Annotated in this window: 41 protein-coding genes and 6 pseudogenes; 32 read left to right on the top strand and 15 right to left on the bottom strand. The window is 34.4% G+C overall.

The features are described 5' to 3' along the window. Window positions 1-597 precede the first annotated feature (597 nt). From F6K27_RS12125 to F6K27_RS12075, 11 genes and pseudogenes are all read left to right on the top strand, one after another. On the top strand, window positions 598-2,412 hold the full coding sequence (locus F6K27_RS12125) for a fatty acyl-AMP ligase (protein WP_287276378.1): 1,815 nt from the start codon (window positions 598-600) through the stop codon (window positions 2,410-2,412). Between the two features lie 31 nt (window positions 2,413-2,443). Beyond that, window positions 2,444-4,246: an acyl-CoA dehydrogenase gene (locus F6K27_RS12120; RefSeq protein WP_287276376.1), complete on the top strand. Its 1,803-nt coding sequence runs from the start codon at window positions 2,444-2,446 to the stop codon at window positions 4,244-4,246. Then, window positions 4,218-4,625, top strand: a complete 408-nt coding sequence (locus tag F6K27_RS12115; RefSeq protein ID WP_124143982.1) for an acyl carrier protein — start codon at window positions 4,218-4,220, stop codon at window positions 4,623-4,625. The genes F6K27_RS12120 and F6K27_RS12115 overlap by 29 nt, the downstream gene beginning before the upstream one ends. A gap of 535 nt (window positions 4,626-5,160) precedes the next feature. After that, window positions 5,161-6,618: an MBOAT family protein gene (locus tag F6K27_RS12110; protein WP_124143983.1), complete on the top strand. Its 1,458-nt coding sequence runs from the start codon at window positions 5,161-5,163 to the stop codon at window positions 6,616-6,618. Window positions 6,619-7,716: 1,098 nt separating this feature from the next. Next, window positions 7,717-8,961, top strand: coding sequence for an NAD(P)/FAD-dependent oxidoreductase (locus F6K27_RS12105; protein WP_124143984.1), 1,245 nt, complete (start codon window positions 7,717-7,719; stop codon window positions 8,959-8,961). A 192-nt stretch (window positions 8,962-9,153) separates the two neighbouring features. After that, window positions 9,154-11,040, top strand: coding sequence for an HTTM domain-containing protein (locus F6K27_RS12100; protein ID WP_287276374.1), 1,887 nt, complete (start codon window positions 9,154-9,156; stop codon window positions 11,038-11,040). A 482-nt stretch (window positions 11,041-11,522) separates the two neighbouring features. Further along, a pseudogene (locus tag F6K27_RS12095) lies at window positions 11,523-12,773 on the top strand (MBOAT family O-acyltransferase). An 83-nt stretch (window positions 12,774-12,856) separates the two neighbouring features. After that, on the top strand, window positions 12,857-13,606 hold the full coding sequence (locus F6K27_RS12090; protein WP_287276373.1) for a hypothetical protein: 750 nt from the start codon (window positions 12,857-12,859) through the stop codon (window positions 13,604-13,606). A 255-nt stretch (window positions 13,607-13,861) separates the two neighbouring features. Then, a complete protein-coding gene (locus F6K27_RS12085) occupies window positions 13,862-14,017 on the top strand; it encodes a hypothetical protein (RefSeq protein ID WP_287276372.1) in 156 nt (51 codons plus the stop codon). Between the two features lie 297 nt (window positions 14,018-14,314). Continuing rightward, the gene (locus F6K27_RS12080; RefSeq protein ID WP_287276370.1) at window positions 14,315-15,283 is read left to right on the top strand and encodes a glycosyltransferase family 2 protein; all 969 of its coding nucleotides are present in this window, start codon (window positions 14,315-14,317) and stop codon (window positions 15,281-15,283) included. Window positions 15,284-15,349: 66 nt separating this feature from the next. Continuing rightward, window positions 15,350-16,051, top strand: coding sequence for a TVP38/TMEM64 family protein (locus F6K27_RS12075; protein ID WP_287276369.1), 702 nt, complete (start codon window positions 15,350-15,352; stop codon window positions 16,049-16,051). 1,317 nt (window positions 16,052-17,368) lie between these two features. Here F6K27_RS12075 and F6K27_RS34350 read toward each other — a convergent pair. Then, window positions 17,369-17,668 (bottom strand): hypothetical protein, encoded by a 300-nt coding sequence (locus F6K27_RS34350; RefSeq protein ID WP_375339678.1) that lies wholly within the window; start codon window positions 17,666-17,668, stop codon window positions 17,369-17,371. Between the two features lie 392 nt (window positions 17,669-18,060). On the opposite strand from F6K27_RS34350, the gene F6K27_RS12065 reads away from it, so the two are divergent. After that, window positions 18,061-19,062: a glycosyltransferase family 2 protein gene (locus tag F6K27_RS12065; RefSeq protein ID WP_287276368.1), complete on the top strand. Its 1,002-nt coding sequence runs from the start codon at window positions 18,061-18,063 to the stop codon at window positions 19,060-19,062. A gap of 263 nt (window positions 19,063-19,325) precedes the next feature. Here the strand turns inward: F6K27_RS12065 and F6K27_RS12060 are convergent, their stop codons facing one another. The 3 genes from F6K27_RS12060 to F6K27_RS12050 form a co-directional block, all read right to left on the bottom strand. Next, window positions 19,326-20,447: an alkene reductase gene (locus F6K27_RS12060; RefSeq protein WP_287242956.1), complete on the bottom strand. Its 1,122-nt coding sequence runs from the start codon at window positions 20,445-20,447 to the stop codon at window positions 19,326-19,328. A gap of 857 nt (window positions 20,448-21,304) precedes the next feature. Next, window positions 21,305-22,786, bottom strand: a complete 1,482-nt coding sequence (locus tag F6K27_RS12055) for a 2-succinylbenzoate--CoA ligase (protein ID WP_287276366.1) — start codon at window positions 22,784-22,786, stop codon at window positions 21,305-21,307. Between the two features lie 973 nt (window positions 22,787-23,759). After that, window positions 23,760-24,722: an o-succinylbenzoate synthase gene (locus F6K27_RS12050; protein WP_287276365.1), complete on the bottom strand. Its 963-nt coding sequence runs from the start codon at window positions 24,720-24,722 to the stop codon at window positions 23,760-23,762. A 732-nt stretch (window positions 24,723-25,454) separates the two neighbouring features. Here F6K27_RS12050 and F6K27_RS12045 point away from each other — a divergent pair. The 3 genes and pseudogenes from F6K27_RS12045 to F6K27_RS12040 all read left to right on the top strand — a co-directional run bounded on the left by F6K27_RS12045 (window position 25,455) and on the right by F6K27_RS12040 (window position 25,997). Further along, the gene (locus F6K27_RS12045; RefSeq protein ID WP_287276364.1) at window positions 25,455-25,622 is read left to right on the top strand and encodes a hypothetical protein; all 168 of its coding nucleotides are present in this window, start codon (window positions 25,455-25,457) and stop codon (window positions 25,620-25,622) included. A gap of 18 nt (window positions 25,623-25,640) precedes the next feature. Continuing rightward, window positions 25,641-25,691 (top strand): annotated as a pseudogene (locus F6K27_RS33625) (hypothetical protein); the annotation flags it as partial. A 39-nt stretch (window positions 25,692-25,730) separates the two neighbouring features. Beyond that, complete coding sequence (locus tag F6K27_RS12040; RefSeq protein ID WP_287276363.1) at window positions 25,731-25,997, top strand: EF-hand domain-containing protein; 267 nt, start codon at window positions 25,731-25,733, stop codon at window positions 25,995-25,997. A gap of 11 nt (window positions 25,998-26,008) precedes the next feature. Here the strand turns inward: F6K27_RS12040 and menH are convergent, their stop codons facing one another. Together menH and F6K27_RS12030 are read right to left on the bottom strand one after the other, a co-directional pair. Next, window positions 26,009-26,839, bottom strand: a complete 831-nt coding sequence (gene menH, locus F6K27_RS12035; protein ID WP_353735977.1) for a 2-succinyl-6-hydroxy-2,4-cyclohexadiene-1-carboxylate synthase — start codon at window positions 26,837-26,839, stop codon at window positions 26,009-26,011. Between the two features lie 180 nt (window positions 26,840-27,019). Further along, window positions 27,020-27,196 (bottom strand): anacyclamide/piricyclamide family prenylated cyclic peptide, encoded by a 177-nt coding sequence (locus tag F6K27_RS12030; RefSeq protein WP_287242959.1) that lies wholly within the window; start codon window positions 27,194-27,196, stop codon window positions 27,020-27,022. A 36-nt stretch (window positions 27,197-27,232) separates the two neighbouring features. Between F6K27_RS12030 and F6K27_RS12025 the strand changes: the two are divergent. Further along, a pseudogene (locus F6K27_RS12025) lies at window positions 27,233-27,997 on the top strand (RNA-guided endonuclease InsQ/TnpB family protein); the annotation flags it as partial. Window positions 27,998-28,218: 221 nt separating this feature from the next. Here F6K27_RS12025 and msrB read toward each other — a convergent pair. After that, complete coding sequence (gene msrB / locus F6K27_RS12020; RefSeq protein ID WP_287276362.1) at window positions 28,219-28,617, bottom strand: peptide-methionine (R)-S-oxide reductase MsrB; 399 nt, start codon at window positions 28,615-28,617, stop codon at window positions 28,219-28,221. 390 nt (window positions 28,618-29,007) lie between these two features. Next, window positions 29,008-29,904: a 2-carboxy-1,4-naphthoquinone phytyltransferase gene (gene menA / locus F6K27_RS12015; protein ID WP_287276361.1), complete on the bottom strand. Its 897-nt coding sequence runs from the start codon at window positions 29,902-29,904 to the stop codon at window positions 29,008-29,010. Window positions 29,905-30,356: 452 nt separating this feature from the next. Here menA and F6K27_RS12010 point away from each other — a divergent pair, with 452 nt between their 5' ends. The 7 genes and pseudogenes from F6K27_RS12010 (at window position 30,357) to menD (ending at window position 39,121) form a co-directional block, all read left to right on the top strand. Then, on the top strand, window positions 30,357-31,508 hold the full coding sequence (locus F6K27_RS12010; RefSeq protein WP_287276360.1) for a transposase: 1,152 nt from the start codon (window positions 30,357-30,359) through the stop codon (window positions 31,506-31,508). A gap of 424 nt (window positions 31,509-31,932) precedes the next feature. Then, window positions 31,933-33,426 (top strand): isochorismate synthase MenF, encoded by a 1,494-nt coding sequence (locus tag F6K27_RS12005; RefSeq protein WP_287276359.1) that lies wholly within the window; start codon window positions 31,933-31,935, stop codon window positions 33,424-33,426. 328 nt (window positions 33,427-33,754) lie between these two features. Beyond that, a complete protein-coding gene (locus tag F6K27_RS12000) occupies window positions 33,755-34,450 on the top strand; it encodes a hypothetical protein (RefSeq protein WP_287276358.1) in 696 nt (231 codons plus the stop codon). A 748-nt stretch (window positions 34,451-35,198) separates the two neighbouring features. Further along, window positions 35,199-35,498, top strand: a complete 300-nt coding sequence (locus F6K27_RS11995) for a hypothetical protein (protein ID WP_287276357.1) — start codon at window positions 35,199-35,201, stop codon at window positions 35,496-35,498. Window positions 35,499-35,556: 58 nt separating this feature from the next. Further along, window positions 35,557-36,286, top strand: a pseudogene (locus tag F6K27_RS11990) (formylglycine-generating enzyme family protein); the annotation flags it as partial. 256 nt (window positions 36,287-36,542) lie between these two features. Next, window positions 36,543-37,088, top strand: a complete 546-nt coding sequence (locus F6K27_RS11985) for a DNA-binding protein (protein WP_192901076.1) — start codon at window positions 36,543-36,545, stop codon at window positions 37,086-37,088. A gap of 275 nt (window positions 37,089-37,363) precedes the next feature. Next, window positions 37,364-39,121, top strand: coding sequence for a 2-succinyl-5-enolpyruvyl-6-hydroxy-3-cyclohexene-1-carboxylic-acid synthase (gene menD, locus F6K27_RS11980; RefSeq protein WP_287276356.1), 1,758 nt, complete (start codon window positions 37,364-37,366; stop codon window positions 39,119-39,121). A 277-nt stretch (window positions 39,122-39,398) separates the two neighbouring features. On the opposite strand, the gene grxC is transcribed toward menD, so the two are convergent. Next, the gene (grxC, locus tag F6K27_RS11975) at window positions 39,399-39,716 is read right to left on the bottom strand and encodes a glutaredoxin 3 (RefSeq protein ID WP_124143998.1); all 318 of its coding nucleotides are present in this window, start codon (window positions 39,714-39,716) and stop codon (window positions 39,399-39,401) included. 937 nt (window positions 39,717-40,653) lie between these two features. On the opposite strand from grxC, the pseudogene F6K27_RS34345 reads away from it, so the two are divergent. Then, a pseudogene (locus F6K27_RS34345) lies at window positions 40,654-41,640 on the top strand (IS1 family transposase). 255 nt (window positions 41,641-41,895) lie between these two features. On the opposite strand, the gene F6K27_RS11960 reads toward F6K27_RS34345, so the two are convergent. The 3 genes from F6K27_RS11960 to F6K27_RS11950 all read right to left on the bottom strand — a co-directional run bounded on the left by F6K27_RS11960 (window position 41,896) and on the right by F6K27_RS11950 (window position 45,886). Beyond that, the gene (locus F6K27_RS11960; protein ID WP_287276354.1) at window positions 41,896-42,663 is read right to left on the bottom strand and encodes a PspA/IM30 family protein; all 768 of its coding nucleotides are present in this window, start codon (window positions 42,661-42,663) and stop codon (window positions 41,896-41,898) included. A gap of 458 nt (window positions 42,664-43,121) precedes the next feature. Then, window positions 43,122-43,841 (bottom strand): PspA/IM30 family protein, encoded by a 720-nt coding sequence (locus tag F6K27_RS11955; protein ID WP_287276352.1) that lies wholly within the window; start codon window positions 43,839-43,841, stop codon window positions 43,122-43,124. Window positions 43,842-44,626: 785 nt separating this feature from the next. Continuing rightward, entirely contained in the window at window positions 44,627-45,886 is a 1,260-nt protein-coding gene (locus F6K27_RS11950; RefSeq protein WP_287276350.1) for a hypothetical protein, read from the bottom strand. Window positions 45,887-45,958: 72 nt separating this feature from the next. Between F6K27_RS11950 and F6K27_RS11945 the strand changes: the two genes are divergently transcribed. Together F6K27_RS11945 and F6K27_RS11940 are read left to right on the top strand one after the other, a co-directional pair. Then, window positions 45,959-46,519 (top strand): DUF721 domain-containing protein, encoded by a 561-nt coding sequence (locus F6K27_RS11945; RefSeq protein ID WP_287276349.1) that lies wholly within the window; start codon window positions 45,959-45,961, stop codon window positions 46,517-46,519. Window positions 46,520-46,946: 427 nt separating this feature from the next. After that, window positions 46,947-47,162, top strand: a complete 216-nt coding sequence (locus F6K27_RS11940; protein ID WP_287276347.1) for a hypothetical protein — start codon at window positions 46,947-46,949, stop codon at window positions 47,160-47,162. A 333-nt stretch (window positions 47,163-47,495) separates the two neighbouring features. Here the strand turns inward: F6K27_RS11940 and menB are convergent, their stop codons facing one another. Continuing rightward, on the bottom strand, window positions 47,496-48,329 hold the full coding sequence (gene menB, locus F6K27_RS11935) for a 1,4-dihydroxy-2-naphthoyl-CoA synthase (protein ID WP_124154173.1): 834 nt from the start codon (window positions 48,327-48,329) through the stop codon (window positions 47,496-47,498). 408 nt (window positions 48,330-48,737) lie between these two features. Between menB and F6K27_RS11930 the strand changes: the two genes are divergently transcribed. The 3 genes from F6K27_RS11930 to F6K27_RS11920 all read left to right on the top strand — a co-directional run bounded on the left by F6K27_RS11930 (window position 48,738) and on the right by F6K27_RS11920 (window position 52,463). Next, window positions 48,738-49,208, top strand: a complete 471-nt coding sequence (locus F6K27_RS11930) for a nucleoside deaminase (RefSeq protein WP_287276345.1) — start codon at window positions 48,738-48,740, stop codon at window positions 49,206-49,208. Between the two features lie 881 nt (window positions 49,209-50,089). Beyond that, window positions 50,090-50,812, top strand: a complete 723-nt coding sequence (locus F6K27_RS11925; protein WP_287276343.1) for a 1-acyl-sn-glycerol-3-phosphate acyltransferase — start codon at window positions 50,090-50,092, stop codon at window positions 50,810-50,812. 1,237 nt (window positions 50,813-52,049) lie between these two features. Then, on the top strand, window positions 52,050-52,463 hold the full coding sequence (locus F6K27_RS11920) for a hypothetical protein (protein ID WP_287276341.1): 414 nt from the start codon (window positions 52,050-52,052) through the stop codon (window positions 52,461-52,463). 305 nt (window positions 52,464-52,768) lie between these two features. On the opposite strand, the gene F6K27_RS11915 is transcribed toward F6K27_RS11920, so the two are convergent. Next, window positions 52,769-53,227 carry a hypothetical protein gene (locus tag F6K27_RS11915; RefSeq protein ID WP_287276339.1) on the bottom strand — a complete coding sequence of 153 codons (459 nt, stop codon included), beginning with the start codon at window positions 53,225-53,227 and terminating at the stop codon, window positions 52,769-52,771. A gap of 903 nt (window positions 53,228-54,130) precedes the next feature. Here F6K27_RS11915 and F6K27_RS11910 point away from each other — a divergent pair. The 3 genes from F6K27_RS11910 to glcD all read left to right on the top strand — a co-directional run bounded on the left by F6K27_RS11910 (window position 54,131) and on the right by glcD (window position 56,887). Beyond that, entirely contained in the window at window positions 54,131-54,292 is a 162-nt protein-coding gene (locus tag F6K27_RS11910; protein WP_205127288.1) for a hypothetical protein, read from the top strand. A 336-nt stretch (window positions 54,293-54,628) separates the two neighbouring features. Next, window positions 54,629-54,868, top strand: a complete 240-nt coding sequence (locus tag F6K27_RS11905; RefSeq protein ID WP_287276337.1) for a hypothetical protein — start codon at window positions 54,629-54,631, stop codon at window positions 54,866-54,868. Between the two features lie 540 nt (window positions 54,869-55,408). Next, window positions 55,409-56,887: a glycolate oxidase subunit GlcD gene (gene glcD / locus F6K27_RS11900; RefSeq protein ID WP_287276335.1), complete on the top strand. Its 1,479-nt coding sequence runs from the start codon at window positions 55,409-55,411 to the stop codon at window positions 56,885-56,887. A gap of 502 nt (window positions 56,888-57,389) precedes the next feature. On the opposite strand, the pseudogene F6K27_RS11895 reads toward glcD, so the two are convergent. Further along, window positions 57,390-57,671, bottom strand: a pseudogene (locus tag F6K27_RS11895) (hypothetical protein); the annotation flags it as partial.

The following is a 57,671-nucleotide window of genomic DNA, read 5'->3' as shown; positions in this document are numbered from 1 at the left end:
ACCCCCAAACAGTTAATTCAACCCATAAAAAAGTTGTAGTTTTTCTCTACACTTCCCATACTCCCAACACCCAGGTAATCTATAAAGAATGAAATAGCCCTGGATTTTTGGACTGCCTCCTTACTTGGTCAAACTTATGGCTCCCCTACCCTGCTCTCCTGCTTTCAGTTGAATAGGATTTTTTGATTTGGAAGCCAAAGTTAAGTATTTAACCACTCTTGCTCTTGCCGTACTACTTTTAGTATTAAAAATTGACGTGCAAAATATAAAGTAGGATAAAATTCTCTGCAAGCCTATCCGATTACTTAAAGATTCTGTAAAGAACCAACCTAAAAGTTGCAATCGTCGATCAACTTATGTCAAAATAAAACAGATTGGCTAAGAGTATAGTAAAAAAAATTACCACCTCATAGTTTAAAACCCACTTATTGCAGCGCTTTATCAAGCTTTGAGGCTCAAGCAAAATAAGTAAATGTCACTAAAATTACATTCTAATAGGTGTATTACTCAGGATAAATAATCTAAAGTAAAATCCTAAGTCCAATCCAGATAACCAAATAATATCTGAATATACAAGCCAATACTTCTCCTATTCTAATGAGTGAGACAGTGAAATATTCCACCCTAATAGACCTACTTCAAACTTTATCAGCAGAACAACCAGAAAAACTAGCATACACTTTTTTGGTTGACGGCAAAAAAGAAGGGGAAAACTTTACTTATGCTTCACTAGAGCATCGAGTACGAGCTATTGCAGCATTGCTACAAAAACATCAAGTCAAAGGAGAACGAGGCTTACTACTCTATCCACAAGGACTAGAAGCAATAGCAGCTTTTTGTGGTTGTCTATACTCTGGGGTAATCGCAATTCCAGTACCTCCTCCAGAAGCAGGTCGTCTCAAACGAACTTTGCCTAGACTTAGAGCCATAGTTCAAGATGCTCAAGCTTCCCTGGTGCTAACAACGGCCACAATTATTTCCCTTGTAGAAGAAGTAGCTGATGAATTTCCTGAGTTCGAGACAATGCGCTGGATAGATACTGAATCTGTTGATTTAGAAATAGCTCAGGAATGGAAAGATCCAGGTGTTACTAGCGATACACTAGCTTATTTGCAGTATACCTCTGGTTCTACTTCTACTCCAAAAGGGGTAATGCTGACCCACAAAAACTTAATTCACCACTTAGGCTATTTACAGAGAGCTTGTGGATATACCCCAGAAAGTAAAACTATTACCTGGATGCCTTTCTTCCACGATTATGGGTTAGTGGAAGGAATGATGGAACCCCTATATAATGGAACTCCATGCTACATAATGTCCCCATTTTCATTTGTGAAGCAACCCCTGAGATGGCTGCAAGCTCTGTCAAATTACAAAGCGACCCACTCTCAAGCACCTAACTTTGCTTATGACCTTTGTGTTCGCCGAGTTAAGCCAAAACAACTATCTACTTTAGACCTTAGTAGTTGGGAGGCAGCAGGTAATGCGGCGGAACCTATTAACCCAAAAGTTATGGAGAGTTTCTACGGAACTTTCTCAGCTAGTGGTTTTCGCTGGAATGCCTTTGCTCCATGTTATGGACTAGCAGAAGATACTTTACTGGTTTCAGCTAAACCTAAACTCACAGACCCGGTACTTTGCACTATAGATGCAACAGCTCTAGTAGAAAAAAATAAAATTGTAGAAGTTTCTCCTGATGCGACAGGAGTAAGAGCTTATCCATCTTGTGGTCGCTTAGTTTGTGAAACTCAGGTAGCTATTGTCAATCCAGAAACTTTAGCAAAATGTGCTACTGATGAAGTGGGAGAGATTTGGGTATTGGACCCAAGTGTAGCTCAAGGCTACTGGGAACGTCCGGAAGCTACCAAAGAAACTTTCCAAGCTTACATCAAAGATAGTGGAGAAAGTCCGTTTTTGCGGACTGGAGACATGGGATTTATGAAAGATGGGGAGTTGTATATTACGGGTAGGATTAAAGATTTAATTATTATCCGAGGTACAAATCACTATCCCCAAGATATTGAGTGGACAGTACAACAGGTTCATCCGGCACTTCGTCCAGATTATGGTGCTGCTTTTTCAGTCGAAGTTAGGGGTGATGAACATTTAGTCATTGTTCAAGAGGTAGAACGTCGCACTCAAGATTTGGATACGGAGAAAGTCATCAATGATATCCGCCAAGCTGTTTCAGAAGACCATGAATTACAAGCTTATGCTGTAATTTTGGCTAAGTCAGGAAATATTCTTAAGACTGCTAGTGGCAAGATTCAACGTCGTGCTTGTCGTTCCAATTTTTTGGCCGGAACCCTAGACGTGATATCTGACTGGAGTGAAAATCCTCAACTAACCTCCAAGTATCGAAAGTTACAAGAAGAAGTTGAGTCATTAGCATCCCAAATGAAAAATAGCTAGAAATTAAACCTAGATAAATAGGAGATTTAGCATGGATAAACTCAAGCAATATTGGGTAGCTGAAGAGTTAGAGCGTGCTCTTGGCGATCCACAAAATCCAGACAGTACAATGTCTTTCAAGAGAGTAATTGAAATTGATGAGAGTGAAGAATTTCCACATCAGGAAATTGAATGGCTCTATAATTGGAAGCTACAACATCACTATATCCCTGTTAATTGTGGGGGGGAGTTTACTTCTTTTGAAGAGTTTTTGGCCTTTGTTAGAGTTTTGTGTAGACGCGACCAAACAATTGGAATTGCTTTTACTACCTTATTTTGGTCTTTTATTACCTGGATGGCAGGTACGGACGAACAAAAGCAAAAGTTAGCAACCTATATTAAAGATGAACATGGGGCAATGTGCCTTGGTTACTCAGAGAAGGAACATGGTGCTGACCTAATTGGTGGAGATTTGAACGCAACAAAAGTTCCTGGAGGTTATCTACTTAATGGGGAAAAGTGGCCGATAAATCGTGCAACTATTTCTGGAGTTTCTTATATATTAGCAAAGACAGACCAAGAGGATGGAGGAGCTAGAGGTCTGTCTTTATTTATGGTAGAAAAAAGCCGACTAGACCCAGCAAATTACTACAATTTACCAAAAATCCTTACCCACGGAATTCGTGCTTCTGATATGAGTGGGATAGGTTTTAAGGATTGCTTTGTTCCTGAAGATATGTTGATTAAGGGAGAAGGATCCGGTCTAGAAGTAGCTCTGAAAGGATTTCAAATTACCAGAACTTTATGTGCAGCTTTTTCTCTTGGAGCTGCTGACACAGCCTTAAGAACTACATTAAAATTTGCGATCAATCGAGTTGTTTACAACAAAAAAGTTTTAGATATTCCTCAACCTCGCAGAACTTTGACTGAAGCCTTTTTAGACATCTTAATTGGTGATTGTGAAACAATTGGAGCAGCGAGAGGATTTCATGTTGTTCCTGGACAATTTAGTGTCTGGGGTGCAGTGGTGAAATATTTTGTTACTACTCAGCTAGAAACGATGATTAATAATATTTCAGTGGTGTTAGGTTCTCGTTTTTATATGCGGGAAGAACATGACTGGGGAATGTTTCAAAAAGTGCTGAGAGATAACTCAATTATTAGTGTATTTGATGGTAGTACAGTTGTTAATTTGCATTCTCTAATTTTACAGTTTCGTCAGTTAACAAAACAACGTTCTAGACGGAATTATGCTAAGATGGAAGCAATTAAATCTCGTCTGGAAATAATCTTTTCCTTGGAGAAACAATTGCCTACTTTTGAACCAGAAAAACTGGAAATTGTAGGACGGGGATCTGATGATGCTTTACAAGGATTAGAAATTGCTTTAGAGCAGTTAAAAGCTTTAAAAACTGCTAACATAAATACTAAAGTTTTAGAGCAAATTACTACACTGAGTGAGTGTGTTATTGAAGAAGTAAACGCTCACGACCAACAAATTGCTAATTCAGCATTTGAGTTTGGTCACGACCAGTCACCAGAATTATTTGAAATAGCTAAAAAATACTGTGCTTTACACGCTGCTGCTGCGTGTTTGCATATGTGGATTTATAACCGCGAAATACTGGGTGAGTTTTTTGCAGGTGGTGAGTGGTTGGTACTATGTTTAAATCGTCTACTGCAACCTTTTGGGCATTCACGAAAAGTAGACCAATTATATTGGGAAAAAGTTACTCAAGAAATGCTCAAACTTGATAACGAAAATAAAATCTTTTCTATTGTTCCTTTTCAACTAGCACAAACTAAAAAACAGGAGAATAAAATAAATGCAAGTTCAGAACTCCAGCACGCTTAATACTGAAGCAAAAACAGAAAATTCCCCCTTAGAAATCTTACAAAAGTGGATTGCTGAAAAGTTAGCAGAACAATTGTCTGTTGACAAAAGTACTATCGAATTTACCGAACCTTTAACTCGTTATGGTTTGGACTCAATTGATGCAGTAACTCTAGTTGGTGAGCTGGAAGATGAACTAGAATTAGAGTTACCTTCTACTTTATTTTGGGATTATCCAACTATAGAAAAATCTGCTCAATATTTAGTTTCTGAATTTGATATTTCTGAGGCATTAGAAAATTTGGCAAGCTCTGAAGAAAAAACAGAAGAAGCGGAAGAAACGGCTGAAAAATCTGGTAAAGGTTGGGGTGGTTTTTGGAAGGGAGTAAGTGGTTCATAAAATAACTGAAGAACCCCCGGAGAAAATTCTTAGTTATGTGAGGATTTAGCTATGAGCAGTCAGCAGTTCCCTGCGGGATGCTACGCAAACAGCAATATAGCAGAGGGCAGAAGGCAGAAGGCAAAAGGAAAAATCTTACACCTGGTCTAAGTTTTAGACTCTTGAGCTGTTCTAACCTTTGCTTCAAGTGCTATAAGACCCTGCTTTTGAGGATAGGGTTTAAATTTAAATAGACTTAACGACTTTTGTAGTAAGATTTAATCCGGGCTGAATTAATACAGCTTTGAATGTTTACCAAAAGTAATAGCAGATAGCAGATAGCTGATGGCTCACGGCTGAATTTTTACTTAGTTATACTAATGATTTTTAGTATATATTAAGACTTGATCTTCATAAAATTAAAAATCTTAGTTACCAATAATAAAATTGCTTTTGGTAACTAAAAAATATTTCAATATTTCAGAGATTGACAAATACCTCATACCATAATTTATTGGGATAGGTTGCTATCAAGTATAGAGGAGGAAATAGTTAATTGAATTTTTCGGATTTTTCCTTCTGGTGGGTGCTGCTGATTTTTAGTGTGCCTTTCTTCACCATCCGCGCTCTAGGAAAAAGGTTAAACTTCTGGCAAGATTATTTTGATACCATTGGCTTGATGGTATTATCACTAACATTATTTTTAAATGCTAGTTTAAAAAGTTTTGCCGTATTTATATTTGAGGTGATTTTCAACTACATAATGGTGCGACTAATGTTGCAAAGGCGTGGTTGGGAGTCAAGGGCGATCGCTACATTTTTAATAGTATTTGATGTAGCAGTATTAGCATACTTTAAATATCTCACATTTTTTGTAGAAGATGTAGTAGGTTTAGTGGTAGGAATTCCGAATAATTGGCAACAAAGTTTTCCTTTACCTGTATATAAGACTATTCCACCAGGGATTTCTTTTTATACTTTTCAGATGGTGGCATTTGTTGTAGATTCTTTTACAGCGAAAAAGAAAAAGCCAATTAATTTCATAGATTACGTCAACTTTATCGCATTTTTTCCCCAAATTGTAGCAGGTCCAATCGAAAGACGCAAACAATTATTACCCCAGTTAGAATCTTTTAAATTCAAATTTACTGTAGAAAACTTTGAATTAGGTTTGCGATGGTTATCTCTAGGTTTATTTATGAAATTTGTTCTAGCAGATAACATTACTCCATATATAGACCTAGAGCAAGCAACAAATGCTTTGTTAGTTTGGTTTCATGCCTTTTTGTTTACTTTAAGAATATATTTTGACTTTGGTGGTTACAGCTTTATGGCTGTTGGTATCGCTAGATTTGTGGGAGTTAAACTAGAATTAAACTTTCTGGCACCCTACACTTCTGTCAGTATCCAAGAATTTTGGCGACGTTGGCACATTACTCTGAGTAACTGGTTTAGGGACTATGTTTTTATTCCTTTGATGGGTGCAAATAAACAATGGGCACCATTTTATTTATTTATAACATTTACTCTTTCAGGCTTTTGGCACGGGGCAGCCTGGAATTTTATTTTATGGGGAGCTTACCACGGAGCATTACTATTGGCAATCAGATATGCCGGGAGACCTTTTCAGAGGTTTGTGGGTAGATGGACTTCTAGAACTGATTTAGTTTCCTGGGCCTTGACGTTTATGTCCGTGACTCTAGGCTGTTTATTTTTTATGGAAACTAATATTAGTAGGTTGGGTACTAAGTTAGTAACTTTAGTTACACCTGGAGCTTATTCACTTTCAGGGGTGATCGATGCTTTTAGCTCTTATAGCATAAATGAGGCTTGGGCTTTAGTTTTTACTTTAGCTGTGGCGATCGGGGCATTATTTTTAGAACATTTGGCAGTTTGGCAGCAGCGAGATGAGTATGAGTTATTGCTATCTCCTTGGATATCTAGGGGTCTGCTAGGTTTAACTATTTTACTGGGGGCAACTATTCCTTCTGAATTTATTTACTTTGAGTTTTAATAGAACTCTGTTCAACAATTAATAATTAATAATTAATAATTACCTCTCCTTTAAAACGGATAGGATTGACTCAAAGGAAAATTTTTATTTTTATCCCCTTAAAAGAGAAGGGTTTGAACCACAAATTTTCGGTAAAAGTGTTAATTAAATCAATTTAAGATATCAAATCAATAATTTCATCTCCCTATTTCCAATACCCTATTCCCTGACTTCTGCAAGATGTCTAATGATTAGATTTAAAACATTTGTTCCGGAAGAATATTTTGGATTTACAAAAATTTTTGGGGCGTGAAATACAATGGTTAACAGATTAAATGCGATCATATTGATTTTAATTTGGAGTGTTGATGTATATCGGTTGAAGAAATATTTCAGTAAAACCAAACATGCGGTCGATGGAGGTTAAAACTAGCTCTACTATCATATTAAAACTTTGGGTTAGGTGTTAGGGTATGAAAACAATAGTGGCAAGGAGAATTCTGAATAGTAAAATTGGTTAGGTACTAATACATTTTGCTCTGACAAAAAGTTTTATATGACTTGATTCAAAAATATAATTATAGCAATGCGCTTTCAGGTACTTACAACTTAGAGTTATTAAGTGCAATCTAGAAAAGATGTACAAAAAATAATGCGTAAATATGCCAGAGTAAATTGCTATACCTGTAAAAATTTTGAAGTTAATTTAAAAAAAATTACCGAATAATTAAGATTTAAAGCCTCTCCTTTAAAGGAGAAAAAAGAAAAAAAATTATTTTGAGTTAATTCTCTTTTTTTCAAGGAGAGTTAATAATTAATAATTAATAATTAATTATTAATTATTAATTGTTGAAGGCTGCTTCCTGAAAATTTTCATATCGGGATTTGTCAGGAGTAATTTTTATAGAATAGGTAAAAAATCGGCGCTGGTAAATTAGGGTATGATATTAATCTTAATTATTTAGGAGTCAGGAGTCAGGAGTCAGGAGTCAGGAGGGAATAAAGAAAAAGAAATAAGGAATAGAAGGGGAAAGTTTTTTGTTCGCGCTCTTATCCGGACAAGATATCATACCTCTTTTCACCAACGCCAAAAATCAATAATTATCAATATTAAAAGCTGTGGAAACTGGAAAAATATCTGAAACAGTCGAAGGAAGTAATGTAGCTACAAAAATTTGTATTTTAGGCGGTGGCTTCGGCGGTCTTTATACAGCATTGTATTTACAAAGCTTTCGGGGATTTAAACATAAAAACTGTCAAATAATTTTAATAGATTCACAGGATCATATTGTGTTTACTCCCTTACTTTATGAGGTGATTACAGATGAACTTAAAACTTGGGAAATAGCTCCATCTTTTGATAAATTACTCAAAAATAAAGACATTCAGTTTTGCCAAGACACGGTTGAAGATATTGATTTAAAAACTAGTCAAGTTAAACTTTTAGAGGGAGGAAATTTGCCTTATGATTATTTAGTTATTGCTGTGGGTGTCACTAATGGAAAAATACCAAATGGTGCAGAAAATGTTTTGACATTCAGAACTTTAGCTGATACTCAACGCCTCGAACAAAAGTTACAAAGTTTGGAAAATTCTAGCCAAGAAAAAATTCTGGTAAGTATTGTAGGTGGGGGTCCGAGTGGGGTAGAGTTAGCAGGAAAAATAGCAGATAGATTAGGGAAAAGGGGAGAAATACGTCTGATAGAAAGAGGAAAGGAAATTCTGAAAAGTTTTACTCCTGCTACTCGGAAAAATGCTCAACGTGCTTTAGATAAAAGAAATGTTTTAATCAGTTTACAGACAGGTGTGAATGCTATTGAAACTGACAAAATCACTATTTTGCAAGCTGGAGAAACTGCTGTTATCCCCACCGATTTAATATTATGGACTGCGGGAACTCAAATGAGAGAGTTGGTGAAAAATTTGGATTGTTCTCATAATTCTAGAGGTCAACTTATTTGTGAGCCAACTTTACAGTTAGTGGACTATCCAGAAGTATTTGCATTAGGAGATGTTGCGGAGATTTCATATCCCAATAATCAACAACTTCCAGCAACAGCTCAAGTTGCTTATCAACAAGCAAGTCAAGCAGCCAAAAATTTATGGAAAACTTTAAATAATAAACGCCCAAGACCGTTTCATTATTTACATTTGGGAGAGATGATTACTTTGGGGATGAATACGGCAGCTATTTCTAGTTTTGGTATTAGTTTATCTGGCTCTTTTGCTGCTTTGGTTAGGTTAGGAGTTTATATTCAAAGATTACCTACTTTATCTCACAAATTTAAAGTTATTCGCCATAGATTACAAGTTTGGTGGCAACATTTATTTGGCAAATCAGCTAGTCACAAAAAATTGAGATAAATAGATAATTTATAATTTTAATACAGTCAATAACTATAGCATTTTCAAATGATATGATATGTCAAACAAGAATTAGTTATTTACTAATAGTAAAAAGTTCGGCAAACCTTCTTACCTGTTGCCTGTTGCCTGTTGCCTAAAAGCAACCATGTTTTTTACGCAACTCAAATGAAATTACTATAAATAATTAAAATGACAGTAAGTATGGAAAAGGAAAAAAATAATTTAGGTGCCACACTGGAAAAATTGTTTGGTTTAGATTTGCGATCACTTGCCCTATTTAGAATAGGGTTAGCGTTAATAATTATCACAGATTTAATTATCCGTGCTGGAGATTTAACAGCTCATTATAGTGATGCTGGAGTATTGCCTCGAACATTACTCAAGGAAATTTCAAGTCCTTTGTATTGGTCAATAAATTCAATTAGTGGTGCAGCTTTTGTACAGGGGTTAATTTTCTTATTTGCAGGATTAATAGCTATAGCTTTGTTAGTAGGATATCGAACTAGATTAGCAACTATTGCTATGTGGGCGTTTATTATTTCTATTCATAATAGAAATCCTACCCTGATTTTTGCTGGAGATGATGTATTAAGGGTGCTACTTTTTTGGTCAATGTTCTTACCATTGGGAGCAAACTATTCAATTGATAGTGCATTGAATTCATCAACAGAAAAATTACCGAAACGTATTTGTTCTGCTGCTACTTTTGCATTAATGGCACAAATGGTGCTTATTTACGCAGGTTCAGCAGCATATAAAACAAAAAGTGAATTATGGTGGCCTGATGGAGATGCTGTCTATTATTCTTTGAGTTTTGATGGGTATGCTACAACATTCGGGCAATTTTTACTAAGTTTTCCTCAGCCTATATTAAAGTTACTAACCTGGGCAGCTCTTTGGTTTGAATGGTTAGGACCTTGGATGATTTTTATTCCTTTTGGAATTACGTTTTTCCGTTCCTTTGCTGTTGTTTCATTTATTCTTTTACATATTACTTTTGGTTTGTGTTTTACTATAGGAATATTTCCTTTTTTAAGTATTGTTAGTTGGTTGGCTTTGATTCCTACACCAGTATGGGATAATTGGCAGGAAAAAATTAAGACAAATGAACGGCAAGGATTAAAGATTTATTATGATAAAGACTGTGGATTTTGTAAGAAAGTTGTTTATCTGCTACGCACTTTTTTGATTTTACCGGGAACGCCATTAACGACTTGTCAAACTGATGAATCTATCTATGCTGATATGCAGGATAAAAATTCTTGGGTAGTGGTAGACTGGCAAGAAAATCGACTTTTTAAATGGGAAGCTTTAGTTTATGTATTTAGTTTGTCTCCTATATTTAAACCTTTGGCTTTTGTGATGGGATTACCATCAATCATGCCAATTGGAACTAAATTTTATGAAACTATTGCCAATAATAGAAAATTTGCTGGCAACTTTACTAAACCTTTTCAATTTCGTCCTTTAAATATACGTCCTTATCGCGGATTAAATATCATTATATTTTTACTAATTATTTATACTTTTATTTGGAACGTTAAAAGTTTTGTCAAACAAACCTATCAAAGAAGAAAAGTACAAAAGCAAGATTTAATTACTAAGACTCACAAATTATTTCAACGTCGGATTGTACAAAGGTTAGATGTTTTTGGTAAGGTGACAAAATTAGATAAATCTTGGAGTATCTTTGCTCCTGCTCCACCTAGAGATGATGGTTGGCATGTTATTCCTGGTAAGTTGAAAAATGGTAAAGAAGTTGATGTTTTGTATAAAAAAGGAGAGCCTTTAAGTTGGGATAAACCAACTCTAAGAGAATTTAATAAATTGTATTCTAATATGCAGTGGCGGACTTATTTCCTAAATTTCAATCGAGCTATAGGTAAAAAACTTTATCCTTATTATGCAGACTATGTTTGTCGTGAATGGAATAAAAAGAATGAAGGTTCGGAAAAATTAGAAAGTTTCGATATTTTCTTTATGGATGAGAGAACTGTACCACCAGGGGAAACACAAACTGTGGAAAAGAAAAGTGTCATGCAAAAATCTTGTTCAGATGACCAAGAAAATAATTAGGGTTGATTAACTATTGTTGATTTGCTAATATTTATTCACATAAATTCATATACGTTGATATAGTTATACCGATATAGTTGCATAGATTGTGCTATAATCATGTGCAGACAGAGTAGTTTGTGGTGCAAAACCAGGCCACTATGTAACCGCTATCCTGATAAGTTACCCCTATCATGGTCAAGTAATTAAAACTTCTGCGAACGTCGATAACCAAGACGATGTAAGTGTTTAAAAAGCGTCTACAGGTTTTCTTGTAGACTTTGGGAGATACCCCCTCAGCAGGCTATCTTGCTGTGCATTGTTAACATTTGTTAGCAAAATCGTATCGGAGAAAGTGATTAGGTATCTTAATTCAGGGAAAACGCATCTAAATTCTGGAACCTTCTACCGTTAAGCTTTAGAAGAGTAATGAGTATAAATACTTAGAACCATTACATCCTTGCCCTACAAAAACTTCAAAAATAAGATGTGTTTGCCCTGGTATGTTATTTAACTCTTATATTTTTATCTTTGGTTTTTTACCTTTAACTCTGATTGTATTCTTTGCCTTAACCAAGTTTGGTTTAATTAAAGCTGCTAAGGTTTGGTTGACTGCTAGCTCTTTTGCTTTTTACGGTTATTGGAATGTTGCTTATTTGCCTCTGCTGATAATTTCTATTTTGTGGAATTATCAAATGGGTAAATTTATTGCTGAAGCTAAACCGGAAAGTAAGCGAGCAAATATTTTACTTTGGGTAGGTATAGCTCTTAATTTAGCAATAATTTCCTATTATAAATATGCGAACTTTTTCTTGGATACTGTTAATTCAGTAGTTTCTACAAATTTGAATGCTGGGCAAATTATTTTGCCTTTGGCAATTTCTTTTTATACTTTTACTCAGATAGCTTATTTAGTAGATGCTTATCGTGGGGAAACAAGAGAGACTAATTATGATTTACTTACTTATAGTTTCTTTGTGGTTTTCTTTCCCCAATTAATTGCCGGACCTATTTTACGCCATGATGAACTTATTCCTCAGTTTCGTCAATTGCGTAATTTTATTTTTTCCCAGAAAAATATGGCTTTGGGTTTAAGTATTTTTAGTCTGGGATTATGTAAAAAAGTATTGATAGCTGACACTATATCGCCTTGGGTTGTAGGAGCTTTGAATAATGCGTATGAGTTGAGTTTTATTGAAGCTTGGGTAGGAGCTTTAAGTTAAACCTTTCAGCTATATTTTGATTTCTCTGGTTATTCTGATATGGCGATAGGTTTGGGGTTGATGTTTAATATTAAATTACCGATTAATTTTAACTCTCCCTACAAGGCTACTTCTATTAGCGATTTTTGGCGACGCTGGCATATTACTCTATCGAATTTTCTGAGAGATTATTTATATATTCCCCTGGGTGGAAGTCGTCGTGGAGAAGTACGTCGTTATAGTAATCTTTTGACAACAATGCTGTTAGGTGGATTATGGCATGGTGCAGGTTGGACTTATGTGATTTGGGGAGGTTTGCATGGTGTTTATGTATCAATTAATCATTGGTGGCGAAAGTTAAATATTCCGATGCCGAAAGTATTGGCATGGGTAATTACTTTTGTTCCTGTTACTGTTTTAATGGGGTCATCTAAAACCAAACAAGGTTTAGATACTAATTATCCAGCTTTGAAAAATGAACAACCTGCTTATAATTTAGGACTAAATGCTATAAGTGCTTATGAATTACGACGTTATTTAGAACATATTTGACTTGGAGGCAAATTATGAGCATTAATAATCAACTTAGTTCTACTTACTCTAAAGCTTAATCTACCCAAAAATTAGAAAAAATTGTGGGAAATAAAAGAAAATATCTTAGATATAATTGGATATTTTTACTTTCAGTATTTCTCCGTGTAGTAGCTTTAGGAGTACTGAATGTTGTTATCGATCCTTATGATGTTTTTAATACTCCCAATTTCTTGGGAATAAATCATTCAAAACTTCGGAAAGATAATAGCGATCGCCTCTTTAAAGCAACTGATATTATTCGCATCAAACCTGTGACGATTTTGATAGGTTCATCTAGAACAAAACAAGGTTTAAACCCTAATCATCCAGGATTAGAAAAGGAGCAACCTGGTGATAATTTATGTTTGAACGGTCTGAATATTTATGAATTACGACGTTATATAGAACACGCGATCGCTAACCAGAAAGAATTAGATTTGATTATTCTTGGCTTAGATTTTTTCATGTTTAACACATTCTTAGAAAATCAACCAAGCTTTTCCGAAAATAGATTAGAAAAACGGCATATTTCCTTAGAAGATTTTGTCCACGTTACCTTTTCTTCAGATGCGCTTTCAGCAAGTAAAGAAACTATAGTTGATAGTCAAAAAAATCCACCAGATAATATTGCTTATGGAGAAAATGGATTTATGCCATATCGAAATCATGACCCAGAAAAAACTAAGTGGAGATTTAACAATAGTATCAATGTTTATTATAAACTTCATGCTAAATATCAATTACCTAATCAATTAACTGAGTTGAAAAAAATTTTAGATTTGTGTCAACAAAATCCAATCAAATTAATCTGATTTATTTCTCCCTCTCATGTAACTCAGTGGGAAGCAATTCGAGCAACAGGTGAATGGTCAATTTTTGAAGACTGGAAACGTAAATTTGTAGAAATTACTCCTGTATTTGATTTTTCTGGATACAACAGTATCACATCTGAATCTATCTATAATGATATGGAAAATTATACAGATAATTATCATTACACTAAAAAAGTAGGAGATTGAATTTTGAACCTAATTTTTGATTATAAATAGGAAGATGTTCCAGAGGATTTGGGAATTTTAATTAATTCAGAAAATGTTGAATCTCATTTAGTAAACATTCGTCAAGACCGTGAAGTTTTGGCAAAAAATAATCCCGATGAAGTACAGTTGGTCAAAGAAATTAAACAAAAATATGATGCCAAGCTAGCAGAAAAAATTAGATAAAAATTATATTGAGTATTTATATGAGTTAAAAAATACTTTTATTGGTAAATAAATATGAGTAACAATAATCAACTTGATTCTACATTCTCTCAAGCTTAATCTACCAAAAAATTAGAAAAGTTTTTGACTATAGACATATTTTTACTATATTTTCTAATGGAAGTAAAAGCCAAATAATAGAAATACTAAATTATATAAGTACCTGATAAAAATTAATTAATATTCGATATAAGGGGAATAGCATAAATTTGTTGTTGGTATAATCTGGATGGTCACGACTTTATATTTGCTTTTAATATGCCTTCAGAAGAAAAGAAAGTACAACTTTCCATAGTCGTTCCTTTTTATAACGAGGAGCCAAATATTGATTATTTGTTTGAACGGCTAATATCGGTGCTAAAGCCTCTAGAAATGACTTATGAAATAATATGTATTAATGATGGTAGTAAAGATAATACTCTAAAGTTATTAGTAGAATATCATCAACGCAATTCCTTAATTAAAGTAGTAAACTTTTCCCGTAACTTTGGTAAAGAAATTGCTATAACAGCAGGTATTGACTATACCGTAGGCGATGCAGTTATACCCATAGATGCCGATCTACAAGACCCACCAGAATTAATTGTGGAAATGATAGCCAAGTGGCGAGAAGGATATGATGTGGTCTACGCAACTAGGCGATCGCGCCAAGGAGAAAGTTGGATCAAAAAATTCACAGCCCAAAGATTCTATCGTACAATTCAAGGTTTGACCCCTGTAGAAATTCCGCCCGATACTGGCGACTTCAGGTTAATGGACCGAAAAGTTGTAGAAGCTCTCAAAAAGTTACCAGAAACTAACCGTTTTATGAAGGGTTTATTTTCCTGGGTAGGTTATCAACAAACTTCAATATTATATGACCGAGGTCTTCGTTTCAAAGGTGAAACAAAATGGAATTATTGGCAACTCTGGAATTTAGCAATTGAAGGTATCACTGCTTTTAGTTCAATACCTCTCAAAATTTGGAGCTATATTGGGATATCAATTTCTTTAATTTCATTTATTTATGCTAGCTTTTTAGTGATTCGGACTTTGATATTTGGAATTGATGTTCCTGGTTACGCTTCATTAATAGTAGCGATATTATTTTTAGGTGGAATGCAGTTATTATCTCTAGGAATTTTAGGTGAATATTTAGGTCGCGTTCATGAAGAAGTCAAGAGAAGACCTCTTTATTTAGTCAGAGAAAGTTATGGATTTGAAAATCAGATGACTAGGAGTGAATAATCTCAAAGTTTTTGTCATTAAATCAAGAATACTAAAGCAGTAATTTTGGGTCGGAGTAGAGATTTAATGTTCAATTTTAAAATTGGTATTTTTCTCCTGACAATTATTTGTATAATTGCCACGGGAATAACAGCTTATTTATTAGGTGGTTTACCTCCGGAACAAGTTCAAAGTTGGCTAGAACGAGCAGGTATTTGGGCGCCAATAATCTATATAGTTATTTATACAATAGCAACTATTTTAGTTTTACCTTCTACAGCACTTAATCTGGCTGGAGGCGCAATTTTTGGACCCTGGATAGGTACATTATGGACAAGTTTAGCAGCAATAATTGCTGCAATTATCGCATTTTATTATTCTCGTACTGTAGGTCGAGAATGGATTTCTCAAAAGTTGGCTGGAAGATGGCAAGCAATGGATGCTGAAATGCGTCAGGGAGGATTATTTTATATGTTTGCCATTCGTTTATTGCCAATCATTCCTTATGGTTTAGTAAATTTTGCTGCTGGTTTAACATCTGTTAGTTTTAAAGATTATCTATTAGGTACTATCTTGGGAACTTTACCTGGTGTTTTGCCTTTTGTAATGTTAGGAAGTTCTGGTTTAACAGCATTAAAAACAGGTGACATTTTGCCTTTAGTTGGAGCGTTAAGTCTCATCGCTATGTTAGTAGGAGGTGCAACTTGGTATCGTCGTCGTCGCAGTCTGCCAAAGAAAGTTATAGAAGAAATGAAAGATTCATCTTCATCAGATTTTTTTGATAATTAAATCTCTTTTGGTTAATATCCAAAAATAACCAAATAACAAAAATGAAAAGCAAGTTTAAATTAAGAGTTGATTCATCAAATTAGTTTCAACTCTTATGTTATGTCACCTATATCTTAAGAATTAATGCTCTGCTGAACCAGAACTCACTCAACTTATATATAGTAATGAAATTACCGCTCAACTAAACTTACTCAAACTTACTCAAAAACCTGAAAGCTTAGTTGAAGGCAACTGGATCGACCACCACAGGGTTAAACGGCAAACCCTTTATTCCTTGGTCCAAGAAATCAGGAATTACTTTTTTAATTATATTAAATTACTCATTCGCATCAGCATTTAATAATTTATTTTCCCTGGTTTTATACAACTCTCTTATTACTGTTTTTCCACTAAATTTCGGTTTTTTTTCTCCATCTTTTGGTGAATTATCCCCATCTAAACCTCGATTGAGATGTATAAGATTATTCTGTAATTATTACTTTTATTCCTCTTAATTTGGTTTTATATATTAACATTTCTATTAACCTATAATCAGGGATATTCACAAATTGTTGATTGTTCTTTTTACCTAATTTTATCTCTTGTTTCCAATTCTGATTCTGCCCAATAATTAAAATTCCTATTTCATGGTTTACCTAAGAATTAATAATTAATAATTAATTATTAAATAATTCGCGCCTTGAAGCCGACCCTTTTAAGGGGAAAAAAGCGGTCGTTAGTGCCGCTTCCCGTAGGGTGGGATGGCGTTTGCTACCGCAAAGCTTTCCGTTCCGGAATGCTACCGCAAACGCTAACAGCGGAGCGGCTCTGTCACTCTTCGGGTCTCCTCGCCATATCCAATCGACCAACAGAAGAAATAATATTCAATTCCGTAACGGTTTTAACCAGAGGTAATTATCCATTATCAATTATCAATTAATGAAACACCAATCTATTACTCTTTTACTTACTGTATGGAGATAATTTTCTACTGGACAATTTCCTTTGTGAGTTAATTTTTTTAACCGATGATAATGACATTTGTTCTGGTTAGTTTTTAATTGATATTTTCAACAATTAATAATTAATAATTACCTCTTATTTTCAAGGAGAGGATTGACTAATCATGAAAATTTTGATTTATTATCACCTTAAAAGTGGAGGCTTTAAACCACAATTTTTCGGTAAACAAGAGCGTCGTTTATTATAAAATTTATTAATGGCTTTTAATGGTCTGCCTTTAATCAAAAGAGGTAAAATTACTGTTTGATTTGTCGTTACAGCTATTAAATTATTTACTCCTAAATATACTCCTGCTATTTGTTGATTATTTGTTGTTTACTCCGATTTTTCATAGACTATTTCTATTATATAAAAGCTAATTTTGGGGATAATTCTTGCCTCTATTATTTCTGTCTGTGAAGTGGGAATTTTTATTTCACTCATCGGCAGATGAAAAATTCCTTTTTTTAATGCTTTTTTGTAAATTGGGTAGTGCAGAGCGCAAAGTGTGGGATAAGTAATTAAGTCATTCCAGTTCCAAGGAGCGATCACTAAACCTGCCCTTTGTGCTGATGTATTTTCAAATGCGACTATGAACCCAAATCTAATTGAAATAGGCGATATGCCTGACGCCACGCTCCGCGAACGCCAATCTCACGATTATCATGGATATACAACTGAACAAACTTACTAATTTTAGTTTTATAGCTATAATTATGAGTAATTTTGAGAGACTTTAGAGGTTGTTTGTAAAGAATTATGAAGTGTTTTTACCCCTCGCAAATTGGGTATTTCAGCCTATAAATCTGGGATAAATAACCAATTTATTACAGTTTAAAGGTCAATCATTGTATATTACAAAACTTTACAAACAGTCCCTTAGACAAGTTTTCGCTTTCTGTATTTACCCCTAGAGTAGTCTTGGTTAAAATTATTACTAATTTTGCTGCTACGAATACTCAGTCAAAAATTCAACTGGTTATGATAAACTAAATAAAATAAAAATTTATCCCTAGTAGCTAATAAAAATGAGTAACTATTTATCCACTCAAGAGATAGGAGTAAATAAAAGTTCTCCTACTCTATTAGATATATCTATTGTGACACCTATTTACAATGAAGTTGATAGTATTCCTCAACTACTGGAAACAATTTCTACTAGTTTAAGGGAAAATCAGCTTACCTACGAAATTATTTGTGTAGATGATGGCTCTCGGGATGGTTCGACAAAACTACTAACAGAATTAGCTCAAAAACGTACAGATTTAAAAGCAGTAATTCTCCGCCGAAATTATGGACAAACTGCAGCTATGGCAGCAGGGTTTAAGTATGCTACGGCCAAAGTAGTTGTCACTTTAGATGGAGATTTACAAAATGATCCGGCTGATATTCCACTATTATTATCTAAGCTCAATGAAGGTTATGACTTAGTTAGTGGGTGGCGAAAAAATAGGCAGGATGATGCTGTTACACGACTACTTCCTTCTAAAATTGCTAATTGGATAATTGGTAAAGTTACAGGGGTAAATTTACATGATTATGGTTGTTCTTTAAAAGCTTATCGTTTGGAATTGGTTGCTGATATGAACCTTTATGGTGAATTACATAGATTTTTACCAGCTTTAGCTTTTATTGAAGGGGCAAGAATTACGGAAATACCTGTTAACCACTATGCTCGTCGCTATGGTAAAAGTAAGTATGGTTTGGGGCGAACTTTCCGAGTTGTGATGGATTTGTTAACAGTATTTTTTATGAAAAAATTCCTCACTAGACCGATGCACGTTTTTGGAATGTTGGGTTTAATTTCTGGGGGAGTTGGTCTATTTTTTGGGATTTATTTAACTATCCTAAAATTTGGCTTTAATGAACGGATTGGCGATCGCCCTCTACTAATTTTAGTTGTTGTCTTATTACTGGCAGGTTTACAATTATTTAGTTTTGGTTTATTGGCAGAATTACTGATGCGAACTTATCACGAATCTCAAGAACGACCTATTTATCGAGTTAGAGAAATTGTTGGTAAAAATTAATAGAATAAGGAATAAGGAAGAAGGCATTTAAGCCTTGCTGATTTGATATATGAAATTCAATTAGTGGTAAATTTTCACCCAAAACAATAGTGGGAATTATACCTATTTTTGACTCTAAAGTTACTGAAAAACTCTTTTCTACCTACTGACTCCTGACTCGGTGACTCCTGACTCCTGATCTAAATTTGATATGAATTTTCCCCCTGACAAAGGGGGAATAATATAATTTTCAATAGATTTTTGCCAGGTACTTATCTACTAAACTAAGAAACTTTTACTGGGGATTGTTGATAAGTGGGAAAATCAATATATCCTTCTTTGTCAAATGAATACCAAATTTTTACATCAGCAGGTGGATTAAGAGGATAGCCATTGGTAAAACGTTCTACTAAATCTGGATTACTCATAAAGGGTCGTCCAAAAGCAATTAGATCGGCATTTCCAGCTTGAATTGCTGTTTCAGCAGTTTCTTGAGTATATCCACAATTTCCGATAAGAGTGCTGGTGAATACCTCTCTAAATTCAGCCAAAGTCATCGGTTCACCTAATTCGTGATAACCAAAAGCTAAACCATCCATAACGTGAAGATAAGTTAACCCATAATTATTTAACTGTTGCGCAACATAAATAAAAGTTTCCCGAAAATCTGGCGAACCCATATCGTTAAAATTACCATTAGGAGAAATTCTTACCCCAACTCTATTAGCAGGCCAAACAGTTAAAATAGACTCTACAATTTCTTTGAGAAACTGAAATCTGTTTTCCAGACTGCCACCATAGCGATCGCTCCGATGATTGGTTTTTGACTGTAGAAATTCGTCAATCAAATAGCCATTTGCTCCGTGAATCTCTACTCCATCAAAACCAGCAGACTTTGCACGTTCGGCAGCCAAACGATAATCTTCTACAATTCCTGGAATCTCTTCTGTTTCTAGAGCGCGAGGAGTTTCTAATGGTTGTTTGCCAATGGGAGTATGAACGTATTCTTGATTCAACTTAATAGCAGAGGGGGCCACGGGCAATTGACTATTTTCGTGAAAGCTACTATGAGAAGCTCGTCCACAGTGCCAAAGTTGAAGGAACATAGGAGTGCCTTTACTATGGACGGCATCTACAACTTGTTTCCAAGCTTCTGTCTGTTCGTCTGAGTAAATGCCTGGTGTATTTAGCCAACCATTAGCTTGTTTGGAAATGACAGTTGCTTCTGAAATGATTAAACCTGCCCCAGCTCTTTGAGCATAATATTCGGCCATCATCGCATTGGGCATTCGCTCTGTGCCTGCTCGCGATCGGGTCATTGGAGCCATGACAACTCGATTTTTTAGGGTTAAATCTCCCATCATTAAGGGAGTTAGTAGGGTTTGTGAATTTGTTTGAGTAGTCATTTTTTTGATTGCTCAGTTTCTAGGATGATAATTTCATATTCATTGGTTTATTTTACCTGGAATTAAACATAGATTGAAGTTATCAAAAAATTATAATTTTGAGTGATATTTAACTATCTATAGCTATAGATTTAGTATTAAATAATTTTGCTTAATCAAGAGCAAGATTATGTAAGAATTCAGCATTCAGCAGTCAGGTGTAAGTTTGATTAGAGCTTGAATTAGTATGAGTTAAAAAGTCAAAAAGGAAAGGTTCCGAAATATCAAAAGTTTAAAATTTAGACAATGTAATATTTTCTTCGGGTGTATCTCAATGAGTGAATAAAGCTAAAAAATTATTGCTTTTAGGCAACAGGCAACAGCTCATCTGGCAACAGGGAATATATAGAAACAAAGTATTTTTGCTTGCTATGAGATGCACTCTTTTCTTCTCTCCTAGATAACTAAAGCCTCCTTCTTTCTTCTTCCTTCTGAAAAGTAATTCGGATTCTACGAATTAGTTAATAACTGAAGTATTACGCAACCATAGCACTAATGCATGATAATTGGTATAAAGTCTTCTTCTTTCTTCTTCCTTCTTCCTTCTTCCTTCTGAAAAGAAAGATGCCGAAATATCAAAAATTTAAAATTTAGACAATGTAATATTTTCTTGTCTCCTAGATAACTAAAGCCTCCTTCTTCCTTCTTCCTTCTGAAAAGAAAGATGTCGAAATATCAAAAATTTAAAATTCAGGCAATGTAATATTTTCTTGTCTCCTAAATAACTAAAGCCTCCTTCTTCCTTCTGAAAAGAAAGATGTCGAAATATCAAAAATTTAAAATTCAGGCAATGTAATATTTTCTTGTCTCCTAAATAACTAAAGCCTCCTTCTTCCTTCTTCCTTCTTACTTCTTACTTCTTCTTTCTGAATTGCTATTTCTTTTAACAATTCACGATTAATTTTACCCTGATAATTACGAGGTAAATTTTTAACTTTAACCCAAGATTTAGGTTGTTTAAACTTACTCAATTTTTCATTAATAGTAGCCATAAACTTTTCTACAGAAACTTCTAAGTCATCAGAAACATAAACAGCAGTCACAATTTCACCCCAATATTTATCGGGTAAACCTATTACACAAACATCAGTAACTAATCCAGTTGCTAAAATAGCTGCTTCTACTTCTGCCGGAAAAACATTTTCCCCACCAGTAATAATTTTTTGACTACGACGACCTACTATATTTAAGTAATTTTGATTATCCAAAAATCCTAAATCATCCGTCACAAAACTTTCAGAAGAATTAAATAAGTTGGGATAATATCCTAATGCTAAAGAATGAGCTTTGATGTTAATAATTCCAATTTGATTTTTGCCTAAAATCTCCCCATTTTCACTTTTAATCATAATTTCTGCGTGGGGTAAAATTTGACCGTTGCTATTATTTCCTTTCAAAAAATCTTTGGGTTTAAGAGTAGCAATTTGAGCAGCAGTTTCAGTCATTCCGTAAGTAGGTGCTAATCTAATCTGATATTTTCTAGCTACATCAAATAATTCCTGCCAAGCAGGTGCGCCACCTAAAAGCACTGTCTGAAAATTAGATAACCATTTTGCTGTTTCTGAATTTTGTATCAGCTTTTGTAATTGAGTTGGTACTAGGGAAATAAAAAATTTATTGGGATTAATATTCCATTCCTTTTTGTCGAAAATTTCTTTATATGATGGCAAAATTACTAAATTTCCTCCAGTAATAAAGGAGCGCATGAATTGCATTAAACCACTGACGTGATATAAGGGTAAAACACAAAATGAGTTAATTTTTTGTACTTGGAAATATTTTTGGAAGCCTTCCACAGATGCTATTAATGTTTCCCATGTATGAATGGTAAATTTAACTTTTCCAGATGAGCCACCAGTAGGAATCATAATCAAATTTTTTGGAAAAAATTCCTTGGTATTATTATTAGTATGTATTGGTTTTAGAGAGATGCTATTTTGAGGAGATACATCATTTTTGTATATATCTGCTCCTAGAAAATTTTCGTCGGGAGTATTTCCAAAAATTATATCTGGTTGTACTAATTCTAATACTTGTTCCCATTCTTGTTTCCCCCAATTTGGATTACATAGAAAGACTTGAAAACCAGTAGCAACAGCAGCAACAAAACTGGTAATAAATTCTGTTGGTTTTGATTCTGATATAAATATCTTTGGTGCAGATTCTGGGTGAAAATTTTCGTTCAAGTAATCAAACTTTTTTTGACTAATAGAGTAGATATAACTACTTTCATTACTAATTAGTAAATCACTATTTGCACTCAGATAGTTAAAAATTTGGTTCATAAATTGTCTTGTCATATTTTCTCTTGTTCATTAAATCAATGGGGAATTACAAAACCAAAAGCACAATTTTTGAGTAGATTTTGTTGTAATTATGTTCCAAGTCATAGTGCTGTTTTTCTAATAACTTTTGTTTCAAACACTCAATAGAATAAAGAGGGCAGGTTTTGAGAACTAGATTCTCTTATCTCAAGGCTTTTAGTTAAACCCGCACCTACTTATTACCAATTAGTAAATCTCTACTTTTACTTAGATAGTTAAAAATTTGGTTCATAAATTTTCTTGTCATATTTATTCTTATTCATCAAACTAATGAGTAATTTCAGTTATTACTTATCAGTTTCTCAGTAAATCACTACTTAGGGCTTGCTGATTAAAGATAAAAGTCTTGATATATAAAGGTTTTTGCCTTTTTAGGTAGTAAAAAAGTAGCAGGTTTTTGCCTGCACATTGCTCAAAAAGTGAGTATTGGGGCAAGATAGAGGCAGAACAATTTGGGGATAATTTTTCCAAGTAGTTCCTCTACGACTCTTTCCAACTCTTGACTCTTCACTACTCCCTACTCCCTACTCCCTATCTCAACAAAAAGACTTTTTCAGCAAACCCTACTTATACTTAGATAGTTAAAAATTTGGTTCATAAATTTTTTTGTCATATTTCTTCTTGTTCATCAAACTAATGAGTAATTTCAGTTATTACTTATCAGTTTCTCAGTAAATCACTACTTTTACTTAGATAGTTAAAAATTTGACTTATAAATTGTCTTGTCATATTTCTTCCTGTTCATCAAACCAATGGGTAATTTCAGTTATCAGTTTTTCGGTAAATTACTACTTGTACTCAGATAGTTAAAAATTTGGTTCATAAATTTTTTTGTCATATTTATTCCTGTTCATCAAACCAATGAGTAATTTCAGTTATCAGTTATCAGTTATTACTTATCAGTTTTTCAGTAAATCACTACTTGTACTCAGATAGTTAAAAATTTGACTTATAAATTGTCTTGCCATATTTCTTCTTGTTCATCAAACCAATGAGTAATTCCAAAACCAAAAGCACGACTTTTAAGTATATTTGGTTGTAATTCTGTCGCGAGTTGTAGTGCTGATTTTCTACCAATTTTTGTTTCAAATACTGAAGAAAAAACTACATCAATAATATGATTTTGGCAAAAATTACGGAGTTGGGAAGGCGAACCAAAAATAGCAGGTTTTATCGAAAATATTCCTCGCCAACCCTGTTGATAATATTGTTGCATTTTACTGAAGTTAGCAACAGATTCATCTAAAGCAATAGGAGTCAAGTGTTGATGACTTAATTTCAACATTTCCTCAAATTTATCGACAGATAAAGGTTGCTCTATAAATTCAATTAAATTGAGATTTTCACATATTTCTAACCATTGTTTTGCCTCCTCAAAAGTTAATCCAGCATTAGCATCTAATCTGAGATTTGCTTCTGTAGGAAGTCCTTTAACTAACTGCTGAAAAATTTGGATTTCTGTTTGAATTTTATTAACTCCTATCTTCCATTTAAAAGTACGATATCCTTCTTGCCATAGTGGCTTCCAAATTTCTATAGCTGGCTCTCCTTCTGGTAATAAAGCACTGTAAAAATTAGAGTTTTTCAATTCTTCTTTCTTATCTATTTCTCTTTCTCTAAGATTTTCCCAAGCCGACTCAAAACCAAACTTACAAGCAGGTAAATTTTCAGGAATAGATAAAATTGTTTCTACTGTAATTTCTGTTGGTAAGTGGTGACAAAAATCTAAAGCTTCCGACAAAGTTTCAGAGCAAAACCAACTCAAAGGAGCAATTTCACCTAAACCTATTTTTCCAGTTTTGCTGGTTAGTTGTAAAATAATTCCTTCTCTAATATTCCAGATACCATGGCTGGTTTTGAGAGGTTGTTTGAAGTTCCTTTTGTAGAGGAAAAATTTTAGTTGATAGTGCATAATTTTTGTGGAAGGTTTTCTTTGAAAAATTCAACCTCCTAGTCTATTTTTTACAAGGTATAGTAGTTTCAAATAAAAATGAGACGGATAAATCCCTTATTTTTAAGGATTATATCAAGGTTAAGTGTCTCAATCTTAATTGGAATGACTATATAGCAACTGCTACAGCGGTTAGGGCAGAGAAAAATATCAAATTATTAGACCATCTCATAGAGACGATAGCTATGTTTGTCTTTTATGTCCTAAGCTCCTTGGTGACTGCTATAAAATTTATAGTAGTGTTTATTAAATTAGTCTACATCTATAAAAGTTGATAGTACATAATTTTTGGGGGAAGATTTTTTTGGAAAAATTTAACCTCTTTGCCTTTTTATTGCAAGGTAAGGATAAAATTTATAGCAGTTTTAATTAGATTAGACCACATCTATAAAAGTTGTATTTTTGCTGTCTGATTTATTTAGCTGAAAATCACAATCATCGGGTGCATCTCAATTTTGAATAAAGCTAAAAATTTATTGCTTTTAGGCAACAGCTCCGAAAGGCAACAGCTCATCTGAGAATATATAGGAAAAAAGTATTTTTGCAAATATGATATGCACCCCAATCATCCTTATATTTTCAATTTATCAGCTAATTTTAAATCTGACTCTTGAAAATTACTCGGCAATCAATTATAGTCGTGACATACCTATCTTGTTCTTTCTCAAAGAGAAAAAAATTCTTATCGAGTTTTTGGCGAAAAAACACACTAAGAATTTTTATTTATATGACGTTGATGGTAGTAGCTATGTAGAAGAAGCAGACTTACAAAGGTGGGCAAAAAATCTTGCTCAATTGCGAGACTGGCAACCTGGAACATTAGAATTTGAAAATATTCTTGCTAAGTTTAAGTCTATCTAGACGAATTTTTGGCAACCTGCTGATATTAATGGTGATGGAAAAGTTAGTCTTCAGGAATACTTAAAAGTTGTCGAGGTATCTGTTGATAATTTTCCTAATTCACGAGAAATGCAGGAATCTCATACTGCTAAAGCTAATACTATTTTCAGTATCCTTGATGCGGATGATGGAACTATTTCTCAATCTGAATACATACAATTTTGCCGAGCTATTGGTTTAGATGAAGCAACTGCTAAATCTGCATTTATCAAATTAGATGGGGATGGAAAAGGGTATATTTCACGAGAAGAATATCTTCAACGAAGTCAAGATTTTCATGTCAGTAACGATCCTGATGCTTTAGGCAACTGGCTTTATGGTTCCTATGAAATTTAGCTTTTCTTGAATTACTTCTTCTTCCTTCCTTCTGCCAAAAAATTTATTACATTTTCAATCCATTCTCTAGGATTTTCCCAGTGAATATTATGACCAGATTCAGGAATTATTTTCAGATTAGCAACTTGACATAATTCTGCTATTTTTAAATTAATAGCTTTAAATTTATCATCAGATTCTCCCACCATTAATAAAGTAGGAATCTGATGATTTAATAATTTATCCCAGAGAGAAGGTTGATTGCCTGTTCCCAAATTTCGGAGAGACTTTGCTAATTCTAATGGTTTATTTTCTAACCGTCTTTCTATGACTTTCTCAAGACTATTATTTTGCCTCAAAGATTTAAATAATCCTTGACTATACCAATTAGATAAAAATTCTTGAAAATTACTGTTTTCTAACTTATCAGCTAACTTTAAATCTGATTGACGACGGAGCGATCGCTCAACTTCAGTCTTTAATCCTGGCGACGCTGATTCTAATATTAATTTATTAAATCTAGTGGGAAAACTAATGGTCATATATAAAGCTAATCTGCCACCCATTGAATAACCAAATAAATAACAATTATCAATTTTCAACTCATCCAATAAATGAATCAATGCTATGGCAGTATTTTCCATATCGTAATACTCATCACTGCCAGTAACTATAGTTTTTCCATGTCCAGGTAAATCAACTGTTAGACAACAAAAATATTCACATAATTGGGGAATGAAATCGACAAAATCATTACTACTTCCCATAAATCCATGTAGTAATAGAATAACAGGGTTATTAGTGTTACCTGTTAAATAATAGTTGAGTTGATAATAACGAGATATTTCTGTCAATTTTGTCAAAAAAAAACCCTAGATAGGGTAAGAATAGGCGGTAGATTATTCACAGATATTTAATTTTTTACTACCTTTGTTATTTGCCTCTAGCCTCATTTACTTTGACATCATTTAAAATCAATGAAAACTGATGAACTTAGAGAAAAAATTTTGAAGTATTCTGAGATATGCAATTATTTGAGAGCTTTACTCTGCATCATCTCCTGCAAAAGTTAAGTAAACTCCGCTACCACGCTCCTCAATACCAAAGATAGATGAAGCTATGCCATTATTTGAGCTTTGAGCTGTTACTTCTTGACCTGTGATTTGTCGCTGGACTGGTGCAGATATTTGAGGTAGAAGATTTTTCTTTTCTTTTTTCATTGTGCTTTCTCCTATTATCAAGTTAGCTCATCAAAGAAGGGCTATCCTAAGTTTAAAAAATACCAGGTCAGAGCCTCGGTTGAATATAAAACCTCTGGTTGAAAACTTTCAGAAGATAGACGTTATTTGACTTTAACGGATAAATTTGAAGTTGGTACTTTTAAACTATGGGGAAGTCGCAACCTTCATTATTATCAACTCAAACAAATTAAACGAGTCAGAATAATTAGAAGGCATGATGGTTATTATGCTCAGTTTTTGATTGACCACACTAGGGAGGAAAAAAAAGAATTAACAGGAAAACAAACGGGATTAGATGTAGGTTTAAATCGTTTCTACACCGATTCTGAAGGTAATCAAGTAGATAATCCTCGGTTTTTCAGAAAGGATGAGCGCAAAATCAAAAAGCTACAGAAGCGTTTATCTGGTACTAAAAAAGGTAGCAAAAACAGGATAAAAGCAAGGAATCGGTTGGCTAGAGCGCATCTCAAGGTATCTAACGATTGGGCTTACAAAGCAGCGCAGCGCGTCATCCGGTCTAACGACTTGCTAGCGATAGAAGACCTAAAAGTGCGTAACATGGTGAAAAACCATCATTTAGCCAAGTCCATTAATGATGCTGCTTGGTACAAATTTAGGGAATGGTTAGAGTATTTTGGCAGCATTTATGGAGTTCCGGTTATCGCGGTTGAGCCATTCAATACTTCTCAAAACTGCTCGAACTGCGGTAAAAAAGTAAGCAAAACTTTAAGCACTAGAACCCATAAATGTCCCCACTGTGGTTATGAAGCAGATAGAGACGTTAGCGTAGCTCCTCCGTAGGAGGCAAATGCTGCAATCAACATTCTCCAATCTGCTCTCAAGCAACTATCAACTACCCCGGGGCGCGGGGAAAGTAACATCTCTGGAGAGACTGGCCTCTGTCTGGATGGGGAAACCCAAACAGATAAGCCGACTCGACGAAAGAGAAAGTCGAGCATAGTGATATTTAGAATCCTCTTGCCTTTAGGCAGAGGAGAACGTCAATCAGACTTAACAAACTTCAGCGCAGCAGAATTCAAACAATAACGCAATCCAGTTGGTGGAGGACCATCAGGGAAAACATGACCGAGATGAGCATCACAATTACTACAGAGAATTTCTGTTCTTCGCATAAATAGACTCCAGTCAGCTTCTTCTTTGATATTTTCCTGATTAATCGGTGCCCAATAACTCGGCCAACCTGTGCCAGAATCATATTTCTCTTCGGAACTGAATAAGTCAGCACCACAACAAACACATTTGTATATTCCTTTTTCTTTATTATTGTGATATTCCCCTGTAAATGGTCTTTCAGTTCCCTTTTTTCTAGTTATATTGAACTGTTCTGGTGTGAGTTGTTCTTTCCACTCTTTTTCGCTTTTTTGAACTTTACTAACCATACTTTTAATATTCCTATTCACAGATTATTTTTGAGCACAACACCTAATTTTTAAGTGCTATAGATTGTCATGCTTAACTAATTGTAACATATTGTTAAGCAGTCTGAGGATTGTTTTTTTGCTTGGGCAGAAAATTATATAGAAAATATTGAGTTGCTTAGAATATTAGACCTCTCCGGAAAAGAGGGAGTAGGGAGTAGTAGGGACGTTGAATCCAACGTCCCTACAGAGTAGATGGAAATAATTGATGATTTATCTACGATAATTGATTTTATTTTTTATTATTGGAGATGTCTATTAAGAGTGACAATCAATCTTAGACAGGGAAATATTTTTCCCACTGTTTTCTGTTACCTATTTCCTGCTCCTCATATTTCCCATATCTCATGTTTAAATAATAAATCCCAAACCAAATAATAATCCACTAAAAAAATGTAGATAAACAGCAATAAATTTACAGTTACTAACTTTTTCTGGTTGGTCGCGATAATTACCAACATGGCGACATAACTGAATAGCAAATGGTAAACCACCAAAACTTAACAGAGTCCAAACAGGGAAAATTCCTAAACCTACACAGATAGAAATGAGTACAAAAACAATACCACAAGACCAACTTAATAATTGAGAACCTGTTTTAGTTCCCATTCTCACAATAGGCGATCGCTTCCCTGCTGCTAAGTCATCTTTTACTTGGTGAAAGTGAGAACAAAAGAGAATAATAGTAGTAGTAATTCCAATAATTATTGATGCGGTCAAACTTATCATTGACCAACTTTTAGTTTGACTATAATAAGCAGCAGAAATTGCCAAAGGACCGAAAGCAAAAAAACAGAGAATTTCTCCTAAGCCTTGATATCCTAATCTAAAAGGAGGACCTTGATAAATATATCCCAAAAAACAGCACAACAATATTAATCCAATCACCGTTAAATCTTTTTGCCACCAACTAATTCCTGAAATTCCTAAAATTCCCAACAGTAAAAATAAATTACTCAGGACGAACATCAAAGATTTATTTCCTGTCAAATTTACTAAAGAATGGTGTTTATTTTTATCGATACCTGTTTCTGAGTCAAATACATCATTACTAATATTTTCCCAAGCTAAAATGAAAATTGCTGATGTAATAAATGTTGAAAAAATCGACCAATTAATCGAATTTTTTTCCCAGAAAGCTATTGCAGTTCCCACCCATATAGGCATAATAGCTACACTATACATAGGTGGTTTGATGGCAGCTAGCCATAATTTTTTTTGAGATTGATTTATTGTTTGAAATGTCATCTTAATTTGATAATTAATCTTTGATTGTGGCAATAGTTATGCTCGTTGATTGTCATAGTTTAATCAGTTGTGACAAACTTCTCAACCCTAAGTATAGATAATGATAAACATACTTCAGAAATATTTTTCGCTCACAACAATTGTTCATCTCTTAAGACTTTAATTTCCGAGTTATGCAGAAAACTTAACAAAAAATTATGTAATTTATTTTTCCTTTACATTTGATTCAATTTGGCCTTTCTAGTTGTTCTGAATAATCCTCTATCAGAGAATGTTGAAAGAGGACTCCCGCTAAATCAAAGATTATAGCGGTGAGGTGAATTACAAAAACGCAAATTAATTGAGCGGTAGCGAATCCTTTGATCTAGGTTTTTGAGATATTTAATAAGGTTTGTAATTAATAATATTGTGTGATATTATTAATAGGTTAGGAAACAAAAAAAACCGTCAACGTGATTACTTTAACTTACCAGTATAAACTCAAAACTACAAAACAACAAGAAGCAGAAATTAATCAGATTCTTGATGTTTGCAAAACTGTATATAATTATGCTTTGAGAGAGCGGAAAGACTGGCTAAGTTCAAGAAAATCACTGATTAATAGTTGTTCAATTATTTCTGAATATATTATTCCTGTTGATGCTCCCTACCCTAATTATAATTGTCAAGCTAAAAGTTTAACAGTAGCTAAGAAAACTAATTCTAGGTTAAAGTCAGTTAATGCTCAAGTATTACAACAAACTTTAAAAACTTTAGATAGAGCATTTGTTGATATGAAAAGTTTAGGAAGAGGTTTTCCTAGATTCAAGAAGAGGATGAGGAGTTTTGTCTTTCCAGCAATGTTAAAGAATTGCTTGGGTAATAACAGATTTAAACTACCTAAGTTAGGTTGGATTAAATTAAGGCAAAGCAGACCATATCCAGAAAATATGGTAGCTAAACAAGCTAGGATAGTTAAAAAAGCTAGTGGTTATTATTTGATGGTTAGTTTCCAATCATCAGAGTTAGTTCCAGATAATCCAGTAGGAAAAAAGTCTTTAGGGATAGATGCAGGAATAGAAAATTTTGTAGCAACTTCTACAGGTAAATTGTTTACATCACCTAAGTTTTTGTTAGGTCAACTACGCGAGCTTAAATTGCTGCAACGTAGACTTAAAAATCAAACTAAAGGGTCAAGTAATGGGTTAAAGCTTCAGAATAAAATAGCTAGCTTACATGAAAGAATAGCTAATACTAGACGTGACTGGCATTTTAAATTAGCTCATCAACTTTGTGATTTAGCAGATAATACTTTTGTTGAAGATATTAACTTTACTTCCTGGTCTAAAGGTATTGTTAGAAAGCAATCTCTAGACTCTGGAATAGGTAAGTTTATTAATGAAATATTACCTTATGTTTTTTGGAAAAGAGGTAAATATTATGCCAAGGTTGATAAGAATTATACATCTCAAGAATGTCCAAATTGTGGTTATTTAAACAAGAAAAAACTTGCTGAGAGAAAACATAATTGTAGCAACTGTGGTTGTCAGGTTAATCGTGATGTAGCTGCTGCAAAAGTAATCAGAAATAGAGGATTAAGAGCGGTGGGGCACACCGTTAAATAAAAGCGCACCGCCTGCGCTGAGGTTCCCTCAGCGTCAAGACGGAGCAAGAGAGCTTGTAGAGACGGTCTGACGGGGGTACAATTCAGCTTATTTGATTTGTTACCTAGTTAAGAGTCATTGAATCAAGAATCCCCCGTTATAATCTTTGATTTAACGGTGGGAGTGTCAAAAAACCAAACTTAAAGCTCTTGGCAATAGCCTGGCGCTAACTATATGTCAAAGTCTCAAAAAGAAAACAGAAAAGAGAAATGCAAAAAAAGGAGGAAAAAAGATTTAATTTTGACCATAACTATGGGGTCTAATATAAATAAAGGTGATAATTTTAATTAAAACTAGGAGATAAATTGGGCCATATTTAGTAATTGAACAGCCCTACCAATCACTTTCTCTTAATATTCAGTGAAAATTTCCGATTCTTTTTTTCATGCCTGCAATACCCACTTCTGTTAATCTATTTCAAAGCTGCCAGGACCTGCATCAGTTTCTGTTAAATTGTCAACAGACATTAACGGAACAGGTACAGAAAAAAGTCATTAGTATTTCTGTGGAAATATTACCAGTAGATCCCCTAGCAGTATTGCAGGAAATTTGTGAACCTCATCAACTACATTTTTATCTCGAAAAACAAATTATTGGAAAAACAAATACTGAAAAAAATACCTTAGCGATCGCTGCTGCAGATGCTGCTACCCACTTGACTGTTATGGGTGGGAACCGTTTCTCACAAGCTCGATCTTTTATTCAGTCATATCTTAACAATACAATTGTTGTAGGTACAACACATTTACCATTTTCAGGTCCTCACTTTTTTTGTAGTTTTACTTTCTTTGAACAAGATTCCCAAATCAATCTACATATTTCTCAAAATGGTAATTATCAGGAGAAACCATCTATAAACTCTCACTTTCCTTCTGCAACTATATTTTTGCCACAGTGGCAAATAACTCAGAAAAATAATCGCTGTATACTTGTGATTAATACAGTTATTACTACATCTATAAATATTAAAAATATTTCCCAGATAATTTGGCAGAAATACCAGCAAATTACTCAAATAAATAATACTTCTTTATCAAGTTTAATCAAGCCTCGCGGAAATCTTCGGAAAATTAATCCCAATCATTTACAGGACTTTAAAAAATCAGTAGCTTCCGCTCTAGATTTGATTAACTCAAATTCCTTAAAAAAAATAGTTTTAGCACACGCCATAGACATATATTCTCAAACCCCTGTTAACTTAATTCAGTCTTTAAATAACTTACGATTCATTTATCCAGACTGCTATGTATTTTCTACCAGTAATGGCAAAGGTCAAAACTTCATAGGCGCAAGTCCGGAAAGATTAATTAGTATTAATAATAATCAATTAATTACAGATGCTTTAGCAGGTTCAGCGCCCAGAGGTAAAACTTCCACCCAAGATGTCAAATTAGCCAAGAGTTTATTATGCAGTGAAAAAGATTTACGAGAACATCAATTTGTCATAGATTTTATTATTAAACATCTCCAAGATTTAGGATTAAATCCTCATTACCCACCTCAACCCCATTTATTACAATTGTCAAATATTCAGCATTTATGGACACCAATTACAGCAGAAATTTCCCAAAATATTCATCTATTAGAAATCCTAGCAGAGTTACATCCCACCCCAGCAGTAGCAGGAGTTCCTAGAGATACTGCTCAACAACAAATACATAATTTTGAAACTTTCGAGCGTTCACTTTATGCAGCACCTATAGGTTGGATAGACTATCAAGGAAATGGAGAATTTGTTGTAGGTATTAGGTCAGCATTAATAGACGGAGACCGTACCAGACTTTTTGCAGGTGCAGGCATAGTTACTGGTTCAAAACCAGAGAAAGAATTAGCAGAAGTTCAACTAAAACTTCAGACTTTATTAAAAGCTTTAGTTTAAGTAAATACAACCATTTGTAAGCATTCAGCTATTAGCATTCAACATTCAGCTTTTGAACATATTCAAGCAACGACTAAGGTTCGCTGATGACCAATTTTATTAATAACTTTTCATTCTTCTTCGAGACTAATTCTTTCTGCCACAATAATGAGTTAATAACTCATAGCTGATAGCTGATAGCTGATAGCTGACCACTGAATGCTTGCCAACCATTCTATTTATTCAGTAAGCTCTACATATAATAATAGAATTTATCTATCACAACTATCTGCTAGTTTTCAACTGCCATAAAGATATAATGCAAATATAGTTTAAGGGTAGAATTAATATGAACAATTTATTTGATAATTTGTCAAATCAAGATAGCAGTATTAGTGATAATTCTGGTTTACTTAATAACGATGACTTATCCTCAACACTGGATGACATAAATCAAGATTTACACCAGAATTTGACCGATGGTTTCCATCAGCAACAGCAATTTGAATATCAACATTCAAGTATGGGTTTAGGGGCAAATATAGACTTGGAGCAAAATAATTTTTCGTTCGATAATTTTGCAAATCAAGATAGTGGTATTAGTGACAATTATGGTTTACTTAACAATGATGATTTTTCCTCAACGTCGCATGATATAAATCAAAATTTTACCGATAATTTCCATCAGCAGCAGCAATTTGAACATCAAAATTTTGGTACAGAAATTTCTGGGGTAAACTCTCATGCTCTACCACCAGAAATTTCTCACTTTCAGCAAGAGCAAAATAATTTAAGTTTAAGTTCTCATACTTTTGAGAGTCAAAATATGAGTCTATATAGTCATCATTTAGAATTTAATTCATCCACCACTGCTGCATATAATTATGACGATAAATATCCTTACACAACAATAGATAATGCAGGTCATATTGACCTACATACAAGTAGCGATCGCTATGGTCATTATGTAGGTTATTTAAAAGATCGTAAAGTTTATAATTCTAGTTATCATTATTTAGGATATGCAGGTACAGATGGTAACTAAATAACCAAGAATTTCAGGCAGAAATAGAATATCAACATCTTGATGCTCAAGCAAAATTACAACAAAATAATCAAGTATTTCAAAGAGACTTGGAAAGTCAACGCTTTGCTCATCAAAAAGAACTACAAGAAAAACAAATCTCTGCACAATTTGACCTAGAAACTTATCGTCAAGAATTTCAAGGCAAAATAGTCTAGTACCAATGGCAAGAAAATCGGACACTCCAAGAATTTATTCAAGCAGTGGATATGCAAATAGCTAAAAGCAATCAATAATTTCAAGCATGGCTATTTCAACAACAAAAACAACTACAAATCGAACTTGCTCAATATAACCGAGAAACTCAATTTCTCAACGCAATATATCAACGAGAAGCTGCCCTAGAAATTAAAGAATTAGATAACTGGCTACTCAAAATTTACCCCTGGCAAATACTTGAATATCATCAAGGACGAAATCTTGTGCCCATACAAATAATACTCGCACCCCCAGAAATAGACTATGACCGTTTGAACACCTAAATAAAACTTCTACTTCTGGATTTCCTAAAGTAGAAAAACGTCTTTCCCAAAACTTACGAAATTTCCTCGAAAAATACTATCCTCTAGAAAACAAACAACGACCCACAGAATTAATAGACCACGCTTGGGATAGTAACCGTTTTGCTAGAGGTAGTGCAGTTAAAGCTATATTTAGTCGCTTAAAATCTGAACCTATACTATTAATAGAATCAGAAGTAGATGGAGATTTGATTAATATTCAAGTTGCCTATTGGAGTGGCGGACAAGAAATTTATCCTTTCTACAAAACTATAATTCGCAATCTACATTATCCGACAATTCTCTATGAATTTGCTATTCAACGTGCCTTACATTGGGAAACGAATGTTAAACAGAAACTCTTGGCAAAAGGGAAAACCGAACAAGAGATAAATCAAAAGTTTGGTGGGGATAATTTCTCGAATTTGAGTAATTACAGGGAAAATGAAGAACTTCAAGGAGTGGGAATAGAAATTAAAAGAGGTTACAAAACCAATAGCGAAGACTAGGTAAAAACAAGAAAGAGATGCAGAGGAAAAAAGGCAGTGGGAGTCGAAAGGGGAAGTCTTTACTTTTGAAGTAGTTACTGTCAACAACTCTGGCAAAATTATTAACCGCACCCAGGGAACTGCCAGGCAAAAAATCGCATACTTGGGTAATGGGATTAAATTAGAAATGGTTTATATTCCTAGAGAAAGTTTTCTCATGGGTTCGCCGGAAAATGAGGCGGGAAGAGATAGTAATGAAAGTCCGCAACATCAAGTTACTCTGCAAGCTTTTTATATGAGTAAATATCCTATTACTCAAAACCAGTACCAAGCCATTATGGGAAATAATCCTTCTCACTTTAAAAGAGAAAGTCGCCCAGTAGGAAAATGTGAATTGGCACAACGCCATAGAGTTTTGTTAAAAGCTATCTGAGAAAACTGGGAAAATTTATACCCTGCCCAGCGAGAGTCAGTGGGAATATGTCTGTCGCGCCGGGACGACTACTCCTTTCTATTTTGGAAAAACTATAACGTCTGAGTTAGTTAACTATGAGGGGAAAAGAGGACAAACAACAGATGTAGGAAGTTTTCCTCCCAATGCCTTTGGTTTATACGATATGCACAGGAATGTCTGGGAATGGTGTCTAGATGTTTGGCACGATAATTATAATGGAGCGCCTACTAACGGAAGTGCTTGGGAAACTGGAGGAAATAGTAAAATAAAATACTTCGGATTAAAATCCGACGAGTCACCTTTCATCCATCGCTTAAAAGACGATGGCTTTCATGCTCCCATGTTATTTAGGTAATAGAAGATTGCTCCGTGGCGGTAGCTGGTACTACAATTCTTGGGATTGCCGGAGTGCCAGGCGTGACTTCAACATTAATTTGGGTATAGTTATCCTTGTTTTAGAAGCTCCCGTTATAATCTCCGATTTAACGGGAGAGAACTTCACATATGATTCTCTCTATCTCCCTACTTATGAAATTGTATTTCAAAATTTAAAATTAATTTATTCAATCAAAAATCATACGCTCAAATTTCAAAACTAAGACGTTATAGTTATGACTATCTCAACAACAACCACAACACAAGCAGCTTTTCTGCTAAATATCTCAACAGGTAGATTGCGAACTTTACTTAATCAAGGCCGGGTTCAAGGAGCTTATAAATTTAAAAGACTTTGGATGATTCCCCTTAACCATCGGGGAATGCCAGAGATTACACCAGGTAGTCGTGGTCCACAACCTACTTGGAACAAACTTCAACGCAAAGCCAAAACTATTGTTCATGTTATACGGAAGAATATTGATTACAACCGAGACAATGGAACTTCTCATCCAGCAATTGCTGTGAAAGTGGGGGATAAAAAAAAATATTGCCACGCCCTGAAAATTAACGGACCTTGCCAAATCGTTTATCAACCTCATCAACCTAATAAAAGTCAAGCTGGGGGTGCCCGGCTGTGGATTGAAGTGGAACCAGAATATATAGTTGAGCGAAAATATTTTCCAGATGGAGATTATGGTCCGCCTCCAGAAGAGACTCCAAAAAAGTCTAAAGCTAAAAAGAAAAAGTCGGAAACTAAAGTAAATAACAGAAGTAGTTAGATATAGAGAGAGGCAAAGGTTCAGTTAATTGATATTCTATTGTTTCAGGTACTTTTATAACCCTGATACCAATTTTATGTGAGGCTGCAAGAATTAGGTGGTAGGTAGTAGGTGTTATACCAATTTTATGTGAGGTGGCACAGAATTATGAAATTTATTAACTTGTCTATCTCGATCTACAGTCAACCCCGATTAAAATATTTTTCTATGCAACTTCTTATCAATTTGGTATTAGTTTTTGTGATGAGTACCCTATTACTATTCAAAACTCAAAAATGCCAATTGATTTTAGAAATATAAACACAGTCTGGGCATCAATTTTAGTAGAAACATTACAATATCTAGGATTAACTACAGCAATTATTAGCCCTGGTTCCCGTTCCACGCCTCTAACATTTGCCTTTGCCACTCACCCAAAAATCGAAACAATTCCTATTCTTGATGAACGTTCCGCATCATTTTTTGCTCTAGGAATAGCAAGGAAAAATTATCAACCTGTGGTAATAGTTTGTACATCTGGTACTGCTGCTGCCAATTTTTATCCTGCCATAATAGAGGCAAAAGAAAGTCGTATTCCACTATTAGTTTTAACGGCAGACAGACCTCCAGAATTACGAAATTGTCATGCAGGTCAAACAATAGATCAAGTTAAATTGTATGGCAGTTATCCCAACTGGCAAGTTGAACTAAGTTTGCCTTCTATAGAACTAAAAATACTTGAATATTTAAGACAAACAATTATTCATGGTTGGAGAAAAACAATTTTACCAACACCAGGACCTGTGCATTTTAATATTCCTTTTCGAGACCCTTTACCTCCTATACCCCAACCAGAAGTTATTACTTTAGAAGCAAAATTCCCCCAAAACTTTTTTGCTACAGTACAACCAATTTTCACAACAGAATTTTTGCCTAATTTTGACTTAACATTAGATTTAAAAAATCAACTTCAATCTGGCAAAGGCGTAATTATTGCAGGTTTAGCACAACCCAAAAATCCTCAAAAATATTGTCAGGCGATCGCTCAAATTTCTCAAATTCTCAACTTCCCAGTTTTAGCTGAAGGTTTATCTCCTCTGAGAAACTATCCTAGGTTAAATCCCTATTTGATTAGTACTTATGATTTAATTTTAAGAAATCAGGAAATAGCACAAAAACTTATTCCTAAAATAGTTTTACAAATCGGCGAATTACCAACAAGTAAACAATTAAGAACTTGGCTAGAAACAACTAACCCTCATAGATTAATCATCGATCAAAGCGAGGATAATTTTGACCCGCTCCATGGGAAGACAAATCATTTACAACTTTCAGTAGAACAACTAGCTAAAATTTTTACTCCTAAACTTTTCCATAGTAATTCCGATGGCAATTACTTAAATTTGTGGTGCAATGCTGAAGTAAAAGTTAGAGAGGCGATCAACAAAAAAATGGCAGCAATTAATCAAATATTTGAACCTAAAATACCTTGGTTAATTTCTCAAATATTACCCCAAGGTACACCAATATTTATTGCTAATAGTATGCCAGTCAGAGATGTAGAATTTTTCTGGGTTCCTAATAATTCCCAAATCAAGCCATTTTTCAATCGAGGTGCAAACGGAATAGACGGTACTTTATCAACTGCTTTAGGTATTGCTCATCGTCAACAAAGCAGTGTTTTGTTAACAGGAGATTTAGCACTTTTACATGATACTAATGGTTTTTTACTGAGAAATAAATTAGTCGGTCATTTAACTATTATTTTGATTAATAATCAGGGAGGAGGAATTTTTGAAATGTTACCAATAGCTAAATTTGAACCACCTTTTACAGAATTTTTCGCTACTCCCCAAGATATTAATTTTGCTGCTCTCTGTAATACTTATGGTGTAGAACATCAGAATATATCTTCTTGGCAGCAATTACGACAACTTTTAAATACTCTACCAAGTAGTGGAATAAGAGTTTTAGAATTACAAACAAACCGCCGACTAGATGCTAAATGGCGGTTAAATAATTTAGATAAATTTGCAGCAAATCTATTGCTATAGCAGAAGAAAGAAGGAAGAAGGAAGAAAGAAGAAGGAAAAATATTATGTTGTCTGAGTTTTAAGCTTTTGATCTGTCCGCGCCATTTGCTTCGACTGCTATAAATTAAAGTGTATACCACTACAAAAATTGGTTAAGACATTTTTCAATCTTATTCGCAGAGCGTTTCCACAGGAAAAACCATTTTACAGTTCTCTATTCCCTGTTCCCTGTTCCCTATTCCCTAGCACGTAGCGCTATAATAATTTAATTTTTTCTTACTCTCAAATAATCCCAAATTTATGCAGCAGCAGGCTTACTCAATAAAGGATCTAACTCACCCTTTCCATCTAGAGTATAAATATCATCACAGCCACCAATATGTTGGTCATTGATAAAAATCTGTGGCACAGTACGATATCCATTCGCACGTTCAGCCATAGTATTTCTGGCAGCTGCATTGCCATCTATTTTGTATTCTGTATAGTTGACACCTTTCCACCACAGCAAAAGTTTTGCCCTTATACAATAGGGACAAGTTTGCCAAGTATAAATTTCAACGTTAGCCTTGATTTGTTCTGGATGACGACCAAGAATAGGATTAATAAAGTCAAACATTTTTAGTAATTAGCCCTAGTAATAAATTAGCAAGTGTAGATACTTTTTAACGTATTTTTCCTGAAAATTGCAACAACTTAAACTAACCTTCTGCCTTATTTAGCAATTTTATGACTTGATAAAAAGTGTCTTTTTTTTATAAATATACCTATCAATATTTTGTCCAAGATTGTTGTATTAGATCATATCTGTTTGAATACTGATAAATAAGAATAAGGGAGCAGGGAGTGGGGAGCAGGAAGAATGAGGAAGATTTGCCGTTGAAGTGAGAATATATTTTTTTTATCGCTAATTAAACAGACATGATATTGTACTAATTTAGTAAGTATTTACTATAAATAGTCTGTTCCATATTCCCGACAACTATATTACAGTAATGATTGACTCAAAATTTAATATCGATACCTTGTAGGTTTAGCCCTCATCTTCATTTGTGTTTGCATTTTATCTCTAATGTATAGTTCTCGGGAAATTTGAGAAAAATAATGAGCTGTAAATACTAAATTAAGCATCAAAAAAACTAAGACCAAAATCAGCACCAAAACGTTTAAAATACTTAATTCATTAAACACTGTAAAGATGGCGAATAAAACTGAACAAAGACCAAATCCAGAAGCAGAAGAACTGAGAATTAGCCAGCGTAATTTAGACATAATTAGGTTAATAAATATTTAATGAAAGTAGAAGGCATAAATTTTACTTATTATTGAATAATACATAAATGAGCTTAAATTTAATAGTCCTATAATCACTTTTAGCTGATTTATTGAGGAGAGGCAAATCTAAGTTATTTATACCAGGGAACAGGAAACAGTAGGAAAAATATTTCCCTGTCTAAAGATCATTATTACTCTATGTCCTAACCTATCTGTCTATTGCCATATAGGGTAGTGCCTGTGCGAAAGTGTGGGAATGATCAGATGAGTATTGTCCCTAAATACTCTCAATCATCATGGAATGTCCTCTGTGTGGCCATCAGAAAACTCATAAACATGGAAAGACTAGCAAAGGAAGTCAACGATATTATTGTCCTGAATGCCTACAAACTTTTCCTGCGGAATGCTGGGCAAACACCGATACTTTTGACACTCTCTACTATCGGCGAAAAGTTGAACCAGAGAAAATGCCCATGGTTCTACAGGCTCACGTTGAGGGTAGTAGTTTAAGAGGAATTAGTCGAGAGCGTGAATCTGGCCGATAATACGGTAGTCAGTTTGGTGAGAGCTACCTCTCAAAAAGGACAGATGATTCATCATGCTTATGTCCAAGATATTGAAACCTCACAAATCAGCAGTTATGAGTTTTGGTCATTCGTCTAAAAAAAGCGAGTGCTAATTGGTGAGGTCTCCCCAGAATGTAAGACGCACTCAAGACACAAAAACATTCTCAGGCAAATGAATTAACAGAAGGGGATTGTGGGATTGGCATGACTCAAGGATCCAGAACGTGGATTAATTTTGGCTACTAGAGTTGGCAAACAAAGTCACGAGTTCCGATACAGAATTAATCGCCAATACAGAAGGAAAAACTAGCTGTAAACATTGTTATACAGATGATTGGGGTGGGTATGAACGAGTTTTACCACCAGAAGTAGAACATATCATCGGTAAAGACCAGACTCAGCAATTAGAACGAACTAATAGAATTGTCCGACAGCAGATAGGTCGGTGGCATCGCACCCCAGAATAAGTTTGGTAAGGTCTGGCAGCAAACGGAAGTAACAGTGAGGTTAGCGTTCGCGGAGCGTGGCGTCAGGCGTATCGCCTACTTTAATTGGATTTGGGTTCATAGTCGCAAGGACAATACTGCAGCCCAAAGATCGGGGCTGGCGTTGGCGGAGCCTAGCGGCAGCTATATCGCCCCTTGGAACTGGAATGATCTAATTACCATTCCCACACTTTGCGCTCTGCACTACCCCATATAGTACATAGCCCAATCTGATAACTATGCCAATAGTAAAACCTCAGTATTTTTGCCCAAAATTGTGTAATTTAACAGAAAAATGCCTTGACAGATTATACTTATAACACTTTTCATTTAAGTAGACTACAAAATTCTCTTGGATTAGGGAGTATCGATTAGGAGGCCACTGTAGTCTATATATTTGAAAATCGCTATAATATCCATCAAGGCTCAAAGTATTGCCGAAATATCAGCACATTTAGAAAATAAACAAAAATTACATTTTGTCAAGTTGTTTACGCAAATCTTCCAGTTCAGCATCAACCTCCGATTTTTCTGCTGAACCCTGATTTGACGCAGGTAGTTGATTCTGACTTACAGAACCTCCAGAGAGTTGTGCCTTCATCGCCGCTAACTCATCATCAACATCACTACTAGCTTCCAACTTTCGGAAATCCTCTTCCAAACCACTGCCACCAGCTAACTCTGCTGTAGCTTGGGAACGGGCCTCCATTTGTAAAACTTTTTCTTCCATCCTGTCAAAAGCTGCCATTGCCCCGCTAGTATTCAGAGAACCCATGGTATTATTGAGTTGCTCCTGAGTTTTAGCAGCAGTCATTCGCGCTTTCAGCATATCCTTCTTCGCCTTAGCTTCAGAAATCTTACCTTCCAAAGCAGTTAAATTCCGCTTTAAAACTTCTACCTGACTTGTTTGACTGTCCAAAGATACTTTTACAGTGTCTGCTGTCTCAGAATAAGTCTTCTTACGCTGTAGAGCTTCCTTGGCCAAATTTTCATCTCCTTTTTGTAGAGCTAACTGTGCCCTGGAGTACCATTGATTAGCTTGAGATTGAGCTTGATTATATTGTTGTTGGCTACGTTTCTGAGTAGCAATAGCACTAGCAACAGCCTGACGCAACTGCACCAAATCCTCTTGCATATCAATAATAGACTGCTCTAGAACCTTCTCAGGATCTTCAGCTTTACTTACCATGTCATTAACATTAGCTCTGACAAGGCGACCAATTCTATCAAATAATCCCATAATTTTATTTTTCCTTTGATATTTAATTTAGCTTCTAGCTCTTACTGGCCAATACTAACTACTATAAGCCAAATTTTTCATTAGTAATAGATAAGGATACTCTCCCCATAGCTATACATTCATTTTAAGTCTTTCTTTCTCCGCGAACTACCCATAAAAATCAGGACTTTGCTGAGTGGTAATGATTTTTAGATTAAGTATCAACGAAAAACATCGGACATAGATATTAAGACTGAAATATTGAAGATGGGTTTAGCTGAATGAGAAAAAGTCTGTTGCTTTGTCCTTTAGCAAGATTAGTTTGTTTAAAGCAAAACAGTATAATAAGAATCCCCAGAACCTTAGTTATCTTGAGTAGCTAGAATACTTCAAGTAAAAAGACAGATTCTTCTTCATAGTTTAAACCCAAATAAGAAAACCTCTATAATTCATGTAAATTGATTCCATATAGCTTCAAATTATGATTCTGTTTTTCTGAGATTAGAACCATCTTGAATTGGTAACTGAGAATTACTTCCCCCAGGCAACATTTCCGCCTTCATCGCCTCCAACTCAGTCTCAATATCATTACCTTCTTCCAAAGAAGCAAATTGTTTTTCTAAACTATCAGTTCCCAACTCAGCGATCGCCTCAGACTTAGCCTCAAGCTGCATTACCTTCTCTTCCATCTTCTCAAAAGCACTCAAAGCATTACCAGTATTTACAGTGCCCAAAATTTCATTTAGCTTTTCCGAGGCCTTAGCAGAACGTGCCCTGGCAATATACATATTCTTTTTTAGTTTAGCCTCACTAATTTTTTGTTCCAGCTGTCTCATATTTTGCTTCAGCTTTTCCATTACCTGTTTTTGCTGTTCCACCTGAACTTTCATTGATGTAGCAGTTTCTTGGTAAGATTTGCGTCTAGTTAGAGCTTCCCGTGCCAAATTTTCCTGGCCTTTTTGCAGAGCTAACTGTGCTCTCCTATACCATTCATCTGCAGTAGACTGAGCTTGAGAACATTGTCGTTCTGTACGTTTTTGAGTAGCGATCGCCTGTGCCACTGCCTGGCGTAGTTTCACCAGGTCATTTTGCATATCTGTCACTGTCTGTTCCAGAACCTTCTCTGGATCTTCCGCACCAGAAATTAAAGTATTAATATTAGCACGAATTACCCGCCAAACACGGTCTAAAAGTCCCATAAAGACTATCCCTCTTCATTATTATTTATTATATTTTGATTTATCTATAGCAGGGAACAGCGAGAAAAACATTTACCCTGATGGTAGTCCTGCATGGTAATTGTGAGGATATATATTTTTTAATTTTTCCCACACTCCCGGTGTTCCCCACACTCCCGGTGCTTCCTTTAGCATTACTATACACAACTACCCCCCTGATTTGGAGCATCATTAGTCTCTGTCCTAATCTACCTGTCTATTGCTATAGTTAATTGAGTAATAAAATAGGGCTGCTGAATTCAGGGATGAATTTTTAGGAATAGGTAAAGCCTACTTACTCTTTCATGTGAACCTACAATTTATCCCCCAAATATGCAACGCCGAAAATAAGCTTTAGGAGTCATATAAATCTGGTGAAAAACCTCACTATAATTTAGTAGTCAATAAGCTAACTGCTTCGCAGAAGTCAAAACTGATGCATTACAAGCCTATTAGACCTCTGGTAAGAATCAAAAATAAAATCAATTATTATCCATAAATTATCAATTATTTCCCCTATTACCTATTATCTATTGCCTATTCCCTCTTTTGGAGGAGATGTCTATTGATGAATGAAGCTTTGCCAGACTCAAAGCATTTTTCCATTTCTACGGATTAAGTTTCTTAGCTCTGTATCCAGTTGATTCTTTTTTCAGTAGTTAGTAGTGATATTTCAATCCATATCAACTACATCATATTACCTATTACTTCAACAGAGTTAACTTTTCAATTCTGACTGGTGACTAAAATTATTTGCCCAAGTCATTTTAATAATTCTCAGGTGGTAACTTATAGTATTTCGCATCAACTCTTTCCTGCCGTAATTCTTGGAGAAATTTCTTTGCTTTTTCTGGGTCCCAAAAAGCCCCCATTTGTATCTTCATACCATTAGTCGTTTCACGAATATAAGCATCTGAGACTATTTGCTGTGCATTGTACAAAGACTCTTCATTCACATAATCTACAACAACATAATACCAACCATTATCTGACTGTATAGGAGTAGTTATTTCAGAACTGTCAGAATTTTTTACTGTTGGAGATGGTACTGGAGAAGATGGAGTAGTTACAACAGATTGTTGATTAGGAGATTGAGTAGACTGAGGCAATAAGGTGCTGCTGAGATTATCAAGTTCTGCCCTTGGTTTATAGGTAGGTTGTGCCACAGTATTAGTACTTCCGGATATTGGAGGTGGTACCACAGGTTTCAATGTTGCAGTGGGAGATGGAAACTGGCTAGATTTAGGATTAACATTACTTAGGGTATTCAAATCTAAATCTACAAATTCTTGAGATGCCAAGTCAGGAGATTTTGGTAAAGGTTGCTCCTCTCTATTTTGACCATTACCACCAGTAGTATAATCTGTATCTTTTTGAGCTGAAGTATCTTTTAACAAACGGTCTAAACCAAGATTTTTCAGACCTGATGGATTCATCACAACATAACCCAAAGTTGTACAAGAAATCAAAAATAGAAACATGGAAACTATTCCTAGAGGAGTAAACAAACTTGCTAAGTAAGTAGGTTGCTCCTGACGACGCGATTTTAATTTGTCTAAACTCTGTAGAAGTTGTTCTGAAGATTCAAGGTTGTCATCTGGCGCTGTGGAATTATCTGTACCTAGTTGAGATGTCTGTTTCTCACCATCCTGATTTTCTGCATCAGCTCTGTTGGCCATAGTAAGTTCTGATGGAGTTGGAGGTTCGATCGCTACTGGTGAATTTTTGTTGGCGGAAGTGTTAGATATTTCAGAGTCTTCTAGTGATAATTTTGGTTCTGATAAAGGTAATGGGGATGCTGTTTGGTCATCTACCGGTGATACAGAAATTAATTCGGGTGTTTTATAAATTTGTTTATTACTATTTTGCTGAGAAACTTGTGATTGTTCTGTTCGCCTGCGGTACTTGCGATATCTTGTTAATTCTGCTTCTAGTTGTACATCTAAACTGTCCATTACAGCTTGCAAAGTGGGATTCAATTGGTCTGTAGAGCTTTTAGTGGACTTAACCAAAGAACTTTGACTCATTTGAGAACTCCTGTTACCGACTCAATAAATTTTATATTTGAGATAGAATGTCCCAACTATTGTAAAACGACTATGGATTTTCAATCTCTCAATCAGATTTTAGGCTATCTCCAAATTATGGAGCGATCGCCTCAACAACAACAGTTTCTGAAACTGATGGAATGTTGGGAACAAGTTTTAGGAGTTATGGCTACCCAAACTAAGCCTCTATATATAGACCGGGGAGTTTTATATGTTGCAACATCTAGTGCTGCTTTATCTCAAGAACTTAGTTTTCGGGTGCCCCAACTTTTAGATAAGCTCAATCATTTTTTACCCACACCCCTAGACAATATCAGGTTTTCTGCTGCTCACTGGCATACAATTCACTCTCATAAATCAAGGCAAACTGAAAAAAATGATTGGCTACAGCATCCTAGCATGATTCCTAAATCTCAAAAAGCAACCTTGAAAGACTCGACTCATAAAAATCAAAGTCCTCAAACCACATTTAAAAATTGGGCTAAAACTATCAATACCCGCTTTCAAGGTTTACCTCTATGTCCTCAATGCCAATGTCCTACACCCCCGGGAGAAATTCAACGTTGGTCAGTATGTGCAATTTGTGCCACTAAACAGTGGTCATCAAGTTAATTTTTAATTATTTCATAATTTTAACTCCTCAAATGTAATTGAAAAGACAAAAACATTAATTTTTATATTAAGTGGGTGACTAGAAATTTTTGATAGTTTTTTGAGTCTATCTTTATGGGCTTTAAGCCAAAAATATTTTCCATTACTTGGTTTAAATATTATCTATTTTACTTCGATCTGACTTATCTTTTAACTTGATCCCTATCAAGTTTACCGAAAAAATGTATGAATTAATACATTTTTTACGTACTAGATTTCACATAAATGTTTCTGTTTATAAAGTAATTATAAAAATAATATAAATTTTATTTAATTGATAGGGATATTCATAATCTAGGTGTCACAATGGATTTAATGGATTAAAACCACGAGTCTCTTGGATTCAAAATAATTAAGATAGACTCAATTAAATTTAGGAAAATTTTTTATGAAACCCACTTTAGTTTGTCGTAATTGCCGATACTATTTACCAGAAGGAAGACGTGGTGGTGTTTGTCAAAAGTTAACTACACCAGTTGAGAGTAATTGGAAAGCCTGTTCATTAGCTTCTTCTCCCTTCAATAAATCCTGGGAAAATATTGAGAGCATAGCTATCTGGAATCAGCAAATCGATCAAAATTTGGAAGTAGTTAGTTTTACCTAAAATGAAAGTTAAAAGCCTTGTTTCTTTCAAGAGGGTACTTGATACCCTTCTATCTATAAGAACAAGGTTTGTCTCCAATTTTTTTTAGCTCAACTAACTAACAAAATTGGGGTTAGTTATTATGAGAAATATAAGTTAAGGTCTCAGTAACTTATCCATGTCAAAAAAAAGCTACATTTTTATCCTGACTCTAAGAGACTTTTTGTAAAGTTTTGTAAGGGAAAAGAACGCTCTTTAAATTGTAACTACTTGGTTATTTATCCCAAACTTTGTGCTTTGAAATACTGAATTGGTGAGGAGTAAAAACACTTTATAATTCTTGACAAACAATCTCTAAGGTAACCAAGGGTATCTGCGAAAGTCTGGAGGTCGTTTTTCTAGGAATGCTTTTTTACCTTCAGCTCCTTCCTCTGTCATGTAGTAAAGAAGAGTAGCATTACCAGCCAATTCTTGTAGACCAGCTTGCCCATCACAGTCAGCATTAAAAGCAGCTTTGAGACAACGAATAGCGATCGGGCTTTTTTCCAGAATTTCTGAAGCCCAGTTAATGCCCTCTATTTCTAGTTCCTCTATAGGTACAACACAGTTAACCAAGCCCATTTCCAAAGCTTCTTGAGCTGTATACTGCCGACAGAGGAACCAAATTTCTCGTGCCTTTTTCTGACCAACTATTCTAGCTAAATAACTTGCCCCAAACCCACCATCAAAACTACCTACCTTAGGTCCAGTTTGACCAAAAATTGCATTGTCAGCAGCAATAGTTAAGTCACAAATAATATGCAAAACATGACCCCCCCCAATAGCATATCCAGCAACTAAAGCAATGACAACTTTGGGCATGGAACGAATTAAGCGTTGTAAGTCCAATACATTCAGTCGTGGTACTCCAGTCTCATCAACATAACCTGCTGTACCTCTTACACTTTGGTCTCCACCAGCACAGAAAGCATACTTACCATCTGTGTGAGGTCCAGCACCTGTAAATAAAACTACTCCAATATTTGGATCTTCACGAGCATCAACAAAAGCATCATAAAGTTCAAACACAGTTTTAGGACGAAAAGCATTGCGTTTGTGGGGACGATTAATAGTTATTTTGGCAATTCCATCAGTTTTGTGGTAAAGAATATCGCTATACTCTTTAACAATTTGCCATTTTATTTGCAAAGGCTGATTACTCATATTTTTAGAAGTTGATAGATATTTTGTTTTCAGTACACCAGGTTACTAGATATCTAACAGCTTTATTTAACTAATCTCAAACCTTATTATTTCGATTTACTGTAATACCACCTGTTTTTTAGTCAATCCTTTAACATCCTGCTTATATTGAACTAGTATTTTCTTGTTGTACTATGGTTGATGGATTTAAGTTTTCTCCCGTCCCAGGTGAACAACGACCTAGTACCACTACATGGAAGTTAAAAGTCAAAAGTATTGATTTGTAATTGTTTTAGGATTTTGTCTGGTCAGTTATTTCCGCTATCCTGCACTATTGTTAGATAAACAAGTTGCTAGATTGTCTAAGCCCAAGTCTATTGCTAAAATCCTGTCAGGTTTTATCGGAGATTTTAGATGATTGACCATCCAAGTTATCTAGTCCATCAAAAGTGGATGAGTCGAGTATTAGAATTGGCCAAAATTGCTGGTAATGCTGGAGAAGTACCAGTTGCAGCTGTCATAGTAAACTCAGATGGCAAGTTGATTGCAGAAGCTCAAAACCGACGGCAGCGAGATTTTGACCCTACTGCTCATGCAGAAATATTGGCTTTGCGACAAGCGGGACAAATTTTGCGGAATTGGCACTTAAATAAATGTACTCTCTACGTTAATCTCGAACCTTGCCCGATGTGTACGGGGGCAATATTGCAGGCAAGAATAGGTTTATTGGTTTATGGAGCAGACGATCCGAAAACTGGCACAATACGAACTGTTGCTAATTTTCCAGATAGTGTTTTTTCTCATCATCGTCTGGCTGTATTGGGAGGAATAATGGAATCTGTTTGTCGTCAAGAATTACAGTCTTGGTTTGCTCACCTTCGGTAAACAAGAAAGGGAATTATTTTGTGGTGAAACCTGCTATCCACAATGACAGATAATGAGCAATTTTTGTGTTTATCTAAGTAAAGTAAATTAACTTTGAAAATATAGCAGTCTCAGGAAAGGTTATACCATTTCTGAATAGTAATCCTATGTTTGATTGCTATATAACTACTGCCTAACTCCCCATCTCCCTATCTCCACATTACAAAGATATATAGCAAACTTTTTGAGATTTGGTATTAAGATATATCATATCAAATCTGTTGAATTTGGTATAAAAACATTCTCCATCTTCACCATTACCAAATCTTTATAAATTTTTTTCCCTCCTGACTCCTGACTTCCCCTCCTGGGAGGGGTTAGGGGTGGGTTGACTCCTGACTCCTACTTCAAAAGATTTTATACAGATGCTACCGGATTTGATATCAAAAGTTTAAAACTCAGATAAAACAAGATTTTTTCTTCTCTTCTAGATAATTAAAGCCTTCTTCCTTCTACTATAAAATAGTCAGCATTCAGCAGCCAGCTATTAGCTAGCCTCATAAGGTCGTAACTGCGGAGTTCAGCTAATTTTGTGGAAGGTAAAAGCAACCTTTGAAATTGATTTTGAATAAAAAGTTACTGCCATGTGTTCCCTTGCCAAATCTGAGAAGTAATTATTGATTACTGATTGCTGTTTGCGTAGCATCCCACAGGGAAGTGCTGACTACTAATAGCTGAATGTTTACATAAAATAGGCAGATAAAAATAAAAAAGATGATAACTGAAGTGTTAATTTCTATAGCTGACAGTATAAGAAGTGTCATTTAAGGATGCCACTAGAACAGGAATAAAGTTTACCTTAGAGTCAAGAAATTAAATTAGATGATTGAGCTAAAAAAACTATGATAAATCTTGACTTTATCCAAGCTTATTTAAGGAAATTACATTCTCCAGTAAACTCAAAACCTTCTAGCATTTCTCCTTGGTTAGCATCTTTGTCTTATTTTTTAGGTCGTCATATAGTAATGCCGTTGTATTTTCGTAAAATAAATATTATTGGAAAAGAGAATATTCCGAAAGATGGACCTGTGATTTTAGCTCCCACTCATCGTTCTCGTTGGGATGGGTTAATCATACCTTATACTACAGGTAGATTAGTGACTGGTCGAGACCTAAGATTTATGGTTAGTATGGATGAAATGAAATGTTTACAAGGATGGTTGATTAGACATTTGGGCGGGTTTCCTCTTAATCCAAAAAATCCGGCAGTTTCTTGTTTTCGCTATGGAGTAGAATTAATGTTAAAGAGGGAAATGTTAGTGATATTTCCTGAAGGTAAAATTTATCGCGATAATCAAGTTCATTCTCTCAAAACAGGATTAGCTAGAATAGGATTACAAGCTGAGTCTTATCAACAAAATCTTGGTGTTAAAATAGTGCCTATATCTTTGAATTACAACCCAGTTATTCCACGCCGTGCTTGTAATGTTATGGTTCGTATTGGTGTTCCTTTATCTGTAAATGATTATATTTATGGATCGGGGAAAAAGCAGGCACAAAACTTAACTATGGATTTAGAAGCAGCACTTAAAAATATAGATGGGCATTCAACAATTAATAATTAACAATTAATCATTAATAATTACTTCTCCTGAAAATGGATAGAGTTGGCGAATAAGATTTTTGTGATTTATCTATTCTTTAAATCAGAGGCTATAAATCTTGATTATTTGGTAAATCAGAGAAGAAAGAAGGAGGATTAATAAATATACTTTTTCTCGCCAATCAGGGTGAATAATTAATTTTCATTGTGAGTCTAAAGTTTTTGAATTTGATGACAACATCAATATTCTATAGCCAAGAATATAGAAAAGGCTTTTATTTATTTATAGTGATTTTGAACGATTCTTGATTATCCTCAATTTTCAGCACACCTGAATACTGTCAAAAAAATATATATAATACTAGCTTGATAAATGTTGGCTACAAATAATAGATAATTTTGGTATGGAGTTGGTTTGTTTTTGTTAAAAATTATCGAGCTAATTGAGTGAGAAAATATATTATTGTTATTGTTATTGCTTTTTTCTAACTTCTTCCCTCTTTTGTTTGATTTCACATCTAGTTCTGGGCTGTTTCATTCTAAACTGTGATATTGTATGTATTGACGAAACTACATTATTTAAAACTAATGTAAATTGATCTTTCGCTGTCTGAAAATCAATAAATTTATTGCCAAAATCTAGAATAAAATGACTATGTTTCTAGATAACTCAAGCCTTATTCCTTAACTACACTATTTGTAATAATTTTTTTTCAAAATGGTATAGTATGATAATTATCAATAATTTGGAAAAAATCCAAAACTAATATGAAATACTAAAATTTTTGCTATGTATCCTTTTTCTTGTCAAAGAGTTTTAAGGGAGGTATTACGTAGCATTATTTTTCATATTTCATATGTGGATATGTGGCAGAAGGAAGAAGGAACAAGGAAAAATCTGGTGTTGCCTGAGTTTTAAGTTTTTGATATATCCGCGCTCTTTCCTTTGACTTCTATAACATTATAAGATTAAATATTTGAGTAGTGATGTACAAGTAGTGATTTTTATAGTTTTGTTTCTAAAAGTGAAAGGGATTTACTTATCAATATCACTACATTTGCAGAACTACCAAAATTTGAAGTTCCTATCTTTTTTACCTTTTCTGTATTTCTGCACAACTTATAAAAGTTTGCACCGATAGTTAGGAACAGTTTAAGATTGATCGCTATTTCTTATTCCCAAAAATTATCAAAATTTGTACTTAATTTAGTCGAAAACTTCTGTAAATTTAAGACTACTATATGAGGATATTTCGTATATGAAGCCAGTATTGACAAATTTAATCCCTAATTTTCAATCTAGCCAAATTGTGTGTTTGGAGTATGAAAATACTTGTTTATATGCAGAAGTAATTCAAGTATTAGAAACACGCAAAATGTGTTGGGTTCGTCCTTTGTTGTTGAAATTATCTACTTCAGAGGTTAGGTGTGAAAATCATCAAAAAAATTTAGAAAAATCAAGTTTATGGGATTTGCGAGATGGAGCTGATTTGGTTTGGCCAATATGTTTATTCAGGGAAGCTATTGATACAGAGTTTATTCCACTTTTGACTGAATTAGAATTGCTAGATAGTCAAGAGAAAAATCTGCAAATTTCACACCAAAAATTACAACATTTTGTGAGGAAAGTTTGGCAGGCTTATCCTGATGCTTTTCCCTTGATTCATGATTAATATTTGGAATACTTGAGAAGTAATAAATCTAGCAATTAATCGATGTTATTTTTCTTGTATTTTCTATTTAGCGACTAATCCGGAGTGAAAGCTTCAATAATTAGGACTTGCTGATTAACTCTCAAAGCATTGACAGATAAATGCAAGTGTCTTTTTAGGTGGAAAAAAATCCCAGATTTTCGGTCTAAAAGCTCAAAAAGTTAGTATTTTGGGCAAACAAGGGCAAAAAAATCAAGGGACAATTCTTACAACTATCTCCTAATTAATTCCCATTTCTCCTGAGTTCTTAGTTCTGGGTTCTACCCTTACCAAAAGATTTTTTCAGCAAACCCTAATTCATCATAGTTAATAGTTGTTTGGGAAATATCTGGAATATTAGTTTCGGGTAAAGGTTGGGGTGATTTTTGAGGTTGTATAGTGGGATGAGATTTTTGTTGTGGAATAGGAATAGGTTGAGGGGGTGAAGGGTGAGAAATTATAGGAAAATTAAGTTTGGGAGAATAGATATAAGTCGCAACAATAAATATGAATATACCTGTTCCAGTTAGTAATATATTTGTTTCTCCTCGATCAAAAGTTTTGACATAATTTTGATAAAGAGGTTTGATACCTGGAATATTTAAGGTAGCCATTTGAGACATAATTGTTCGAGAAACCTTAGATATTTGAGAAATAATACTCTGAGGTTGAACTTGAAGTAATGTCAACCATTCCTGTACAGTTTGAGGGCGGTATTCAGGTTGAATTTCCATTCCTTTAATCATGGCATTATTTACGCGATCGCTAATTTCTGTATTGATTTTTTTGGTTCTACTAATAAGTCTTGTTTACTTTGTATTTTTATCAGCTTGAAAATTAACTTTAAAGCGAAACGGACTTGTTTTGGTAAGGGGGTTTTATGTATGACTATAGGATTAAAATTTTGTATTTATTATTTCCAGATTTTGACCAAATATCTTCTGCATTTATGCTCAACCCTAAAATTAAAGCACTACCAGCAAGAGCAGTGATATAAATAGGAATATGTTCTTGTCTCCAATCAGTTAATCAGTTACTCCAAATACACCAATTATACCTAAAAAACTGGTAACAAAGTCTCAAATAGACCCTGCTGCAAATATAAAAAGTAAAAATTCTTGTATTTTATTTAATATCATGTCCGGATAATTAGTTATAAAAAAACTTTCTCCTTCTTCTCCTGTTGTTCTTCTTTATTACCTCTTTCCTCCTGACTCCTGAGGACTGACTCCTGAGGACTCCGTAGTTATTTATTTATCACTGTTTAACCGGACATGATATAACTCCGAACTTGTTTAAAGTTATTTATCTGAAATAAAGAACAATTCCAACAATAATAGCTGCGACAAAAAAATATTACCATGAACAAATTATTTGAGATTCTTATTTGTTTGTGAGGAAATTTATTTTGGTTTATTGGTTCATATTCACTAGTTAATATTTCATTTTGACTAATTACTGGATAACTTGTAAATGATTCGTCTTTAATCTCCCACTTGTGAATAAAATGTTGAAATTTTTTTGTGGATATAGCGTAAATAAAGTCTTTAAGAGATTGCCATTTAGTTTTAATTAACCAATTAGATAACTGCTCCTTGCGCTCTTTTTATCGGCAACTTGTACATGATGCAATTAATCCCGGAATTAATATGTTAAAGCGTCTGGCTATATATAATCAAGAACGTCAAGAAATTCAACAGCAATCCATTAGAATTGGAATTGGAATCAATACCGATGATTTAATGTTAGGAACTGTGGGAGGTGGGAAAAGAATTAGACATCTGGTGAAAATAAACTTACCCTTTATTTAACATAAGCTAGAGTTGTAAAAGTCAGTTCCCTAAATCATTTTTCGTACCTTTTTCCTAAAAATCTATTCCCTGTTACTTTCCGGAGCTGTTGCCTGTTGCCTGCTATGTGCAAAAAGTCTATATCTTTTTCACGCCTATGTCTATTGATACTACAGTGATCGGTGATGCTGTTAATTTAGCCTCTCGTTTAGAAAATTTAACTAAGTTATATGGACTAATATTTTAATCAGTGGAAATACTTTATTTGATTTAGAAGAATTAGATAAATATAATTATCATTTTTTAGATAGAGTTAAAGTAAAAGGGAAAAAAGAAGCAGTTGCAGTATTTGAAATTTTGGATGGAGATGGTGAAGCACAAAAGCAATTAAAAATTCAAACCAAAACTGAATTTGAACAAGCTATTATTCTTTATTATCAACAAAAATATTCAGCAGCAAAAGAAATTTTCTTAAATATTTTCCACATCAACCTGGAAGACAAAGCTATAAAACTTTATCTCAAACGTTGTCAAAAATCTCAAATTTACGGCATTCCAGAAGAATGGAAAAAAGATATAGTAATTATAGATAAATAGTAGATTATATTATAGGGCAATTTATGAATGAAATATTACCTTATATTTATTTCTCAATATAATATCTAAATTTTTCTGTTTTTTCTTAAACGCCTATTTTTAGGCCATAAATCAGTTTCTAAAATTAATTAGTGAGAAATGGGAGTAAACCATTCCCTAAAAAAACCCTTCATTAGATGGTATAATTGAAAAATCCTAATTTAATACGATTCACACAAAAACGCTATATATAGTGAATAAAAACTATAACGTTATAGATATATAGTGTTGATAATTCATACGTTGTGTAATACCAGTTTGATAAGTGTTTGTAACAAATGGTAGGGACGTTGTATGCAACGTCCGTAGGTCAGAAGAAAGAGGAAAGAAGCAAAAAATATTGAAGAAAAAAAAGGTAAAAATAAATAGATATAACTATCTAAAATAAATTGGAGAATCTCTTTTTAAGTATCTCTGATCGAGATGCACCTTTTTGTAGCATTCTTTTTTTAAGCTGGTGTAAATCCTAATTAAAGTTCAAATATTATAAATAAAACTTAAATGCTTACCAAAAATCAACAACAAACAAAACAAAATTGGAAACAAATAGCCAAACAATTTGAAGCTGTTGTGGGTAAAAAAGGCGTAGTTCAACGCAAAGAAGAATTATTAGTATATGAATGTGATGGTCTAGCTAGCTATCGCCAACGCCCCGCATTAGTAGTATTACCGCGCACTACTGAACAAGTCGCAGCAGCAGTAAAAATATGCGATCGCTTAAATATTCCTTGGCTTCCTAGAGGTGCAGGAACGGGTCTTTCTGGAGGGGCATTACCAATAGAAAACTGCGTTTTAATTGTCACTTCATTAATGCAAAAAATCCTGAAAATAGACTTAGAAAATCAACAAGTTGTTGTACAACCAGGAATTATAAATAATTGGGTGACACAAGCAGTTAGTGGAGCTGGTTTTTATTACGCTCCTGACCCTTCTAGTCAAATTATTTGTTCTATCGGTGGGAATATTGCGGAAAATTCTGGGGGGGTTCATTGTCTCAAATACGGTGTAACAACTAATCATGTTTTAGGATTAAAAATAGTTACTCCCGAAGGCTCAATAGTTGATATTGGCGGACAAATTCCAGAGATGCCTGGTTATGACTTAACAGGTTTATTTGTAGGTTCCGAAGGTACCCTGGGAATAGCTACAGAAATTACTCTCAGAATTCTCAAATCTCCCGAATCAGTTTGCGTGCTTTTAGCAGGATTTCCTAATATTGAATCTACCGGACAAACTGTGTCAGATATTATCAGTTCTGGCATTATTCCTGGGGGAATGGAAATTATGGATAATTTCAGTATTAATGCTGTGGAAGATGTCGTCAAAACCAATTTATATCCCCGAAATGCTGCTGCTGTTTTATTAGTAGAATTAGACGGTTTAGAAGTAGAAGTGGATCGAAACAAACAGCGCATCAAAGAAATATGCGAAAAAAACGGAGCTATAGAAATTACTACTGCTCATGAACCAGAAAAAAGGATGAAATTATGGAAAGGACGGAAAGCTGCTTTTGCTGCTGCTGGTAATATTAGTAAAAATTATTATGTACAGGATGGAGTAATTCCTCGGACAAAAATGGCTTATGTTTTAAGTGAAATTGAAAGAATTAGTCAAAAATATGGTTATCGTATTGCTAATGTATTTCATGCGGGAGATGGGAATCTTCACCCGTTAGTTTTATATGATGATGGTATTGAAGGTGCTTTTGAAACTGTGGAAGAAATAGGTGGAGAAATTCTCAAGATTTGTGTGGAAGTTGGTGGTAGTTTATCTGGAGAACATGGCATTGGTTCGGATAAAAAATGTTATATGCCTTTAATGTTTAACAAGATAGATTTAGAAACGATGCAATGGGTAAGAAGTGTTTTTAATCCCAAGGGTTTAGCTAATCCTGAAAAAATATTTCCTACACCTCGAACTTGTGGAGAGTCTGCTAATGTTCAGCAGGTTAAACAGTTTGAAGGAGCAGAGGTTTTTTAAATTTTATTTGCCTTATTTATCAAATATTAGAGGCTGTTTGTAAAAGGAATATTAAATCCAGGCGTAGGGTGGGTTAGGCGGCAATAATTATGAGTCGCGAACCAAAATCTTAACTGTCTGCCGTAACCCACCGAACATACCGAATATTAAGCCAATATACTGTCTTAATCTTTGCTTGTACATTCACTTTCTTATCTAGTTACTAGATCAAAAAATGACAGATGAAGATAGAGACTTTAACCAAGTCAAAAGTCAAAAGTCAGAAGTTAACCCACCCCTAACCCCTCCCAGGAGGGGGATGCGTGAGCAACTCTCCAAAAATATTTCGTCTTAAAAGGCGGGGTTTTAGACCCAATTATTTTGATAAAATATTTTTGAAAATGGCAATGAATTAGAGTTACTTTATAGATGAGGAGTAGTATCTAGTGATAAATTTTCCACTTCCTACTCCCTCTTGATTTTTCAGTCAGATTACACATAAACAGAAGCAAATACAAATATTTCAGATATTGATATTAATTAAAAAATTAAACTTTTTTCTATTGAGGTACAAAAAAATTCTAGGTTTTAGGCAATAGTTCCAGAAAGCAACAGACAATAAGAAAGAAAAAGACAACTGTACCTTAGCAGAAGCTAGAAATGCTGGTAGTCCTGTAGATGTAGTGATCAAATTACAGTAAAGCGATATAGCTGCCGCACTTGCTCCCTCCGCCAACGCTTCATGATCATGGTGAATAAAATACCAAATAGCACCCAAGTGATTTTCTAATTTTTTAGAAAAGGA

Source organism: Okeania sp. SIO2F5, from assembly GCF_010692685.1.
GTDB classification, from domain to species: Bacteria; Cyanobacteriota; Cyanobacteriia; order Cyanobacteriales; family Microcoleaceae; genus Okeania; species Okeania hirsuta.
Note: the sequence above shows the minus strand (reverse complement) of the source record. Positions and strands in the feature narration are given on the sequence as shown.

Bases quoted from the DNA above. Each gene is read 5' to 3' on its own strand.
- F6K27_RS12050 (WP_287276365.1), bottom strand. From the start codon at position 24,722: ATGCACTATCAACTAAAATTTTTCCTCTACAAAAGGAACTTCAAACAA.
- F6K27_RS12030 (WP_287242959.1), bottom strand. From the start codon at position 27,196: ATGAAAAAAGAAAAGAAAAATCTTCTACCTCAAATATCTGCACCAGTC.
- grxC (WP_124143998.1), bottom strand. From the start codon at position 39,716: ATGTTTGACTTTATTAATCCTATTCTTGGTCGTCATCCAGAACAAATC.
- F6K27_RS11910 (WP_205127288.1), top strand. From the start codon at position 54,131: ATGTTAAAGCGTCTGGCTATATATAATCAAGAACGTCAAGAAATTCAA.
- F6K27_RS11945 (WP_287276349.1), top strand. From the start codon at position 45,959: ATGGATTTTCAATCTCTCAATCAGATTTTAGGCTATCTCCAAATTATG.
- F6K27_RS11950 (WP_287276350.1), bottom strand. From the start codon at position 45,886: ATGAGTCAAAGTTCTTTGGTTAAGTCCACTAAAAGCTCTACAGACCAA.
- F6K27_RS11960 (WP_287276354.1), bottom strand. From the start codon at position 42,663: ATGGGATTATTTGATAGAATTGGTCGCCTTGTCAGAGCTAATGTTAAT.
- F6K27_RS12000 (WP_287276358.1), top strand. From the start codon at position 33,755: ATGAACAATTTATTTGATAATTTGTCAAATCAAGATAGCAGTATTAGT.
- F6K27_RS12055 (WP_287276366.1), bottom strand. From the start codon at position 22,786: ATGACAAGACAATTTATGAACCAAATTTTTAACTATCTGAGTGCAAAT.
- F6K27_RS11985 (WP_192901076.1), top strand. From the start codon at position 36,543: ATGACTATCTCAACAACAACCACAACACAAGCAGCTTTTCTGCTAAAT.
- F6K27_RS11940 (WP_287276347.1), top strand. From the start codon at position 46,947: ATGAAACCCACTTTAGTTTGTCGTAATTGCCGATACTATTTACCAGAA.
- F6K27_RS12005 (WP_287276359.1), top strand. From the start codon at position 31,933: ATGCCTGCAATACCCACTTCTGTTAATCTATTTCAAAGCTGCCAGGAC.
- F6K27_RS12120 (WP_287276376.1), top strand. From the start codon at position 2,444: ATGGATAAACTCAAGCAATATTGGGTAGCTGAAGAGTTAGAGCGTGCT.
- F6K27_RS12080 (WP_287276370.1), top strand. From the start codon at position 14,315: ATGCCTTCAGAAGAAAAGAAAGTACAACTTTCCATAGTCGTTCCTTTT.
- menA (WP_287276361.1), bottom strand. From the start codon at position 29,904: ATGACATTTCAAACAATAAATCAATCTCAAAAAAAATTATGGCTAGCT.
- F6K27_RS12040 (WP_287276363.1), top strand. From the start codon at position 25,731: ATGCAGGAATCTCATACTGCTAAAGCTAATACTATTTTCAGTATCCTT.
- glcD (WP_287276335.1), top strand. From the start codon at position 55,409: ATGCTTACCAAAAATCAACAACAAACAAAACAAAATTGGAAACAAATA.
- menD (WP_287276356.1), top strand. From the start codon at position 37,364: ATGCCAATTGATTTTAGAAATATAAACACAGTCTGGGCATCAATTTTA.
- F6K27_RS12100 (WP_287276374.1), top strand. From the start codon at position 9,154: ATGACAGTAAGTATGGAAAAGGAAAAAAATAATTTAGGTGCCACACTG.
- F6K27_RS11925 (WP_287276343.1), top strand. From the start codon at position 50,090: ATGATAAATCTTGACTTTATCCAAGCTTATTTAAGGAAATTACATTCT.
- F6K27_RS11930 (WP_287276345.1), top strand. From the start codon at position 48,738: ATGATTGACCATCCAAGTTATCTAGTCCATCAAAAGTGGATGAGTCGA.
- F6K27_RS11915 (WP_287276339.1), bottom strand. From the start codon at position 53,227: ATGATTAAAGGAATGGAAATTCAACCTGAATACCGCCCTCAAACTGTA.
- F6K27_RS12065 (WP_287276368.1), top strand. From the start codon at position 18,061: ATGAGTAACTATTTATCCACTCAAGAGATAGGAGTAAATAAAAGTTCT.
- msrB (WP_287276362.1), bottom strand. From the start codon at position 28,617: ATGGTTAGTAAAGTTCAAAAAAGCGAAAAAGAGTGGAAAGAACAACTC.
- F6K27_RS12075 (WP_287276369.1), top strand. From the start codon at position 15,350: ATGTTCAATTTTAAAATTGGTATTTTTCTCCTGACAATTATTTGTATA.
- F6K27_RS11955 (WP_287276352.1), bottom strand. From the start codon at position 43,841: ATGGGACTTTTAGACCGTGTTTGGCGGGTAATTCGTGCTAATATTAAT.
- F6K27_RS12115 (WP_124143982.1), top strand. From the start codon at position 4,218: ATGCAAGTTCAGAACTCCAGCACGCTTAATACTGAAGCAAAAACAGAA.
- F6K27_RS11920 (WP_287276341.1), top strand. From the start codon at position 52,050: ATGAAGCCAGTATTGACAAATTTAATCCCTAATTTTCAATCTAGCCAA.
- F6K27_RS12125 (WP_287276378.1), top strand. From the start codon at position 598: ATGAGTGAGACAGTGAAATATTCCACCCTAATAGACCTACTTCAAACT.
- F6K27_RS12060 (WP_287242956.1), bottom strand. From the start codon at position 20,447: ATGACTACTCAAACAAATTCACAAACCCTACTAACTCCCTTAATGATG.